Consider the following 49,394-nt stretch of genomic DNA (forward strand, 5'->3'; position numbering starts at 1 on the left):
TCTCGGCGGCACGGCGCTGCCCTTCGTCAGGGACGGCGTGGTGACGGACGAGGCCTTCTGCGCGACCCTGCTGTCGGCGCTCGGGCCGTTGGAGCAGGAACTCGACGAGCTGTTCGTCGACGACTTCCTGGCGCGACTGATGCAAAGTCTGAACCGGCATGCCGGCAAGCCGGCAAAGCCAATAGCCGGGACGGCGTGGCGGGCGGCGACACTGGCGGGTGAGTATCTCACGGAAAACCTCGACCGGCCTGTGCGTTCGGGTGAGTTGGAAGCCGTCACGGGTCTCGACCGCTATGCCCTGTCGAGACATTTCCGCGCGGCCTTCTCGACCAGCCCGCATCGCTTCCTGGTAATGCGCCGGCTTCAGCGCGCGCGCAGGATGATCGCCGCCGGCGTGCCCTTGGCACAGATCGCGATCGAGGCCGGCTTCAGCGACCAGAGCCACTTCAACAGGCAATTCAAGAAAGCGTTCGGCATGACGCCGGGCCGTTGGTCGTCCTTGATCCACGGAAATACCGCGGCAGCCTGACGGCCGGAGAGATCAGTCATCCGACTCGGCGTCGTCATCGATCAGCACCAACTCCTCGTTGGAGAGGTTGGCCTCGATGCAGGCGAGCAGCTTGAACAGAGCCTTCTGGTCCTTCTTATCGAGACCCTTAAGCGCCTGCTTTTCGGTCTTCTTCACCGACTTCTCAATGGCGCGGATGGTTTCACGGCCGGTATCGGTGAGGAAGATATGGGCCTGGCGGGCATCGGAGTCCGACGCGCGTTTCTCCAGAAAACCCTGCGCCTGCAGCCGGTTGATGGTCTTGGTGATGGTCGGCGGACGCACGCCGAGACGCCCGGCGAGATTGCCCGGCGTCTGGCCGTCCTCACGGTCCAGCGCCAGCATGATCTGGTCCTGGCCGGCGTAAAAGCCATGCGCCAGGAGCCGTGCCGCCAGCGCGGTCCTTGCCAGCCTTGCCGCTGAATGCAGCCGGCTCATCGTTGCAGTCTTGTCCGCCTTGGCCATGGTCATCCCTCTTCGGCCGTACCGGTGCGCACAGCATAGACGCAGCCGGCCGGTTGGCAATCGACGATCGAAAAAGATTCCGGCATCCGAAACAGCTTTGCCGGCAAGCATTTGCGGTGTCCGCCGTGGTGATGCCAGATGTTTATTTCAGTTAGATGACAAACGAGTTTCGGGTGAAGGGAATTCGGAGCGACCGCTGCGTGAATGCGATCCGACGACCGGACAGCCCTGGCAAGAGGCCCGTTGATCATTCCGCCGCCGGGGACGGCGGCCGCTTCCGCGGCCATGATGGCGGGACAATCCCGGTCGGCAGCTTTGGCCCATGGTTTGCCCCGTGCAAAAGCCCGGCGCACATCCTATATGGAACCGACAATCCCTTTTCGCGGCCTGAATTTCAGGGCCTAGTCATTTCGAGGCAAGCCATGAGCGAAGCGCAGACACAGATCCCCGTAACCGTCCTCACCGGCTATCTCGGCGCCGGCAAGACGACGCTGCTCAACCGCATCCTGTCGGAAAACCACGGCAGGCGCTACGCCGTCATCGTCAACGAATTCGGCGAGATCGGCATCGACAACGACCTGATCGTGGAATCAGACGAGGAGATCTATGAGATGAACAATGGCTGCGTCTGCTGCACGGTGCGCGGCGACCTGATCCGCGTCGTCGAGGGCCTGATGCGGCGGCCCGGCCGCTTCGACGCCATCGTCGTCGAGACCACCGGTCTCGCCGATCCTGTGCCGGTGGCGCAGACCTTCTTCATGGACGACGACGTGCGCTCCAAGACCAAGCTCGATGCCGTGGTGGCCCTGGTCGACGCCAAGCACCTGCCGCTCAGGCTCAAGGATTCCAAGGAAGCCGAGGACCAGATCGCCTTCGCCGACGTCGTCGTGCTCAACAAGACCGACCTCGTCACCCCGGAAGAACTCGCCAAGGTCGAGGCGACGATCCGCGCCATCAACCCGGCCGCCAAAATTCACCGCACGACGCGCGCCGGCGTCGCCCTGTCGGAAGTGCTCGACCGTGGCGCCTTCGACCTGTCCAGGGCGCTGGAGAACGATCCGCATTTCCTCGAAGCGCATGATGAACACGATCACCACGATCATGATCACCACGACCACGATGGGCACGACCACCACCATCACGCTCATCCGTCCGACATCCATGATGTGACGGTGCAGTCGGTGTCACTGCGCGGCGGCGAGATGGACCCGAAGAAATTCTTCCCGTGGATCGAGAAGGTCACCCAGATGGAAGGCCCCAACATCCTGCGGCTGAAAGGCATCATCGCGCTCAAGGGCGATGACGAGCGCTATGTCATCCAAGGCGTGCACATGATCATCGAGGGCGACCACCAGCGCGCCTGGAAGGACGGCGAAAAGCACGAAAGCCGGCTGGTGTTCATCGGCCGCGAACTCGACGCTGAACGGCTGAAGAAGAGCTTTGACGCCTGCCAGGCCTAGGTTCAGCCACACGATTCAAAGCTTGAATTGTGCGATACGTACACATATCATGTGTACGTATCGCGATGAGGAATGACCATGCCTAGACCTGCGGACAACAAGACCGAGCGCTACCAAATCCGCATTCCCCCTTCGGAGAAGGCGATGATCGCGCGCGCCGCTGCGCTCTCGCACAAAGACATGGCAGACTTCATCCTCGATAAGATCGTGCCTGCGGCGCAGGCGGTGATTGATGCGGCTGAAGTGACGAAGGTGTCCGACCGCGACTTTAAGCGCATCCTGGACCTGCTGGAACACCCGCCAAAACCCAACGCCAGGCTCAAGGCGGCGATTGCGGCCTTGCCGGACACTTTGTGACTCTTCCGTCCTGGCACGAGGAGCCAATAGCAAAACGCCACGATCGAGCGTCCTTCGGATTGTGGCGACCTGCAGATGAACGAATTTCTGCAGCGGTTCGCGCGACAGAGTCATGATCAGAATGCGGCCAAGACCTTCTGCGCGGCGATACAGCTTCGGAACGTGTACTCGGTTTTTATACGATCGCGCCGTCCGCCGTCGCTCATGAAGCCGTTCCCGCAGCCCTGACGAGAGGCTTGGCACGACACGAAGTTTCCGGCTTCAAGCTTGGCCGTCTTGCCACCGATCGCACCGTCGCCAGGCAAGGCCTCGGAGGTCAGTTGCTTGCCGCGGCGGCATTGCGCTGCCTGCGGCTTGCGGGAGAAGGGGGCGGCATTCTGCTCATCATCGACGCCAAGAGCGAGCGGGCGGCAAAGTGGTATGCAAGCTACGGCGCCGAGCGTCTCACAGGATCGGATTTGACTCTGGTGATGCCGTTGGCAGCATTCGCTGCGGATCTACGAGCCAAGGGGCTGCTTTGACGCCTGCCCCTTCATCACTTGCCAATCCCGATGGTTGTCGGAACCGCAAACGTCGAGTAAGCCGCCTCTACAATTCTAATCCAGTCGAACAAAGATAACCCATGCCCACAGTTGCCCCGCTTGATCTCGAAGGCCATTGCGTCGCCGCCGTCTTCCTCGGCGACGTGCCGCATTTCGCGCTGGCCGATGGTGCTGTCCATCGGCTCGACAATGGCAACAAGACGGTGCAGGCCAATGACGGGCTGCTTGCCGCCTTCCATGACGCGGCCAACGACCGGCTGATCACCGGCGGCGAGGACGGCAAGGTTTTTGCCGTGAAAGCCGGCGGCGAGACCCAGGAGGTGGCGAACGCGGGAAAAAAATGGATCACCAGCGTTGCCGCCGGGCCGCAAGGAGCCATCGCCTATGCCACGGGCAAGACCGCCTTCGTGCGCTTCGCCGATGGCAAGACCCGGGAATTTGCCCATCCGCGCTCGGTCGAGGGGCTGGCCTTCTCGCCCAAGGGCATGCGCTTCGGCGTCGCCCGCTACAATGGCGCGACGCTGCATTTCCCCGCCGCCGAGGGCAAGCCGGTGGAACTGGAATGGGCGGGCGCGCACACCGGCATCACCTTCTCGCCGGACGGCGCCTTTCTGGTCACCACCATGCAGGAAAACGCCCTGCATGGCTGGAAGCTGGCCGACGGCAAGCACATGCGCATGAGCGGCTATCCCGGCAAGGTCAAGAGCCTGTCATGGAGCGTGAAAGGCAAGTGGCTGGCCAGTTCCGGCGCGCCGGCGGCGATCGTCTGGCCGTTTTCGGGCAAGGACGGCCCGATGGGCAAGGCGCCGCTGGAGCTCGGCACGCGCGGCAATGCCATGGTGACGGCGGTCGCCTGCCATCCGAGCCAGGACGTCGTCGCAGTCGGTTACGACGACGGCATGGTGATGGCCGTGCGCTTTTCCGACGCCAAGGAAGTGCTTTTGCGGCGACCGGGCAAGGGCGCCATCACCGCGATGATGTGGGACGGGGAAGAACGCCGCGTCGCCTTCGGCAGCGCCGCCGGCGACTGTGGCGTCATCGACATCACGGCCTAGCCGGGATGGCCGATCACTCGGCCCCGCAGGAGACCTTGCCGGTCAGATCGACGGGCTTGCCGTCGCTTTCCTTGTCGGCCGTGCTGTCATAGACAGCGAGCTTGTAATGCCCGTCATAGACGCCCTCGTCGCTGGCCCTGGTCAGGATCGTTAATTCGACCGAACTGTAGATCTTGGCGACCTGCTGCTCGTGGTAGATGTTTAGCCGCAGTTCCTTGTCGTCGAGCCAATACTGGGTGAGGTTCGCATCCTCTAACACCGTCTTGCGCAATGGATCACCCGTGGGCCTTGCCTTGATTTCGAGGTCGCCGCGGAAATTGAAAGTCGGGCCGCCCATGCCCGTGGTGACGCCGGCATCAACCTGGAATTTGACCTGTGAATCATCGACGGTGCACCAGATACCGCCGGTCGCGAACGCCGTACCGGCCGACAGGAAGAGCATGGTCACGCAGATGATCGTCCGCATTCTTTCCCCCGCTTGTCGTTGCCGACAGCATTGGCGCCGACTTCGCAAGCGGGGTCAAGCGCCCGCCGCAGGCGACTGAGCCAACGCAGAACGGACGCACGGCCAATTGCCGTTGCGGAGGTGGATTGGGTAAGTAGGAATGAGCCAGAGGGATTTTCATGCACGGCAGCGATAGTTCAAAGACCATCGGCGGGATCAGCCGCGACCGCATCGCGCAATTGCGCGAGACGGAAGGGGCAGCCTTTCGCGAGGCGCGGCCGAGATCACAAACCAAGGTCGGCAACGGCCTGCCCGGCTTCTTCGGCGGCGTGCCGATGCACTGGATGAACGATTGGCCGACACCGTTTCCGATCCTGGTCGACAGCGCCCGAGGCGCCACGATCACCGACATGGACGGCAACAAGCTCGACGATTTCTGCCTTGGCGACACCGGTTCGATGTTTGGCCACTCGCCTCCACCGGTGGCGCGCGCCATTCGCCGCCAGGCCGGGCGCGGCCTGACCTATATGCTGCCTTCCGAGGATGCGCTGGCCATCGGGCCGCTGCTGCAGCAGCGCTTCGGCCTGCCGTTCTGGCAGATCGCGACCACGGCGACCGACGCCAATCGCTTTGCGCTGCGCGTCGCCCGCGCCGTCACCTCCAGGGAGAAGATCCTGGTCTTCAACGGCTGCTATCACGGCTCGGTGGACGAGACGATGGTGCGGCTGATCAACGGCAAGCCCGTCAACCGGCCGGGACTGGCGGGCGAATTCCGCGACCTGACCCGCACGGCCAAGGTCATCGAATTCAACGATGTCGCCGCTCTCGAGGCCGCATTGAAGGACAGGGACGTTGCCTGCGTCATCGCCGAGCCGGTGCTGACCAATTCCTGCATGGTACTTGCCGACCCTGGCTACCATGATGCGCTGCGAAAATTGACGCGTGAAGCCGGCACCCTGCTCTTGATCGACGAGACGCATACGATCTCGACCGGTCCTGGTGGTTACACCAGTAAATATGGGCTGGAGCCCGACTTGTTCGTGCTGGGCAAGCCGATTGCCGGCGGCGTTCCGGCGAGCGTCTGGGGCATGAGCGAGGAGGTCGCCTCGCGCTATGCCGACTATAACAGGACGAAAGAGCCGGGATATTCCGGCATGGGCACGACGCTGTCGGCCAACCCGCTGCAGTTCGCCGCCATGCGCGCCACGCTCGAGGAGGTGATGACGCAGGAGAATTATGACCGCATGGATCATCTGGCGCGGCGGCTCGATGCCGGGCTGACCGGCGTGATCGATCGTTACAATCTGCCCTGGCATGTCTCCCGCGTCGGGGCACGCGTCGAGTTCATCTGCGCGCCCGGCCCGCTGCGCAATGGTGCCGAGGCGGAAATTGCGCATGCGCCGGAACTGGAGGCTGCCATCCATGTCGCATTGGTCAATCGCGGCGTGCTGATCGCACCGTTCCACAACATGATGCTGATCTCGCCGGCAACGTCAGGCACCCAGGTCAACCGGCTGATCGCCGCGTTCGGCGTGGTTGCGGCAAAGCTTGCGGCGTGAGACAAGCGCCCAAGCCAAATTTGAGTGCGATCATGACCTCACCTTCGGGCTCGACGCCCACCGAGGCGCAAGCCTTCCTCGACGCCCATCCCGAGATCGAGGCCTTCGATATCGTGCTGACCGACGCCAACGGTGTGGGGCGCGGCAAGATCGTGCGCAGGCATGAGCTGAAAAGCATTTTCGAGGGCGGCCGGCATATGCCGATCTCCATTCTCGGCCTCGACATCACCGGCGAGGATGTGCACGAAACCGGGCTGATCTGGGACAGCGGCGACGGCGACCTGAGGGCCTGGCCGATTCCGGGCACGCTGGTGCCGCTTTACGGCACGAAGCCACCGCGCGGCCAACTGCTGATGGCGATGTATCATCTGGACGGCCAGCCAATGTCGTCGGATCCGCGGCTGGCGCTTGCCCGGCAGGTCGGCATATTGGCGGCCAAGGGACTCTATCCCGCCGGTGCCTTCGAGCTCGAGTTTTTTCTGCTGGCCAATGAGCGCGACGCCGACGGCAAGGTGCAGCCGGCGCGCGCGGTGCTCGATGGCCGCGTCTCGGGCAAGACCGAAGTTTATTCAGTCGACCATCTGCACGGCATGGAGCCGTTGTTCTCCGACATCTACGCCGCCGCCAAGGTGCAAGGCATTCCGGCCGAGACGGTGATTTCCGAATATGCGCCCGGCCAGTACGAACTGACGCTGAATTACCGCAAGGACGTGATGCGGGCGGCCGACGATCTGGTCATGCTGAAGCGGCTGGTGCGGGCGCAGGCGCGCCGCAATGGTGTCACCGCCTGCTTCATGGCCAAGCCGATCGAGAAATATGCCGGCTCCGGTATGCATTTCCATGTCTCGCTGCAGGACAAGGACGGCCGAAACGTCTTTGCGGAAGCCGCCGGCGAGAGCTGGTCGCTGCCGCTGCTGCGTGGCCTCGGCGGGCTGATCCAGACCATGGCGGAATCAATGCTGGTGTTTGCGCCGCATGCCAATTCCTGGCGGCGCTTCGTCTCGCAATCCTATGCGCCGGTGGCGCCGAGCTGGGGCGTCAACAACCGCTCGGTGGCGTTGCGCGTGCCGGCCGGCGATGCAAAGAACCGGCGCATCGAGCATCGTCCATCAGGCGTCGACGCCAATCCGTATCTGATTGCCGCGACGGTGCTTGCCGGCATCGTCAAGGGCCTCGACGAAGGGCTCGATCCCGGCCCCGAAACGACCGGCAATGGCTATGAAGCGGCAATCACCCGCACGACGATGCCGGCCGATTGGCGGGCCGCCATCGAAGCGGCCAAGGCGTCCAGCTTCCTGAAGGGCGCGCTCGGCGAGGACCTGCACCGCACCTTTGTGGCGATCAAGCAGTCCGAGTACCTGCGCGTGGCGCGCACAGTAAGCGAGCTGGACTATCATCTCTATCTGCACGAAGTCTGATGCGGGAGACCGGCGGCGATCACTTTTTCGCCGTCACCATCAAATGAGATGGCGCATTGGCGTATTAGAACATATCATGAACAAATGAGCGCACTCCCTGTTCGTGAGAAACTGGCAATCCTGTCCGACGCCGCCAAATACGACGCCTCCTGCGCCTCATCGGGCGCGGCGAAGAAGGATTCTTTGAAATCCGGCGGCATCGGCTCCACCGAAGGCATGGGCATCTGCCATTCCTACGCACCGGACGGCCGTTGCATCTCGCTGCTGAAAATCCTGCTGACCAATTTCTGCATCTACGACTGCAGCTATTGCATCAACCGCTCGTCCTCGAATGTGCGGCGCGCCCGCTTCGGCATCGACGAGGTGGTGAAGCTGACCATGGATTTCTACCGGCGCAATTATGTCGAAGGGCTTTTCCTGTCCTCGGGCGTCATCCGTTCGCCTGACGAGACCATGGGCGAGATGGTCGAGGTGGCGCGGCGGCTGCGGCTGGAGGAAAAATTCTCCGGCTATATCCATCTCAAAACCATCCCCGAGAGTTCGGCGGACCTGATCGAGAAGGCCGGGCTCTATGCCGACCGCCTGTCGATCAATGTCGAATTGCCCACCGACGAGGGCGTGAAGAAGCTGGCGCCGGAAAAGAGGCCGGAGACAATCCGGCTTTCCATGGCCAATTTGCGCCGGAAGATGGAGGAAAAAGCCGAGCCGACGTTGCGGACCAAAAAACGCGAACGCTTCGCCCCGGGTGGCCAGTCGACGCAGATGATCATTGGCGCGGACAACACCTCCGACGACGGCATCCTGCACGCCAGCGCCCGGCTGTATGGCAGCTACCATTTGCGGCGCGTCTATTACTCGGCCTTCAGTCCGATCCCCGATTCCTCGTCATCGCTGCCGCTCCGGAAGCCGCCGCTGATGCGCGAACACCGGCTCTACCAGGCCGACTGGCTGATGCGCTTCTACGGATTTTCGCAGCCTGAAATCCTGGCCGGCAGCAGCGATGGCATGCTCGATCTCGCCATCGATCCGAAACTTGCCTGGGCGCTGCGCAACCGGGGACGCTTCCCCGTCGACGTCAACCGCGCCGACCGCGAAGCGCTGTTGCGCGTGCCTGGCCTGGGAACCAAGGTTGTCGCGAAAATCCTCGAAACCCGCCGCTACCGGCGACTGCGGCTCGAGGATGTCGGCCGGCTCTGCCATTCGATCGCCAAGCTCAGGCCCTTCATCATCGCCGAAGGCTGGTCGCCAGGCGCGCTCACAGACAAGGCCGGACTGCGCGGCAAGATCGTGCAATCCTGCGAACAACTGGCGCTGTTTTGACGATGCCGCCAGCCGAGCTCGACCTCACCCGCCACACCGTTTGGCTTGAAAGCCAGACCGATTTCGCCGGCTGGCGCGACGCGGCTCGGCGGCTGGCGTTGAATGAGATCAGCCCCGGGGACATCAGCTGGCATGTCGTAGCCGGTCTTGACCGGCCGCCAAGCGACTTGCCTGACGTGCCGCAGGGCGCTGAGCTCATTGTGCCACGCGATTTCATCGGCCACGCCGAGACCGCCTTCTGCCATTCCGATCCCGGACGTTTCGCCTTTCTCTACAGGCTGCTGTGGCGGCTGCGCACCGAGCCCAAATTGCTGGCGATCGCATCGGAACCCGACACCAAACGGCTTGAAACCATGGAAAAGGCAGTGCGGCGCGACAGCCACAAGATGCACGCCTTCGTCCGCTTCCGGAAGATCGGCGACGGCGAGGATGAACGCTATGTCGCCTGGTTCGAACCCGACCATTTCATCGTCGAGCGCAATGCGGATTTCTTCGTCAGGCGTTTTACCGGCATGCGCTGGACGATCCTGACGCCTTACGCGTCCGCCGATTGGGATGGCGAGAGGCTGGCGATCGGGCCGGGCGCGGCCAAGGGCGATGCGCCAGACAAGGACGATACCGAGACGCTGTGGAGGACTTATTTCGAGAACATCTTCAATCCGGCACGCCTCAAGGTGAAGGCCATGCAAAAGGAGATGCCGAAGAAATATTGGCGGAACCTTCCCGAGGCCTCGCTCATTCCTGACTTGATCGCAGGAGCGGACGAGGCCGCCAGGGATATGATTGCGAAGATGCCGACAATGCCCGCGCCGCACCACGCCAAGGTGCAGGCGAGGCACTGGCCTAAGCATGAGCCTACCGAAGCGCCTGAGGACGATGCCGCGCACACGGTTTCCGAATTGCGCGAGGCCGCCAAGGGATGCCGCCGCTGTCCGCTTTGGCGCGATGCGACGCAGACCGTATTCGGCGAGGGGCCTGACAACGCCAAGGTGATTTTCGTCGGCGAACAGCCGGGCGACCAGGAAGACCTCGCCGGCCAGCCGTTCGTCGGCCCGGCGGGCAAGGTTTTCGATGCCATATTGGACGATGCCGGGGTCGACCGGCTGAAGGTCTACGTCACCAACGCGGTCAAGCACTTCAAATTCGAACCGCGCGGAAAACGCCGCATCCACTCCAAGCCGAATGTCGGCGAGGTTCAAGCCTGCCGCTGGTGGCTAGACCACGAGTTTGACCTGATCAAGCCGAATCTCGCCGTGGCGCTCGGCGCCACGGCGGCGCTATCCCTGCTTGGCAAGGCGGTCCCGGTGACCAAGATGCGGGGCCAGGTGATCGAACGCGAGGATGGCTTGCGTGTCTTCCTCACCATCCATCCCTCCTTCATCCTGCGCATTCGGGATCGCGCCGGCAAAGAAGCCGAACGCGAGCGGTTTTTGCAGGATATGAAGCAGGTGAAGAAGCTGATAGCGGCTTGATCTGCCGGTTTAGCGGATGAGAATTGCTCGGAGATCGTTCACGTTCGTGCCGGTCGGGCCGGGCACGAAGAGATCGCCAACGGCATTGAAGGCCGTCCAGGCATTGTTTCTGGCCAGCATCGCCTTGGCATCCACACCCGCCGCGCGCATGCGCGAAACGGTCGAGCCGTCGGCGAAGGCGCCGGCATTGTCTTCCGAGCCGTCGATGCCGTCAGTGTCGGCCGCCAGGGCGTGAATGCCTTCGATGCCATTGATGCCAATGGCGAAGGCAAGCAGGAATTCCGAATTGCGGCCACCCTTGCCTTTGGCCCGCAGCGTGACGGTGGTCTCCCCGCCCGAGAGGATCAGAACCGGCTTTTGGAAGGGCCGGTTGCGCGTCGCCACTTCGCGGGCGATGGCCGCGTGGACGCCGCCGACCTCGCGTGCTTCGCCTTCGATGGCATCGGAGAGGATGACGGCTTCGATGCCTTGCCGCCTCGCTTCCACCGCTGCCGCTTCCAGCGACACGCCGGCCGATGCGATCAGATGCACCTCGTTGCGCGCAAAGCGCTGATCGCCGGGATCTGGGGCGTCGGCCGCCGGCGACTGGATATGCGCCATGACCGCGTCCGGCAGTTTCATGCCGTAGGCTGATATAGAAGCCAGGGCATTCTCACGGCTGCCGACATCGGGAACGGTTGGGCCGGACGCGACAAGGGCCGGATTGTCGCCGGGGATGTCGGAAACCACCAGCGACACCACCTTGGCCGGCCAGGCCGCGGCAGCCAGCCGGCCGCCTTTGATGGTGGAGAGGTGTTTGCGGATGGTATTCATCGCCGCGATCGGCGCGCCGGAGGCAAGCAGCGCCTCGTTGACGGCGATCTCGTCGGCCAGCGTCAGGCCGGCGGCCGGAGACGGCAGCAGCGCCGAACCGCCGCCGGAAATCAGCGCCACGACCAGATCGTCCGCTGTCAGCCCTTGCACCTTCTCCAGCAGGCGCCGCGAGGCCTCGAGCCCGGCGGCGTCCGGCACCGGGTGCGCGGCCTCGATAATCTCGATGCGCTCGCATTTGGCGCCATAGCCGTAGCGGGTAACGACCAGGCCTTCGATCGTCCCATCCCAGACCTTCTCGAAGGCCGCCGCCATCTGCGCCGAGCCCTTGCCGGCACCGATGACGATGGTGCGGCCCTTCGGCTTTGCCGGCAAATGATCGCGAATGGTCTTTTCCGGATCGGCGGCCGCGACGGCGGCGTCGAAGATGGAGATGAGGAAGGATTTGGGATCGAGCACGGTCATCCTTGGCTGCCATCGGCGATTTGCGAATAGCCGCAAGGCTGGCTCCGCCCCTCATCCGCCTGCCGGCACCTTCTCCCCGTATAGTGACGGGGAGAAGGGAAGCGCTCCAGCGTTGGTACGCCCCTCTCCCCGTCTCTATACGGGGAGAGGGTGAGGGTGAGGGGCAGCGCTGACGTCACGATTTTTCTTCCGGCGGCAGAGCAAGCTTGCCTGCATCGATGGCCAGGTAATCGCACAGCGCATCGACCACCACGCCATGATCCTGGCGCTCAGGCAGGCCAGAGACCGCGATCACGCCGATAACACCGACGCCCTTGACCGCAACCGGAAAGCCGCCGCCGGCCAACACATAGTCAGCAATATCGAGCCCCTCGCCGATCTTGAAGGTGCGGTCGGGGCGCTGCTGCTCCAGCACCAGCCGGTAAGTGCTTCTGAGATAGCGCTTCACGACATTGATTTTGCGCCGCGCCCAGTCGGGATTGGAAGCATTCGAACCAGGCATCGCCGCATAGAACAGGGGCCGGTCCCACAGCCTGATATCGACTATAATCGGCAGGTTCTCTGCTGTTGCACGACGACGGATGGCCGAACCGATCTCGAAGGCGACAGCCTCGTCGAAGGCCGTGAAGACAAGCGTCTCTTCCTGTCTCTTGATCAGAGCGATGTCGTCAGCAACGGCCATGTCGTTCCCCTGTCAACTTCGCCGCACGCTTTGACCGATGGCTGCCGCCGGGTCAAGCGGGGAACACGCCGCAGTGCTAAATTGCGATGTCGCTCTTGGCGGGCCGCCCCGCGACATAGACCTCGCGCACGGCGCGGTCGTCTCCCAGCGTCTGCAGCAGGAACAGTTCCTGCGCCAGCGTCTCGACCGTTTCCATCCTGAGCCGCATCGCCGGCGTCGCCCTGGCATCGAGCACGACGATATCGGCGTCGGTGCCATCCTCCAGCGTGCCGATCCTGTCCACTACCGACAGCGCCTCGGCGTTGCCACGCGTGATCTGCCAGAATGACTGGAACGGGTTGAGCTTCTCGCCATTGAGCGCGATCACCTTGTAGCCCTCGTCCATGGTACGCAGCATCGAATAGTTGGTGCCGCCGCCGACATCGGTGGCGGTCGCGATGCGCAATGGCTTGTCGCGGCAGCGAAAGCGCTGATAGTCGAACAGGCCGGAGCCGAGGAACAGGTTGGAGGTCGGGCAGAATACCGCCACCGAACCGCTGTCCGACAGCGCGTCCGCCTCACGCTCCGACAAATGAATGCAATGACCGAACAGGCTCTTTTTGCCAAGCAGCCCGTAATGTTCGTACACATCGGTGTAGTCGCGCGACCAGGGGTAGAGCTGTTGCGTGAAGGCGATCTCGGCGTGGTTTTCCGACAGATGCGTCTGCATGTGCAGGTCGGGATGTTCGCGGCACAGCGCGCCGGCCATCTCCATCTGCTCCGGTGAGGAGGTGATGGCGAAGCGTGGCGTGATGGCATAAAGCTGGCGGCCCTTGCCGTGCCACTCGGCGATCAGCGCCTTGGTGTCGTCATAGCCGGATTGCGGTGTGTCGAGCACGCCTTCGGGCGCGTTGCGGTCCATCATCACCTTGCCGGCGATGTTGAGCATGTCGCGCGCGTGCGACTCGGCGAAGAAGGCTTCCGCCGACGCCCTATGCACCGAACAGTAAGCGGCGACCGTCGTCGTGCCATGGCGCACCGTCTCATCAAGGAACAGGCGCGCGATGCGGCGGCCATGCTGCGCGTTGGCGAATTTTGTTTCCTCTGGAAAGGTGTAGTTGTTCAGCCAGTCGAGCAGTTCGGCGCCATAGGAAGCGATGATCTGCATCTGCGGGAAATGCACATGGGCATCGATGAAGCCCGGCAGCAACAGATGCGGCCGGTGATCGATTTTTTTTATCCCCTCGCCCGCCTGTTTCTCGACATCGGCGTAGGCGCCCGATGCAACGATCCTGCCGCCGCTTGTCAGCAGGCCACCATCTTCCTCGTAGCGCCAGGCGGAGTGGTCGTCGATGGCTAGCGGCCAGCGCACGAAGGACAGCGTGCGGCCGCGCAGAAGTGTCGAGGTCATGCTTATTTCCCCGCGCCTTCGAACCAGGCGACCAGCAGCGCCCGCTCCTTGTCGGTGATCTCTGTGACATTGGCGGGCGGCATGGCGTGGCTGCGGCCTGCCTGCAGGTAGATCTCGCGGGCATGATCGGCAATGCCCGCGTCCGTATCCAGCATCACCCCCTTGGGCGCGTGGTAGATGCCCTCGTAGACCGGCTCCGCGGCATGGCACATCGAGCAGCGGCCGAGCACGGTGTCGCGCACCGCCGGGAAATGCGCCGAAGCGATATAGACTTGCGCCGAGGCGGAAACCTTGGGTTCACCGGTCAGCACCTTCGGCACGGTCGACAGCCAGATGATGATGAGGAACAGGACAAGGGCGCCCAGCCAGGTCCAGTGCGGGTTGCCGGCACGTTTGTGCACGCTGTTGAAATAGTGGCGGATCAAGACACCGATGATGAACACCAGCGAGGCGATGACCCAGTTGAACTGTGTCCCGAACGCCAGCGGATAGTGGTTCGACAGCATCAGGAACAGCACGGGGAGCGTCAGATAGTTGTTGTGGAGCGAACGCTGCTTGGCGATCTTGCCGTACTTCGGATCCGGCTTGCGTCCTGCGATGAGGTCGGCGACGACGATCTTCTGGTTCGGAATGATGACCATGAAGACATTGGCCGACATGATCGTCGCGGTGATGGCGCCAAGATGCAGGAAGGCGGCGCGGCCGGTGAACAGATGCGTCAGTCCCCAGGCGATGAACACCAGCACGCAATAGAGAACCAGCATCAGGCCGGTGTCGCTTTTGCCGAGCGGCGAGCGGCACAGGAGATCATAGACCACCCAGCCGACGCCGATCGTCGCCATCGACAGCAGGATGCCTGTTGGCACCGACATCGGCAGCACATTGGGATCGATCAGGAACAGGTCCGCTCCGGCGTAATAGACCACGCACAGCATGGCGAAACCGGACAGCCAGGTGGCGTAGGATTCCCACTTGAACCAGGTCAGATGCTCGGGCATCTCGGCCGGCGCCACCAGATATTTCTGGATGTGGTAGAAGCCACCGCCATGCACCTGCCATTCCTCGCCGAAGGCGCCGACGGGCATGCCTGGTCGCTGGCGCAGGCCCAGATCGAGCGCGACGAAATAGAAGGACGAGCCGATCCAGGCGATGCCGGTGACGACGTGCAGCCAGCGCACGGCGAAGCTCAGCCAGTCCCAGAAAATCGCGAAATCCATCATTGAAGTCGTCCCTGCCGATGACGCGACTTTAAGGTGTGGCGCGTAAACGGAAAGAGGCGAGGTGTGCGATGACTTTCAAAAAAAATTGGAAAATACTAGGTTGATCCCTGCAAACCGGCGAAGGTGCTCCGCATGGCCTATCTCGACAACATCGCCGTCTTCGTCCGCGTCGTCGAGCTCGGCAATCTGTCGGCGGCCGGGCGCGACATGCGCATTTCGCCGGCGGTCGCCTCGAACCGTATCAAGGAACTGGAGAAGCATCTCGGCGTCCGGCTGTTCAACCGCACGACACGGCAGTTGATGCCGACCGAGCACGGCACCGTGTTCTACTCGGGCGCGAAGCAGGTTCTGGAGGCGATTACCGAAGCGGAGGCGGCCGTCTCGGCACTGTCCGGCCAGCCGCGCGGCACCATCAAGGTGACGGCGCCGCTTGGGCTCGGCCGGCGCCTGGTGGCCTCGGGCATTCCCGATTTTCACGACAAATACCCTGATATCGAGGTGCGGCTCAGGCTCTCGGACCACAATGTCGACATCATGAAAGAGGGCATCGACGTCGCCTTCCGGCTCGGCATCATCGAGGACTCCAGCCTTCGGATGCGCGGCATCATGGAATGCGAACGTGTGTTGGTCGCCGCACCCAAATATCTTGAGGCACGCGGCGAGCCCATGGATCCGCAGGAATTGATCGGCAGGAGACATGACTGCCTGATGCTGCGCTATTCCGGCGCACGCGAATATGTCTGGACCTTGCAAACGCCGGCCGGCCAGCAAAAATTCGAAGTGCACGGGCCCTACGACACCGATGACGGCGACGTGCTGACCGGTTGGGCTCTGTCGGGACGCGGTATCATCAACAAGCCGCGCTTCGAGGTCGAGCCGTTCATCCGCGACCGGCGGCTGAAGGTCATTCTCGCCAGCACCCCGCCTACGCCGGTGCAGTTCGCTGCCGTATATCCGCACAAGAAGCTGCAGGATCCCAAGGTGCGCCTGCTGCTCGACTTCATGGCGGAGCGCTGCCAGCGGCTGATCAAGGACATCCTGGCTGGGCGGTAGAACAGGCCGGCAAGTGACCGCCGGCTGGTCCATTCGCCGGGCTTGTCTTGCTGCAGGACGAACTTAGTTTCGTCCTGCGCGGTTTTGACCGAGCAATCCGCACCTTGGTCGAGGTACGAGCAAAGCCGATGGGTCATCGTTGCCGATTCCGGGGCGCCTCGACCCGCGCATCAGCCTATAATCTGGCGCGACGCTTCGCGTCCCCTCGACGTCATCAGCCACGGCCGTGCCGGCTGGAACGCATCGCTGACCCAACCCGCGCGAGGCCACCAACTTCAGCAGGCCCGAAGGATTTTCGGACACGGTTTTTCGACGCTGCGCGGAGGAATTCACAGGCATCGTGCAGGGCCTGTGGCAGGACGCTGATGCTCTACTGTTCGACGAGAGCGGCGGTCACGCTGCCTGAACATCTCGGCTTGAAACGGCCGGCTTAGCGGCGGCGCAAGTCTAACTCGCCATCACCCTGTCATGGGGACGGTCGGAACTTGAGGCCGCTCCGTGCACGACTAGAGCCGCCATGATCTCGGCGGCCGCCAGTGCGGCGATAACGGGCGGGCGCTTGTCCTTGACGGCGTCGCCGCCGATCGGCGAGACGAGCCGGGCAAATTCAGTCTCCGCGCCGTCCGCCGATTTCAGGAACCAGTTTCTGAATGTCGCCTTCTTGGTCTTCGAACCGATCATGCCGACATAGGCAGCGTCGCCGCGTCTCAGCGCCTCTGCGACGATCAGGAAATCGAGCGCGTGGTCATGGGTTAGGATGGCGAAGGCGGTGCCGGCCGGGGCGGCGCGAACCTCGGCTTCCGGCATCGGCGTTAGCCGCGTCTCGACGGTTTCCGGCATGCCTTCCAGCGCCTCGGCCCGCGTCTCGATGACGACACCGTGCACGGGAAGAAGCGCTACCGTAGACGCGAGCGCCTGGCCGACATGGCCGCCGCCGAAGATATAGACATGCGGCAGCTGCGCCTCCTCGGCTTCCGCCGCCGCAACCAGCTCGGCGGCCAGCGCTGCATCGACCAGCCGGATCAGCACCTCCACGCGCCCGCCACAGCACTGGCCGATCTCCGGCCCAAGCGGCACATCGAGCGTGGCGCAGATTTCGTCGACTTCGATGCGGGTTCCCCTCCCCCTCGAGGGGAGGGTGGCGGCGAAGCCGCCGGGTGGGGTCGTTGCGGCAGTGCTCGACCCCCTTGCGGTGCCTCCTGCGAGGACCCCCTCTGGCCGCTTCGCGGCCATCTCCCCCTCGAGGGGGGAGATGAGCATCTGCCTGGCTCTGTCGATCGCCATGTATTCGAGCTGACCACCGCCGATCGTGCCAAAGATCGCCGCCGGCGAGACAAGCATGAAGGCGCCCTTCTCGCGCGGCGTCGAGCCCTTGGTACCGGCCACTTCGACCAGGGCAAGTCGCGCGGCGCTGCCGAGAAAGGTTTTCAGGCTTTGCACGTTCGAGTTCATGGTTCACGGTTCCCGAATGAAAAATATAGGCTTTTTCGGTTGGGATTGCACGTTTGCCGGCCTTCAGGCGCCCGCCTTGACCTCTTTCTTCAACCGCTCGATCGCCATCAGCACGCGTTCGGGGGTCGCCGGCGCGTCGAGACGCGGGCAGATCTTGTGGTCGGCGACGCTGGCCACGGCATCCGACAGCGCGTGCAGCACTGCCATGCCGTGCGGCAGCGGTGGCTCGCCGACCGCCTTGGAGCGATGGATGGTCGGCTCATAGGCCTGCGACCAGTCGGTCAGCGCGACGTTGAAGATCTTCGGCCGATCCGAGGCCAGCGGGATCTTGTAGGTCGAGGGCGCATGGGTGCGCAGCCGGCCCTTGTCGTCCCACCACAGTTCCTCGGTGGTCAGCCAGCCCATGCCCTGGATGAAGCCGCCCTCGACCTGGCCGAGGTCGATGGCCCGGTTCAGCGAACGGCCGCAGTCGTGCAGGACGTCGGCGCGCTCGACGACATACTCGCCGGTCAGCGTGTCGACCGACACTTCGGCGCAGGCCGCGCCATAGGCATAGTAGTAGAAGGCGTGGCCCTGGCCCTTGCCGCGGTCCCAGTGAATCTTCGGCGTCTTGTAGAAGCCGGCGGCCGAGAGCTGCACACGCGCGATGTAGGCCTGCTTGACCAAATCGTCGAAGCTGACTTCCTGGTTGCCGACGCGCACCCGGTTGGGCAGGAACACCACCTGGTCGACAGGTATCTGATATCTCTCGGCGGCGAAGTCGGTCAGCCGCTGGCGGATCTGGCGCGCCGCGTTCTGCGCCGCCATGCCGTTGAGGTCGGCGCCCGAGGACGCCGCCGTCGGCGCGGTGTTGGGCACCTTGGCGGTTGTGGTTGCGGTGATCTTCACGCGGTCGAGGTCGATCTGGAACTCCTCGGCCACGACCTGCGCCACCTTGAGGTGCAGGCCCTGCCCCATTTCGGTGCCGCCATGGTTCATGTGCACCGAACCATCGGCATAGACATGGACCAGCGCCCCGGCCTGGTTGGACTCGGTCTTGGTGAAGGAGATGCCAAACTTGACCGGCGTCAGGGCCAGGCCGCGCTTGACGAAGCGGCTGTTGGCGTTGAACGCGGAAATCTCGCGGCGGCGGCGCGCATAGCTGGCGCTCTCTTCCAGTTCCGCCACGATGCGCTGTATGATGCAGTCCTCGACCTTCTGGTGATAGGGCGTGACGCAGCGCGCGCCGATCGCCTCCATCGGGTCATAGAAATTCAGCTTGCGGATTTCGAGCGAATCCTTGCCGACCGCGAAGGCGACCTCGTCGATGACCCGCTCGGCGCCGATCATGCCTTGCGGGCCGCCGAAGCCGCGGAAGGCGGTGTTGGAGACGGTGTTGGTGTAGAGCGGCGCCGACTTGGCCAACACCGCGGGATAGAAATACGCGTTGTCGCAGTGGAACAGCGCGCGGTCGCCGACCGGGCCGGACAGGTCGGCGGAAAAGCCGCAGCGCAAGGCATAGGTGAAATCGACGCCGAGGATGTTGCCCTCGTCGTCGAAGCCGACTTCGTAGTCGATGGCGAAATCGTGCCGCTTGCCGGTGGCGGTCATGTCCTCGTCGCGGTCGAGCCGGACCTTGACCGCCCGCTTCAGCTTCTTGGCGGCGATGGCGGCGATCGCGGCGCACTGGTTGGCCTGCGTTTCCTTGCCGCCGAAGCCGCCGCCCATGCGGCGCACCTCCACCGTCACCGCGTTGCTCGGCACGCCGAGCGTGTGGGCGACCAGATGCTGCGTCTCGCTTGGCCCTTGCGTCGAACAGTAGACGGTCACCTCGTCGTCCTCGCCGGGGATGGCGAGCGACACCTGGCCTTCGAGGTAGAAATGGTCCTGGCCGCCAAGCCACATGCGGTTCTTGATGCGGCGGGGGGCGGCCTCGATTGCGGCGGCCGCATCGCCACGCCTCAGGATCAGCGGCGTCGTGACCTGCTTGTCCTTGGTCGGATCGAGGTCCCATATGTCGATGACGGCGGGAAGCTCGTCATACTCGATCCCAGCCAGGCGCACGGCGCGACGCGCCGCCTCGCGCGTTTCGGCAATGACCGCGAAGATCGGCTGGCCGAAGAACTGCACCTTGCCTTCCGCCAGCACCGGATCGTCATGCATGTTGCTGGGCGAGACATCGTTCTCGCCCGGCACGTCGGCATAGGTCAGCACGTCGACGACGCCAGGGGCCGCGCGCACCGCCGAGAGATCGACGCTCTTCAGGACGCCATGGGCCACCTTGGACAGGCCAAGACCGACATGCAGCGTGCCGGCCGGCTCCGGCATGTCGTCGATATAGACCGCGCCGCCGCTGACATGCTTGTGGGCGGAATCGTGCCGCTGGTCGGTGGCGACGCCGCCGACGATCTTCTCGGCCTTGAGGTTTGATGGTGCGTGCTTGTTCATCAGGCCGCCTCGCTGCGTGATACCTGGAACGGCGCCTTGGTGCCGGTGGTTTCCACGTAAAAGCGCAACAGAAGGTTCTTCGCCGCCAAAGCTCGGTATTCGGCGGTTGCGCGCATATCGGTCAGCGGGGTGAAATCGCTGGCATAGCAGGCCATAGCCGCTTCCACCGTCACTTCGGTCCAGGCCTTGCCGAGCAGCGCCTTTTCGACGGAGGACGCCCGCTTCGGCGTTGCCGCCATGCCGCCATAGGCGATGCGGATATCGGCTACCGTGCCGTCCTTGGCCAAGGCCAGATAAAAGGCGCCAAGGGTCGCGGTGATGTCCTCGTCGCGGCGTTTGGTGACCTTGTAGACGGCGAACTTTGTCGCCTTTGCCGGCACCGGCACATGCACGGCCTCGACGAACTCGCCTGGCTGGCGGTCCTGCTTGCCATAGGCGATGAAGAAATCCTGCAACGGGATCGTGCGCCGTGTCTTGCCCCTGCGCAATGTCAGCCGTGCACCGAGCGCGATCAACGGTGGCGGCGTGTCGCCGATCGGCGAGCCGTTGGCGACGTTGCCGCCGATCGTGCCCATGTTGCGGACCTGTTCCCCGCCGATGCGGTCGAACAACGGCCCCAATGCCGGGATGCGTTTCGACAGTGTCGAAAAGGCTTCGGTGTAGGTGACGCCCGCGCCAATCGATATGACACCATTGTCTTCCGTGATGGTGCAAAGCCCCGGCAGATTGCCGATGAAGATCGCCGGCGAGATGTCGCGCATCTGCTTGGTCACCCACAGGCCAACGTCGGTCGAACCGGCTACGACGGTGGCGGTCGGCTCTTTTTCGAAGACAGCTGCGAAATCGTCGGCATCGGCCGGCACAACCAGCCGCGTCCCGCCGGCGCCGATCTCGACCCTGGCGCCATCGTGCAACGCCTGCAGCCGTGTGGTGACGTCCCGGCGCTCCGCCGCCAAGGGGTCCTTCGCCACCTTGCCGTAGCTCGATATGGCGTGCGCGGCGCGCATGATCGCCTCATAGCCGGTGCAGCGGCAGAGATTGCCTTGCAAGGCTTTTTCGATGGCGGCGTCCGAAGGGTCCGGTGACTTCATCCACAAGCCGTAGAGCGACATGACGAAACCCGGCGTGCAGAAGCCGCATTGCGAGCCATGGAAATCGACCATAGCCTGCTGGACCGGATGCAACTGGCCAGCTTCGCCGCGCAGGTGCTCGACCGTCACGACATGGGTGCCGTCGAGCGAGCCCAGAAAGCGAATGCAGGCATTGACGCTTTCATAGACCAGTCCGGTGGCCGAAAGTCTGCCGATCAGCACCGTGCAGGCGCCGCAATCGCCCTCGGCGCAGCCTTCCTTGGTGCCGCGCAGCGAACGGTCGAGCCGCAGCCAGTCGAGCAGGGTCGCGTCAGGCGCCACGGATGACAGCGCGACATCCCTGCCATTCAGAATGAAGCGGATTTCGTTGCGGATATTGCCCTTGGCCATGCCTCAGCTCCCCCTGTAGGTGGAATAGCCGTATGGCGAGATCAGCAATGGTACATGATAGTGCAGCGCCTGCGCCATGCCGAAGCGGATTGGCACGCTATCGAGGAAGGCAGGCTCGGGCAGCTTCGTTCCTTGGCCGCGCAGATAGTCGCCGGCCGCGAACACCAGTTCGTATTCGCCGATGCGGAAGTCGGCACCGGCCAGCAGCGGCGCATCGCAGCGGCCGTCGGCATTGGTGACGACCGTCTTCAGAAGCGTGCGGGCCAAACCCTCGAGACGGTACAGCGCGATGGACAATCCAGCCGCCGGCCTGCCGGTCGCGGTATCCAGGACATGGGTCGTCAGACGCCCGCCATCGGCTTTCGATGTCTCTGCCATTGGCCGCCTCCCATTTTCCAATACGAACAAATTGGCCGGTACAATCGAGCACTACTGATGAATTGTGCGCCAATTAAAGGCGATGCATAAGTCCCGGTCGAGCGGAGTGCGACAAAAACACTTTCAAAAATTTTGAGGGGAATGCGAGAAGCACCCTTTCGATATCCTGATCATACTTCCGGTGATGCCGGGCGCGGAGGGACGATGCGTTACAGCAGGGACATGCGTGGCTACGGAGCCAATCCGCCGGATCCGAAATGGCCTGGCGGCGCGCATGTCGCCGTGCAGTTCGTCGTCAACTACGAAGAGGGCGGCGAGAACTGCGTGCTCCACGGCGACAAGGCTTCTGAAGCCTTCCTGTCCGAGATCGTCGGCGCGGCGCCCTGGGTGGGCCAGCGCCACTGGAACATGGAATCGATCTACGAGTATGGGGCGCGGGCCGGCTTCTGGCGGCTGCTGCGCCTGTTCAGCGAAGAGCAAGTGCCCGTCACCTGCTATGGCGTCGCCACGGCGCTCGCGCGCTCACCCGACCAGGTCACGGCGATGCAGGAAGCCGGCTGGGAAATCGCCTCGCACGGGTTGAGATGGATCGACTACCGCGACCACGACGCCGAGGACGAGCGCCGCGACCTCGAAGCGGCGATCAAGCTGCACTACGAGGTGACCGGCCAGCGCCCGACCGGCTGGTATACGGGCCGCACATCGATCAACACGGTGCGGCTGGTGGCGGAGGAAGGCGGCTTCGACTACGTCTCGGACACCTATGACGACGAGCTGCCCTACTGGTTCGAGCATGAGGACGGCACGCAGCTTATCATCCCCTATACGCTCGACGCCAACGACATGCGCTTTGCCACACCGCAAGGCTTCAACTCGGGCGACCAGTTCTTTGCGTATTTGAAGGACAGTTTCGATACGCTCTATGCCGAGGGCAAGGCCGGCCGGCCGCGCATGATGAACATCGGCCTGCATTGCCGCCTGGTCGGGCGGCCGGGCCGGGTGGCGGCGCTGAAACGCTTCGTCGATTATGTTAAATCGCACGACAAGGTCTGGCTGGCGCGGCGTATTGACATCGCCAAGCACTGGCAGGAAAACCACCCCTATCAGCCGGCCGCGCTACGCCCCTCGAAGATGGAATTCGAGACGTTCGTTCACAGCTTCGGCGGCGTTTTCGAACATTCGCCCTGGATCGCCGAGCGGGCCTACGAGCTGGAGCTCGGCCCGGCGCACGACACGGCGGGCGGCCTCCACAATGCGCTTTGCCGCATCTTCCGTTCCGCCAGTGAGACCGAACGGCTCGGCGTGCTCAACGCCCATCCCGACCTCGCCGGCAAGCTGGCCAAGGCCAGGCGACTGACGGCGGAATCGACCAGGGAACAGGCTTCCGCCGGTCTCGACGCGCTGACCGACAAGGAACGCGAACTGTTCTCCAAGCTCAACGCCGCCTACGTCACCACCTTCGGCTTTCCCTTCATCATCGCGGTGAAAGGCAAGACAAAGGAGGAAATCCTCGCCGAATTCGAGGCCCGCATCGGCAACAGCCGCGGCGTCGAATTCGAAACCGCCTGCAAACAGGTCGAGCGTATCGCGCTGCTGCGCCTCAAGGACATGCTTCCACAATAGGTTTGAACCCATGGATACGATCAGGATGCCCGAGCGAACCTATTATGCCCCAAAGGGCGGCCATTCCGGCCAGAGCGAACTTCTGACCGGCCGCGCCGTCTTCACCGAAGCCTATGCGGTCATCCCCAAGGGCGTGATGCAGGACATCGTCACCAGCGCCCTGCCGTTCTGGGACAAGACCCGTGTCTGGATCCTGTCGCGGCCGCTGTCCGGCTTCGCCGAGACGTTTTCGCAATACATCGTCGAGGTCGCGCCAGGCGGCGGCAGCGAGCGGCCGGAGCCCGATGCCAGCGCCGAAGGCGCCCTGTTCGTGGTCGAGGGCGAACTGACGGTTCTGCTCGACGGCATGAAACATGTGTTGCGCCCCGGCGGTTTTGCCTTCCTGCCGCCGGCCAGCGGCTGGACAGTCCGCAACGAAGGCAAGGCGGCTGTCCGCTTCCACTGGATACGCAAGGCTTATGAGGTCGTCGATGGCCTCGAGATTCCGCAAGCCTTCTTCACCAACGAACAGGAGATCGCGCCGACGCCGATGCCCGGCACCGAGGGCCGCTGGGCAACGACGCGGTTCGTCGATCCCGCCGATCTGCGCCATGACATGCACATGACCATCGTCACGCTCGAGCCGGGCGCGGTCATTCCGTTCGCCGAGACGCATGTCATGGAACACGGGCTCTATGTGCTCGAAGGCAAGGCTGTCTATCGGCTCAACCAGGACTGGGTCGAGGTCGAGGCGGGCGACTATATGTGGCTGCGCGCCTTCTGCCCGCAGGCCTGCTATGCCGGCGGCCCCGGCAAATTCCGCTATCTGCTCTACAAGGACGTCAATCGGCACGCCAAGCTCGGCGGGGCCGGCATCGCGAAGCGGACGTCATGAGCCGCATTGTCGCGCGGCCGCTGACCCGTGGGGCCTTTGCCGAATTCGGCGATGTCATCGACATGGGCGGCGACAACCACTATCCGATCAATGGCGGCAAGGCAGAGCGCTACCATGACCTCGCCACCGCGCAAGCCATGGGGCCGAATGCGCGCGTGCTGATCTCGATGGTGCGCGGCACGCCCTATGATATGCCGCTGAAGCTGACCATGGTGGAGCGCCACCCCTTGGGCAGCCAGGCCTTCATCCCGCTGTCGCCGCGTCCGTTCCTGGTCGTCGTCTGCCCTGACGGCAAGGACGGGCCTGGCGAGCCCCATGCCTTCGTCACCGCACCGGGGCAAGGCATCAACTATTTCCGCAATCTCTGGCACGGCGTGCTGACGCCGCTCGGAGAGCCTCAGGACTTTTTGATCGTCGACCGTGGCGGCGACGGCTCCAACCTCGAGGAATTCCACTTCTCGCACGCCTACGAAATCCACCTCCCCGACGAGAGCTTGTGATGACCGACATCTCGCTGATCGACCGCCTGCTCGACGTCATCGAGCACGACATCGTGCCGAAGACGGCAGAAGGCGTCGCCCACGGCAACAAGCTGTTCGGCGCGGCGATCCTGCGCAAGGACAACTATTCGCTGGTACTGGCCGAGACCAACAACGAGATGGAAAACCCGCTCTGGCATGGCGAGGTGCATTGCCTGAAGCGCTTTTACGAGATGCCCAGGGCCGAGCGCGTCGACACCAAGGACGCCATCTTTCTCGCCACACACGAGCCCTGCTCGCTCTGCCTGTCGGCGATCACCTGGGCCGGCTTTGACAACTTCTACTATTTGTTCAGCCACGAGGATTCGCGTGACAGTTTTGCCATCCCGCATGATCTCAAAATTCTGAAAGAGGTCTTCACCCTCGACCCCGGCGGCTACAATGCCGAGAACGCCTATTGGAAAAGTTTTTCGATCCGCAGGTTGGTGAGGGCGCTGGCCGGGGCCGAACGCCAGCGGCTGGAGGAGCGGATCGGGAAAATCTCGGCGCGCTACGACGAATTGTCGGGCGACTACCAGGCGAGCAAGGCTGAGAACGACATTCCGCTGAACTGAGCTTCCGTCTCAACAATCGCCGCTTGTGTTACCCCCTTTATGGGGGCATACTGGATTATGGATAAACGCTGACCCACTTACGATCTTGATGCAATCAAGACGACATTTGGGTCTGTCGACACGCTGGCGATCACAACGTCCGCACTGCGGGATGCTGTTGGGCTGGGCTTCGATCGCGCCGGTTTGATCGAGGTGATCGACAGCACGACGCGGAAGATGTTTGTAAAGTCGATGACGACTTTCGCGGATCATCGAGTGTGGCAGGATGTCTATCACGTGCCAGCGCGTGACATGCTTCTCTATGTGAAATTCCAGGCGGATGTCGTGACCGAATTCACGATCATGTCATTCAAGGAGACATGACCATGGCGACAAGGGAGAGCAGTGAAACGAATAGGATGGTCTCCCCCGAAACCGGAGAAACGTTGATGCGCGGAGTCCGTCCATTCACCGTGACCTATAAGGGCGAGAGCATGATCGTCGACCTGCCCGGCTACTATCCTCTATCGGATGGCGAGGGTGTGCATGTCGGCGACGACATGGCCGCCGTTGATGCCGGGTTGCGCGCGCTCAAGGAGAAGATCGACGGCGTGCCGGCCCCGTCAACCATCCGCCGCATGCGCACGAAGCTCAAGCTGTCGCAGCGCGAGGCCGGATCCTTGTTCAAGGTCGGCGAGAACGCCTTCGACAAGTATGAAAGAGGCTTGATCGAACCGAGTGGCCCGACCGTTCAATTGATGACATTGCTGGAGAAACATCCCGAACTGCTCGACGAATTGCGGTAGCGGCACAGGTCGCATATTTCGCTGCTCCAGTCGCGAATGGCGATTGAAAGTTCTCGTGCCGCGGAGCGTTATGCCTGCCATGAAAATCATCACCGAATTTCCCCGCAAGGTCGTCGAATTTCCCGATATGGGCATCGTCATGCCCGATGGCTGCCGGCTGTCGGCTCGGGTGTGGATGCCGGAGGACGCGGGCGACGATCCGGTGCCTGCCATCCTCGAACACCTACCCTACCGCAAGCGCGACGGCACGATCTTTCGCGATCAGCTTACCCATCCCTATTTCGCCGGCCACGGCTATGCCTCGATCCGCGTCGACATGCGCGGCAATGGCGATTCCGAAGGGCTGATGGACGACGAATATTCCGAGCAGGAACTGCAGGACGCCTGCGATGTCATCGCCTGGGCGGCGGCCCAGCCCTGGTGCAACGGCAATGTCGGCATGATGGGTATTTCCTGGGGCGGCTTCAACTGCCTGCAGGTGGCGGCCAAACAGCCGCCGGCGCTCAAGGCGGTGATCAGCCTGTGCTCGACCGTCGACCGCTATGCCGACGACATCCACTACAAGGGCGGCTGCCTTTTGAACGAAAATTTCGGCTGGGCCTCGACCATGCTGTCCTATTCGTCGCGGCCGCCGGATCCGCTGATTGCCGGCGACAACAGATGGCGCGACCTCTGGATGACCCGGCTGGAGAACCTGGCCTTCATGGCGCCGCTGTGGCTCAGCCACCAGCATCGCGACGGCTATTGGAAGCGCGGTTCGATTTGCGAGGATTTTTCGGCGGTCAAGGCGGCTGTGCTGTCGATCGGCGGCTGGCACGACGGCTACCGCAACACGATCTCGCACCTCGTCACCAACATCGAGGCCCCGGTCAAGGGCATCGTCGGACCGTGGATCCACAAATACCCGCACTATGCCGGCCCCAAGCCAGCCATCGGCTTCCTCCAGGAAGCGCTGCGCTGGTGGGACCGCTGGCTGAAGGGCGCCGAGACCGGCGTCGAGGCCGATCCCGACTACCGCGCCTATGTGATGGACAGCGTGCGTCCCGCGCGCTGGCATCCGGAGCGGCCCGGCCGCTGGATAGCCGAGCAGGAGTGGCCATCGTCCAACATAACGATTGAAGCGCTCGAGCTCATGGCTCCGGGTGCAGGGCCTTCAAGCGTCGCTTCGCCGCAAACCTGTGGGCTTGCCGGCGGCGAATACTTTCCGTTCACCTTCGGACCGGAACTGCCGGGCGATCAGCGTCCTGATGATGGGCTGTCGGCCTGTTTCGACCAGCCTGAGCTCACCAAGCCGATCGAGATCGTCGGCGCGCCGGAGCTTGAGGTCCAGCTTGCCTCGGATCGGCCCCAGGCCAACATCGCTGTCCGGCTCTGCGACGTGCATCCCGACGGCGCCTCGGAACTGATCTCCTATGGCGTGCTCAATCTGACGCACCGCAGCTCGCATGAATTCCCCGAGGCGCTGGTCCCCGGGGAGACGGTTTCGGTCCGTGTCGTGCTCGATCAATGCGCCTACCGTGTGCCGGCCGGCCATCGTCTGCGCGTCGCCGTTTCGACCGCCTACTGGCCCGCTATCTGGCCCTCGCCCGAGCCGGTACGACTGACCGTGTCGGCGGCCACGCTATCGGTGCCGTTGCGCCTGCTGGCAACAGGCGACGAAGCCGTTTTCGCCGAGCCGGAAGGTGCTACGCCGTGGGCGACCGAGACGGTTCGGCCCGCCAATTCCGAACGCCATGTCGACCGCGACGAAAAGACCGGGATTGTCACGCTGTCGATAACGGACGACTTCGGCGAAGTGCGCGATCTCGACCACGGACTGGTCAACGGCAGCATTGCCCGCGAAACCTGGACCATCCAACCTGACGATCCCCTGTCAGCCTCGGGAAAAACACACTGGACGCAGACCCTGTCGCGAAATGGATGGTCGGTCCGTACCGAGACATGGGCGCAGATGTGGTCGGACACGCAAAACTTCATCGTCAGCGCCCGAATCGAAGCCTATGAGGGCGAAAAACTCGTCTTCGAGCGCGATTTCGACGAAAAGGTCCCGCGTGCGCTTGTTTGAGCGTTGAAATCATTGATCCAAATGCGACGTGCGATTTACGCCACGGCATGTCGCATTCGGTCTTGCTTCCCGCTTTCCCTTGCGGTCATTATTCCCTTTAACAAGAAGCAAGAAAATCGACCGCAGAGTCGAACCAACAGAGTGAGGAACTCAAATGTCAAACGAACTGGAATTCCTTAGCCGGCGCGTTGCGTCCGGCAAACTGAGCCGTCGTGATTTTCTCGGCCGGGCGGCAGCGCTTGGCATCGCCGCACCCTTCGCCAACGCGCTGCTTTCGAGCGCGGCGCGCGCAGCGGGTCCGGTCAAGGGCGGTACGCTGAAGGCCGGCCTGGTCGGCGGTGAATCCACCAACAGCCTCGACCCGGCGCTGATGATGACGCAGGTGCCGTTCGCCTTCGGCAAGTGCTGGGGCGAAATGATCGTCGAGCTGTCGCCGGAAGGCAAGCTCGAGAACCGCATCGCTGAAGACATCGGCTCGTCCAAGGACGCCAAGACCTGGACGCTGAAGATTCGCGACGGCGTCGAATTCCACAACGGCAAGACCGTGACCGCGGAGGACGTGGCCGCCACGCTGGAGCGCCATTCGGACGAGAAGTCGAAATCCGGCGCGCTCGGCTACATGAAGGGCATCGACACCATCAAGGCCAGCGGCAAGGAAGTGGTGCTGACGCTGAAGGAGGCCAATGCCGACCTTCCCTATTTGCTCAGCGACTATCACCTGATCGTCCAGCCCAATGGCGGCAAGGACAAGCCCGATGCCGGCATCTCGGCAGGGCCATACGTGGTCAAGACCAACGAGCCTGGCGTGCGCCATGGCGGCGAGCGCTTCGCCAATTACTGGCAGGGCGACAAGATGGGCCATGCCGACCAGATCGAGGTCATCGTCATCAATGACGCGACCGCCCGCACGGCAGCGCTGCAGGGCGGCCAGGTCAACATGATCAACCGCGTCGAGCCGAAGATCGTCGACCTGATCAAGCGCGTGCCGGGCGTGACCATCCGCAACCACGCCGGTCCCGGCCACTACGTGTTCATCATGCATTGCAACACGGCGCCGTTCGACAACAACGACCTCAGGATGGCGCTGAAGCTGGCGATCGACCGCGAGGAGATGCTGACCAAGGTGCTGCGCGGCTACGGCTCGCTCGGCAACGACTTCCCGATCAACGCGTCCTATCCGCTGTTCAGCGAGATCGAGCAGCGCAAGTACGATCCCGACAAGGCCAAGTTCCACTACAAGAAATCAGGCCATGACGGCACCGTTCTGCTCAGGACCTCGGACGTGGCTTTCCCCGGCGCCGTCGATGCGTCCCAGTTGTTCCAGCAGAGCGCGGCCAAGGCCGGCATCAAGATCGAGCTCAAGCGAGAGCCCGGCGACGGCTACTGGAACGAGGTCTGGAACAAGCAGCCCTTCTGCGCCTCCTACTGGGGCGGCCGCTCGACGCAGGACCAGATGTATTCGACCGCCTATCTGTCGACGGCAGACTGGAACGACACGCGTTTCAAGCGCCCGGATTTCGACAAGATGGTGCTGGCGGCGCGCGCCGAACTCGACGAGGCCAAGCGCAAGCAGATGTACCATGACATGGCTGTCATGGTCCGCGACGATGGCGGCCTGATCCTGCCGATGTTCAACCAGTTCATCGACGCCACCGGCGCCAAGGTCGATGGCTGGGTGGATGATCCGCACCAGGAACTGATGAACGGCTACGCCCTGGCGAAGTGCTGGCTGCAGGCCTGAGTCCGGCTTTGCAGAGATGTCTTCACCCATCCTGAAACTCATTGCCCAGCGCATTGCGCTGGGCATCCTCCTTCTGTTGGCCATCTCGGTCCTGATCTTCGCCGGCACGCAGATTCTGCCAGGCGATGTCGCGCAAGCCATTCTGGGACAATCCGCGACGCCGGAATCGCTCGCCAATCTGCGTGAGCAGCTCGGGCTGAACGACCCCGCCTATGTCAGGTATTTCCACTGGCTCGGCGGCGTCTTGACCGGCGACCTCGGCACGGCGATGTCGAGCGGGCAGGATATCGCAACCTCGATCAAGTCGCGCCTGTGGAACACACTGTTCCTCGCCTTCTGGGCGGCGATCGTGGCCGTACCGCTGGCCATCATCCTGGGCCTGATCGCGGTGCGCTACCGCAATGGCTGGGTCGACAAGCTGATCTCCGGGCTGGCACTGGCCTCGACCTCCTTCCCCGAATTCTTCATCGGCTATGTGCTGGTCTATTTCTTCGCCGTGAAGTGGCAGATCTTTCCCGGCATCTCGACCGTCTACGAAGGCATGCCCTTCGGTGAGCGGATGCAGGCGATCGCGCTGCCGGCGACGGCGCTGACACTGGTGGTGCTCGCCCACATGATGCGCATGACGCGAGCGGCGATCCTCAATGTCATGCAGTCGGCCTATGTCGAGACGGCGGAACTGAAAGGCCTGTCGGCGTTCAACGTCATCCGCAAGCACGCCTTCCCCAATGCCATCGCGCCGATCATCAACGTCGTCATGCTCAACCTCGCCTATCTCATTGTCGGGGTCGTCGTGGTCGAGGTGATTTTCGTCTATCCCGGCATGGGACAATATCTCGTCGATCACGTCACCAAGCGTGACGTACCGGTGGTACAGGCCGTCGGCCTGATCTTCGCCGCCGTCTACATCAGTCTCAACATCATCGCGGACATAGCGGCGATCGTCGCCAATCCGCGTCTCCGCCATCCGAAATAGGGGGGCTGATATGCTCGATATCAAACGCATCCCCATCCCCGCGCTGATCGGCATCGTCCTGACGGCACTGTTCGTGCTGGCGGCGATCTTCGCGCCCTGGATCTCACCGCATGACAATGCCGAAATTGTCGGCGATGTCTGGGAGCCGATATCGGCGGCGCATTGGCTGGGCACCGACAATCTCGGCCGCGATTTGCTGTCCCGGATGATCTATGGCGCCCGCATCACCTTGTTTATCGCCGTGCTGGCCACCGCGCTGTCGTTCTCGCTCGGCGCCATACTTGGCTTTTCGGCGGCCGTGTTCGGCGGCTGGTTCGATACGATCCTGTCGCGCCTCGTCGATCTCCTGATGTCGATCCCGACACTGATCATGGGCCTGGTGGTACTCTCGGTGCTGCCAACCAACCTGGTGACGCTGATCCTGGTGATGGGCATTCTCGACTCGACGCGCGTCTATCGCCTGTCGCGCGCGGTCGCCGTCGATATCAACGTCATGGACTATGTCGAGGCCGCCAAGCTGCGCGGCGAAGGCAGCGCCTGGATCATTTTCCGCGAAATCCTGCCCAACGCGCTGTCGCCGCTGATCTCCGAGCTCGGCCTGCGCTTCATCTATGCGGTGCTGTTCCTGTCGACGTTGTCCTTTCTCGGCCTCGGCGTGCAGCCGCCGGACGCCGACTGGGGCGGCATGGTGAAGGAGAACAAGGACGGCATCGTGTTCGGCATAGGCGCCGCGCTCATTCCCGCGGCCGCGATCGCAGCACTGGCGATCTCGGTCAATCTTGTGGCCGACTGGGTGCTGAACCGCACGACAAGCCTGAAGGGAGGACGCGGATGATGGCCGACGTGAAGGCAAAGTCCACCCCTCTGCTCGATATCCGCAATTTGCGCATCGAGGCGACGGTCTATCCGCCAGGTGAGGCGCCGAAGAATATCGTGCTCGTGCACGACGTCTCGCTGACGCTGGAGAAGGGCAAGGTGCTCGGCCTGATCGGCGAATCCGGAGCCGGCAAGTCGACCATCGGCCTGTCGTCCATGGGCTATGGCCGTGGCGGCGTGCGCATCACCGGCGGCGAGGTGCTGCTCAACGGCCGCGACATCCTGAAGGGCGGCAAGGAAGGTTTCCGCAAGCTGCGTGGCCGCGAGGTCTGCTATGTCGCGCAGTCGGCGGCGGCCGCTTTCAACCCGGCGCACAGGCTGATGGACCAGGTGGTGGAAGCCACGCTGCTGCACGGGACGGCGACACGGGCGGAGGCCGAGAAACGCGCGATCGCGCTGTTCAAGAAGCTCAGCCTGCCGAACCCGGAAGCCATCGGCGAACGCTTTCCGCACCAGGTGTCAGGCGGCCAGCTGCAGCGCGTCATGACGGCTATGGCGCTGTGCTCGGAGCCTGACCTGATCGTCTTCGACGAACCGACGACGGCACTCGACGTGACGACGCAGATCGACGTGCTGGCGGCGATCAAGGACGCCATCCGCGACACCCATGTGGCGGCGCTCTATATCACGCACGATTTGGCCGTCGTTGCCCAAGTCTCGGACGAGATCATGGTGCTGCGCCACGGCCGGCTGGTCGAATGGGGCGGCACCCGCCAGATCATCAAGGAACCGCGCCAGGAATACACCAACGCCCTGGTTTCGGTGCACGAGATCGAACATGCCGAGCAGAACCCCGGCACCACGCCGTTCCTGTCTGTCAAGAACGTCACCGCTGCCTATGGCGGCGGCCAGGTCAAGGTGCTGAAGAACGTCTCGGTCGATATCTACCCCGGCCAGACATTGGCCGTGGTTGGCGAATCCGGCTCCGGAAAATCGACGCTGGCGCGCGCCATAACCGGACTTTTGCCACCCGAGCAGGGCACCGTCACGTTCGACGGACGCCCGTTGGCCAACCGGCTTGCCGACCGGCCGAAGGAGGATTTGCGCCAGCTGCAGATGATCTATCAGATGGCCGACGTGGCGATGAACCCGCGCCAGACCGTCGGCACCATCATCGGCCGGCCGCTCGAGTTCTATTTCGGCATGCGCGGCAAACAGCGCGATGCCCGCGTCGCCGAACTGCTCGACAAGATCGAAATGGGCAAGGGCTTTGTCGACCGTTACCCGGCCGAGCTTTCCGGCGGCCAGAAACAGCGTGTTTGCATCGCCCGCTCGCTCGCGGCAAAACCCAAGCTGATCATTTGTGACGAGGTGACCTCGGCGCTTGACCCCTTGGTGGCGCACGGCATCCTGAAGCTTCTGCTTGAACTGCAGAAGGAGGAGAACGTCGCCTATCTGTTCATCACCCACGATCTGGCGACGGTGAAGTCGATCGCCGATTCGATCGCTGTGATGTATCGCGGCGAGGTGGTGCGCTATGGTTCGAAGAGCAAGGTGCTGACGCCCCCCTTCGATGACTACACCGACCTTCTCTTGTCATCGGTCCCGGAGATGGAGATCGGCTGGCTGGAAAAGGCGATCAAGGGGCGGCGCATGGCCAGCGCCGGGAACTAGCGCAGTTCACGGTTTCACGGGAACGGTGAACTGCTCTATCTCTTTGTTTTTATGCAATTCCGGATGGAAAGCCGTTCACACTTTTCCTGGAATTGCTCTAGGCACCCGCCGATCCGCCAACCAGGGGAGATGGCGGCCGTCATCCGCATGCAACACTAGGGCGCCACACGTCCTTTGGACGGGCGCCACTGGTGCGGCGTTGTTTTCAACAAGGGGTAGGACATGAAGACTGAACTCGATCATCTCGCCGATCTCGCTGGCCAGGGCCGGATATCGCGTCGCGACTTTCTTGGCCGCACCGCGGCGCTCGGCGTGTCCGCCGCGCTGGCAACGACGCTGGCCGGGAGGGCCTTCGCGCAGAGCCCGGTCAAGGGCGGCATCATCAAGGCCGGCCTGCAGGGCGGTGAATCGACCAACAGCCTCGACCCTGCCCTGAACCTCAGCCAGGTCACCTACAGTTTCAGCAAGCAGTGGGGCGAGTATCTTGCCCGGTTAACCCCAGACAACAAGCTGGTAAACCTGATCGCCGAAGACATCGGCGCTTCCAAGGACGCCAAGACGTGGACGATCAAGGTCCGTGACGGCATCGAATTCCACAATGGCAAGACGGTAAACGCCGAAGACGTTGCCGCCACCATCGAGCGCCATGCCGACGAGAAGTCGAAGTCGGGCGCGCTCGGTATCCTCAAGAACATCAAGGGCGTCAAGGCGAGCGGCAAGGAAGTGATCGTCACGCTCGGCGATGCAGACGCCGACTTCCCCTATCTGATGGCCGACTACCATCTCGTCATCCAGCCGAATGGCGGCAAGGACAACCCGAATGCCGGCATCAGCGCCGGTCCCTACAAGGTCACCGTCAACCAGCCGGGCGTGCGCCATGGCGGCGAACGCTTTGCCAACTACTGGCAGGGCGACAAGGCCGGCCATGCCGACCAGGTCGAGATCGTCGTCATCAATGACGCGACGGCGCGTCTCGCTGCCCTCCAGGGTGGTCAGGTCCACATGATCAACCGCGTCGAGCCGAAGGTTGTCGATCTGGTCAAGCGCATTGCCGGCGTAAGTATCGAGAACGTGTCTGGCAAGGGCTACTACCCGTTCAACATGTTCTGCGACACCGCACCCTTCGACAGCAACGATCTGCGTATGGCGCTCAAGCTCGCCATGGACCGCGAGGAAATGCTGGAGAAGATTCTGCGCGGCTACGGCTCGGTGGGCAACGACTTCCCGATCAACGAAGCCTACCCGCTGTTTACCGCCATCGAGCAGCGCAAATTCGATCCGGAAAAAGCCGCCGCCCTCTACAAGAAGTCGGGCCATAGCGGCTCGGTCCTGCTGCGTACCTCCGATGTCGCCTTCCCCGGCGCCGTCGACGCCGCCCAGCTCTATCAGCAGAGTGCGGCCAAAGCCGGGATCAAGATCGAGATCAAGCGCGAGCCCGGCGATGGCTACTGGTCCGAGGTGTGGAACAAGAAGCCCTTCTCGCTCTCCTATTGGGGCGGCCGCGCCACGCAGGACCAGATGTATTCCACCGGTTACGTCTCGACAGCCGACTGGAACGACACGCGCTTCAAGCGGCCGGGATTCGACAAGATGCTGTTCACCGCGCGCGGCGAGCTCGACCAGGACAAGCGCAAGGCGATCTACCACGACATGGCGGTCATGATGCGCGACGAAGGGGGCCTGATCGTGCCCTTCTTCAACCAGTTCATCGACGCGGCCGCCACCAACAAGATCAGCGGATGGGTCAAGAACCCGATCGGCGAAATGATGGATGGGTACGCGCTGGGAGAATGCTGGCTGAACGCCTGACATCTGTCTCATATTGAAAAGCGCCGCGTGTCCGAACGACACGCGGCGCGCTCGTTTCAACAGACAATCGCGTGGAGCAACCGGTGGCGATCCAATCCAAGCTTCTGCTGATCATCCTCGATGGCGTTCCCTACCGCAACTGGCGCCGGCTGATGGGCAATCTCGAGGGTTGGGTGCAATCGGGCGAGGCGCGGGTGTGGAAGATGCGCTCGGTGCTGCCGTCGACCTCGGCCTGCTGCTATGCCTCGATCCACACCGGCGTTTCGCCGCAGGTGCACGGGATCCTGTCCAACGAAAACCGGTTTCGCGTCGGACAGCCCGATATCTTCTCGGAAGTCAGCAAGGCCGGCGGCAGGACCGGCGCGGTTACCCATTCCTACTGGTCTGAATTCTTCCGTTCCTATCCCTTCGACCTCGTCGAGGACATGGAATATGACGAGCCCGGCGGACCGATCACGCATGGCCGCTTCCACACCATGACCGGCTATAATCTCAAGAACCAGATGACGCCGAGCGATGTCGACCTGTTCGCGACGCTGACCATGCTCACCCGGCGCCACGGCATTGACTACGGCATCCTGCACACCTGCACGCTGGACTCGATGGGCCATCGCTTCGGTCACGACTGCCACGAGATGGACCATGCCTGCTACGCCATGGACGGCATGCTGGCGGCCTTCCTGCCGGGCTGGATCGAAGCCGGCTATGAGGTCATGGTCACCGCCGACCATGGCCAGACCGACCGCGGTCACCATGGCGGCCATGACGACGAGATGCAGGATTTCGCACTGTATTATTTCGGACAAGGCAAAGGGCCGGAAGCCGACACGCTGCTCGACCAGTTGCAACTGGCGCCAACGGTGTTGAGCCGGCTGGGCGTGCCGGTGCCGGCGACGATGAAGGCGAAGGCTTTTCTCACCTGATCGGGCGGCTGGCGCCTCCCGCATCCGCCTGCCGGCACCTTCTCCCCCTAAACGGGGCGAAGGGATGCTCTGGCAACCGCCCCGCTCTTCGGTTAGCCTCCCAAAATTCCTTGGCGGAGGATGAACCTTTTTGGACCGATCGGCGACAGAGCAAACAGGAGCCAGGCGGCTCGACCGGCCATGACAGCGGCGACGGAGACCGATCGCGCGCTGGTCAACCGGGTCGCGAAGGGCGACCGGGCCGCCGTGCGGCTCCTGTTCATGCGTCACCACGCGCGGGTCTACCGCTTCGTGGCGCGCCAGACGGGATCGGAAATGATGGCTGACGATATCGCCAACGAGGTGTTTCTCGAATTGTGGCGCCAGGCGCCGGGTTTCGAAGGGCGCTCCGAAGTCTCGACATGGCTGCTCGGCATCGCCCGCTTCAAGGCGCTGTCGCTGCTGCGCAAGAAGAAGGAAGACTGGATCGACGACGAGGCCGCCGCCGCGGTGCCCGACAGCGCCGACACGCCCGAGGTCGTCACCATGAAGGAGGATAAGGCCGCCGCCTTGCGCCGCCTGATTGATGCCTTGCCCGAGGAGCACCGCACGGTGATCGATCTCGCCTATTATCAGGGCCAATCGGTGACCGAGATCGCCGAGGTGCTCGATATTCCGGTCGCGACCGTCAAAACCCGTATGTTCTACGCCCGCAAGAAACTCGGCGAAGCCCTGAAAGCCGCCGGTTACGACAGGGGGTGGCCATGAGCGCCGCTGAAAAGATGTCGCGCCGCGACGAAATGGAGACGCTGCTGCCGTTCTACCTGAACGGCTCGCTCGAAGGTTCGGATCTGGAAGCCGTCGAGGAATGGCTGGCCAACGATCCCTCGGCACTTGCCGCACTTGGCGAGGCGGAAGCCGAGTTCTCCGGCACGGCGGCGGCCAATGAGGCGATCCGCCCGCCGGCCGATGCGCTCAGCCGCTTCGCCAAGGCGCTGGACGCGGAGGCCGGGCCTGCACGCAGGCCGGCAGGATCGTCCTGGCTGGCGCAGGCCTGGGCCCGTTTCATGGCGGTGCCGGTCGGCGTCGCCTGGGCGGCGGCCGCGGTTCTGCTGGCCTTGATCGCGGTGCAGTCCCTGGTGCAGCCCGGCGGCAAGGGCGGCAATTTCGAAATCGCCGGCGCACAAGACGATCTGGCCAAATTGCCGTTTGCGCTGGTCAAGTTCAAGCCGGACGCCAAGATGGCCGACATTGCCGTCTTCCTCGACGCCAACAAGCTCAAGATCATCGGCGGACCGACCGCCGATGGCGTCTTCAGGCTCGCCATTCCGGCGACGACAGCCGCCGACTACGAGAAGGCGCGCAGCCTTGTTGCCGCGCAGCCTTTCGCCGAGACCGTGATCGAGGGAAGGAAACCTGTTGATGGCGGCTGAGGCGGTCATTCGATTTGCGGCTGTCCTTGCGGCGGCGATGACAATCGCCGCCGTGCCTGCGTCGGCGCAGACCAACGAGGCTAATCCCGAGCGGGCCAAAATCGATTGCAGCAACGAGGCCAATGCAACGGCGGCCGACTGCGTCAAGGACGGCGGCGCCACCAAAAACGGGTCGGGTGCGGCCCAGGCCAGCGCCGTTTTTCTGCCCGCCTTGATCGTCGACCTTTTCCCCAATCCGGCCGCCCCTCCTGCACCGGTGCCGACACCACGGCCGGAGCCCGCGACTTCCCCCGGGGGCAACCAGGCCGGCCCACCAGCCAGTGGACCGATCGTCTCGCCGACCGATCTCATCGCCGTCCAGTCGCGGCGCGCCGTGACCGGGGACTTCGTGCCGGACGAGGTGCTGGTGACGGTCGATGGCGATGCCGGCGCCGTGCAGCAAATCGCCGCTTCCTTCGGCCTAGAAGTGCGATCGCAGCGCCAGTCCCGGCTGCTTGGCGCCACTTTGGTGCGTTTCGGCATTCCCGATGGCCGCCCTGTCGGCGTGGTGCTGGCGCAGCTTGCCGCCGACGGCCGCACGCGGCGCCGCGAGCCCAACCACATCTACTCGCTGCAGCAGGCGGCCGGCATCGTCAACTATGCCTTCGACCGCATCGCGCTCGACGCCAAACAGGCCAGCGGCGAGAACGTGCGCGTCGCCGTCATCGATACCGGCATCGACGACAGCAATCCGGCGCTTGCCGGCGTCATCGCCGCGCAGTTCGACGCCATGCCCGACGTGCCGATCGAAAAGCGCGACCACGGCACTTCGATCGACGGTCTGATTGCCGGCGTCGGCCCGCTGGAAGGCATGGCGCCGGGCGCCAGGATCTACCATGCGCGCGCCTTCGAGGGCGGCAAGTCGACCATGGACGTCATCCTGTCGGCGCTCGACTGGGCGGCGGACCAGAATGTCAGCATCATCAATATGAGCTTCGTCGGACCGAAAAACGACCTGCTCGGCACCGCCTGCCGCAATGCACGGGCGCTTGGCATGGTGCTGGTGGCGGCGGCCGGCAATAACGGGCCGAAGGCGCCCTACGGCTATCCGGCCGCCTTTGACGGCGTCATCGCCGTGACGGCCACCGACGCCAAGGATGCGCTGATGCCGCGGGCCAATCGCGGCGCCTATGTGTTCATCTCGGCGCCGGGCGTCGACATGGTGGCGCCGAGCGGCGCCGGCTCGGATGTCGTTACCGGCACGTCGTTCGCGGCCGCGATCGTCAGCGGCGCCATCGCCAACCTCATCCATGCCACGCCCGACCGCTCGGCCGACGACATCGAGAAGGCGCTTGCGGCGACCGCGAAGGATCTCGGGCTTAAGGGGCGCGACAATGATTTCGGCTACGGCCTGCTGGACATCAAGGCTGCAGGGACGGCGAAGGAATAGCCAACGACGGCTCAGGCCGCGCTTTGCCGGGACGAAGCAGGAACCAGAACGCGGCGATGTGCGTGATCATCAGCAGCGGCACGTAGACGATGGGAATCGCATAGGTGGCTCCCAACTGCTCCGCATGCTCGGGAAGTTCGGTCTGGATGGCGTGGTAATAGTCGACGACAAGGTCGGCCATTCCGACAACATTGAAGGCGACGACGAATGCCCAGAAGAGCAGGCGAACTCTGACCGTCAGCAATGCCAGCATGGCCAGCATCCCGGTGGCGAAGTCGCCATAGGCGGCGAACATGGCGAAGCCGGCAGGCAGATTGGGGCCGACCACGCCCGGAAGCAGGAACACGAGACCGAAGAAGCGGAAACTGTGCAGCGTGGCAATGGCGCGTTGCGCCGCCATCCGATCCATCGAGTCCAGCCATGGCAGGCCATATGCACCGAAGCAAAGCAGCCATGCGACATAGCCCAGGACGAGTTGGATCTGGAACAGCATCGGCGTTGACATCGGTTCCTCGCAACAGGGGGTCATACGGTCCCGCGCACTTCGACCGATAGCTAAGACTGCTTTCATAGTTCGGCCATCCGCTGTAATCAGAACAGCCTATGAAGCAGAGATACACAATCCGGCACGGTGCGTTGGACGGGGTCGAGGTATTCCTGGCCGTCGCGCGGCATCGAAACTTTCGCCGTGCCGCGGCGGAACTGGCGGTAACGCCGTCCGCGGTGAGCCAGGCGGTGCGCGCGCTGGAAGCCCGCATCGGTGCGGCCCTGTTTGCCCGCACGACCCGAAGCGTCGGCCTGACCGAGGCTGGCCAGCGGTTCCTCGACCGCGCCGGACCTGCCTTCGAAGAGATCATGGCCGCGGGCGAGGTCGCCCGCGATGTCGGCCAGCGGCCGACCGGGCTTTTGCGACTGTCCGTGCCCCGCGCGGTCGTGCCGCTGATCCTGGAGCCTATGATCGCGTCGTTCTGCCGGGCCTATCCCGAGATCGAACTGGAGATCGCCGCCAGCGACGAGATGGTCGATCTCGCCGCCGGCGGATTCGATGCCGGCATCCGGCTGGGCCAGTTCATCGCGCCCGACATGATCGCGGTGCGGCTGACGCCGCCCTTCTCCTTCGTGGTCGTCGGCAGCCCGGACTATCTCGAGCGCCACGGCCAGCCAGAACAGATCACCGATCTGGGCCGCCACGCCTGCCTGCGCCTGCGCCGCGCGAACGGCGCCGTCGCACCCTGGTCCTTCGCCGACGGCAACGGGGCGATCGAGGCGGTCGTCTCGGGCCCGCTGATCGCGCATGACTATCCAACCTTGCTGGGGGCCGCGATCCAAGGCGTCGGCCTGGCGCAGACGCCTCGGCCTGTCGCCGACGGCGCAATAGAACAGGGAAAACTCAAACCGGTGCTGGAGGACTTTGCCGGCGCGACACCGGGCGTCTTCCTCTATCATCCAGGCAAGCGCCAGGTCCTGCCGAAGCTGCGCGCCTTCATCGATCATCTTAAATCCGCAGGCTGAGACAACGGGCAGAGGCAGCGCAGAAGTCGTTCCAGCAATTGACCCCGCTGGCGAGCGGTCAGGCCGGCGCGCCGGCGACCGATCCCCTGACCACCAGGTCGACCGGCCAGACCTCGCCGCGCGCGCCCTCCTCCAGTCCCGATATCCGCGCCGCCAGCCGCTCGGCGATGCGTGCGCCGGCCAGCCGGATCGACGAGCGCGTCGTGGACAGCGGCACGGAAAAATTCTCCGGCTTCAGCCAGGGAAAAACGTCGTCATGGGCAATCAGCGAGACGTCGCCGGGAATGCTGAGGCCAAGGTCGCGCACCGCGCGCACGACGCCGAGCGCCATGATCAGACTGGAACAGGCGATTGCCGTCGGCGCGTCGTCCTGTTCGAGCAGGCGCCGGGCGGCGCGATAGCCGTTCTCCTCGGTCATGACGAGCGAGCAGACATGGCGATCGTCCAATGCCAGGCCACTCGCGGCCAGCGCCCGGCGCAGGCCGCGCTCGCGGTGGACGGCAAAGGTCTCGCGGTCGTCGCCGTTGATCAGCGCCAGCCGCCGGTGGCCAAGCTGGACGAGCAGCCGCGCGGCTTCGTGGAAGGCGCCTTCATTGTCGATGTCGAGAAAGGGGTAGTCGAAATTCAGGCCCTCGCTGCGGCCATGGACGATGAAAGGAATGCCGAGCGTGTTGACCAGCGCCACGCGCCTGTCCTGCGGCCTCGGCGAAGAGATGTAGACGGCATCGACCTGCCGGTTGGCGACGATGCGGCGGTAGGTCGTTTCCTGGTCATCGGCATCGGTCGGTGACAGGACAAGGTCGAGCTCGTGCGAGCGGGCATAGTCGCCAAGACCGGACAGGAATTCGACGAAATGGGGATCGATGTCGACGGCTGCACCCGTCGGCAGGACATAGCCGATCATTCCGGACTTACCCGTGGCCAGCCGGCGCGCACTCGGATTGGGGCGATAGCCGTGGCGCTTGGCTGCGTCCACGACACGCCTGCGGGTTTCCTCGTTGACTTCGGGATAGCCGTTCAGCGCCCGGCTTACCGTGGTCTGGGAAAGCGCCAGCATATGCGCGAGTTGCTTGAGGTTCACGAGAGGCCTCCCTGCCTCAAATCGCTTTTAAATTCAATTGACCCAAACGCCACAAGGGCGTGGCCAACTCCACATGGACCATAAGCGTGCCGGGGCCCGGTTTGAAACGAAAATTGCTGCTGCAGTGCCGAAAAAGCATGTTGCGGTGCAAATTTTTGGACCCTGGCAGACGGCGACTAAATCGATTAGTTCCTGCTCCCCCTTGACACCCGCCCGATTCAGTGGCGAGATCAACAAAGCCAAAGCGCTTTGGAAGACTGTTCGAAAGGTTGCGGTTCCCTTGCGACTGAGTCACAGTCCTGCGGCGTCGGCGGGCGGAATGGAGGTTCCGTCCGGTGTGTATGACCCACTGGGAGGAATACCGATGAAGAAAATGCTTTTGCTGGGTGTTGCGTCTGCCGCATTCGCCCTGAGCGCGCCCGCGCATGCCGAACTGAAGTTCAAGCCGGGCGAGGACAAGCGCTTCAACTGGGCGAATTACGAGGACCTCAAGAAAGTCGACCTCAAGGGCGAGACCCTGACCATCTTCGGACCGTGGCGTGGCGAGGACGAGACGCTTGTCCGGTCGGTACTTGATTATTTCTCCGAAGCCACCGGCGCAGAGGTCAAATATTCCTCGTCCGAGAACTACGAGCAGCAGATCGTCATCGACACCCAGGCCGGCAGCCCGCCCAACATCGCCGTCCTGCCGCAGCCGGGCCTCATCCAGGACCTCGCTTCCAAGGGCGTGCTGACCCCGCTCGGCGACGACGTCGCAGCCTGGGTCAAGGAGAATTACGCCGCCGGCGACTCCTGGGCCAAGCTCGGAACTTACAACGGCAAGGACGGCAAGCCGGGCTTCTATGCCTTTCCCTACAAGATCGACGTGAAGGGGCTGGTCTGGTACTCGCCCGACAATTTCGAGGAAGCCGGCTACAAGGTGCCGAAGACGCAGGAAGAACTTGCCGAACTCGAGAAGAAGATCATCGCCGATGGCGGCAAGCCGTGGTGCATCGGGCTTGGTTCGGGCGGCGCGACGGGCTGGCCGGCGACCGACTGGGTCGAGGACATCATGCTGCGCACGCAGACTCCCGAAGTCTACGACAAGTGGGTGAAGAACGAGATTCCGTTCAACGACCCGGCCGTGGTCAACGCCATCGACATCTTCGGCAAGATCGCCACCGACGACAAGATGGTCGACGGCGGCGCCAAGGCGGTCGCGGCGACCGACTTCCGCGACAGCCCGAAGGGCCTCTTTACCGTACCGCCGAAGTGCTACATGCACCATCAGGCATCGTTCATCCCCTCCTTCTTCCCGGAGGGCGTGAAGCTTGGCCAGGATGCGGACTTCTTCCCCTACCCGCCCTACGCCGCCAAGCCGGAGCTCGGGACGCCGCTGGAAGTCGCCGGAACGCTGGTGATGATCACCAAGGATTCCAAGGCATCGCGCGAATTCATCAAGTTCCTGCAAATGCCGCTCGCGCATGAATTGTGGATGGCACAGAAGAGCTTCGTCACACCCTTCAAGGGGGCCAACAAGGACGCCTATGGCAGCGATGCGCTGAAGAAGCAGGGCGAGATCCTGGTCGGCGCCACGACGGTGCGCTTCGACGGCTCCGACCTGATGCCCGGCAAGGTCGGCGCCGGCTCGTTCTGGACTGGCATGATCGACCTGGTCGGCGGCAAGTCCCCCCAGGACGTCGCCACCGACATCCAGAAGAGCTGGGACGCCATCAAATAGGCCGCTCCGGCGCGACCTGATCTTTCCTCATCTTGCTACTGGATTCGGGCTACGGCCCGGATCCGACCGGCGGGGCACGCCGGAAGCTTCGCGTTTCGATTGTTCCGAATAACTGAAAGTCGGCGCATTGGTCGCCAGCATCGCTGGCCGGTCACGCGCAGGGAGAGGGACCCATGGCGGCTCAGATTTTCTCGGCAATATTCGTCATCATCATCGGCGTCGGCGGCTGCGTCGCCTATTTCTGGGGCGCCAACAAACTGCTTGACCTGATCTTCCCCGCGCGCGGGGTGTCCGGAACGGCCGCCGTCAACAATCTGCGCCGGCAGGGATTGGTGCGGCCCTGGTTGTTCGTGGGTCCGGCGCTGATCATCCTGACCATCTACCTGGTCTATCCGGTGATCGCGACGCTGTGGCTGTCCTTCTTCGATCGCGGCGGCACGAGTTTCGTGGGATTCGCCAACTATGAATGGGCGCTGCGCGATCCGGATCTGCGAAACGCCATCCGCAACAACATATTGTGGCTGGCGGTGGTGCCGGCGGCCTGCACCTTCCTCGGCCTGATCATCGCCGTGCTCACCGACAAAATATGGTGGGGAACGATCGCCAAGAGCCTGATCTTCCTGCCGCTGGCCATCTCCTTCGTCGGCGCCAGCGTGATCTGGAAGTTCATCTACGAATATCGTGGCCAGGGCCAGATCCAGATCGGCCTGCTCAACGCCATCATCCAGTATTTCGGCGGCCAGCCGCAGGTCTGGATATCGCTGCCGTTCTGGAACAACTTCTTCCTGATGGTCATCCTGATCTGGATCCAGACCGGCTTTGCCATGGTCATCCTGTCCTCGGCGCTGCGCGGCATCCCCGAAGAAACACTGGAAGCCGCGGTCATAGACGGCGCCAACCCGTTCCAGATCTTCTGGAAGATCATGGTGCCGCAGATCTGGGGCACCATCGCGGTGGTATGGACCACCATCACCATCCTGGTGCTGAAAGTGTTCGACATCGTTCTGACCATGACCAACGGTCAATGGAACAGCCAGGTGCTGGCCAATCTGATGTTCGACTGGATGTTCCGCGGCGGCGGCGATTTCGGCCGCGGCGCGACCATAGCCATCATCATCATGATTGCCGTCATTCCGATCATGGTCTGGAACATCCGCCAGGCCAACAAAGAGACGGGAGGGCACTGACATGGCCGTCGCGACCGGAAATTCCTTCGCCAGCCGTTTCGGCGTCCATATCGCAGTGCTCGTCTTCGTGGTGATCTGGACCATCCCGACGCTCGGCATCCTCGTCTCGTCGCTGCGCGACAAGGACCAGATCATCGCCTCGGGTTGGTGGAATTCCTTCGCCAGTTCCAGCCAGACGGAAGCCGGGCGACTGCCGGCCGCCTCCACACAGGTAGAAAAGGACGGCAAGTTCGTTCTCCAGGGCAACATCTTCGGCGACGGGGCCAAGCGCGCGATAAGCGCCTTCGGCGTCAAGGCGGCGGCACCGACGCAGTATCCTGCCGGCACATCAGCCGATCTCGGTGACGGCGTGACCCTGCAACTCAACGCCGACGGCAGCTTCGTCATGGCCTCGCCAAAGGCGTTCGAGGGCGACAGGGGCCAGCGCGTCTACTATGCTTCGTCGGCGCCGCCGAAATTCACCACCGACAATTATCAGACCGTGCTGTTTTCCGAAGGCATCGGCCGCTCCTTCATGAATTCGCTAACGGTCACCATCCCGGCGACCGTCATCCCGATCCTGATCGCGGCCTTTGCGGCTTACGCACTGGCCTGGATGCGCTTTCCAGGCCGCGCGCTCCTGATCGCCGTCGTCATCGGCCTGCTGGTGGTGCCGCTGCAGATGTCGCTCATTCCGCTCCTGAAGCTCTACAACGGCGTCGGCACGTTCTTCGGCGTGCCGTCCAAGACCTATCTCGGCATCTGGCTGGCGCATACCGGCTTCGGACTGCCCTTCGCCATCTACCTCTTGCGAAGCTATATTGCCGGCCTGCCGCGCGAGATTATGGAATCGGCGCGCATCGACGGCGCCAGCGATTTCGAGATATTCGTCAAGATCGTGCTGCCGCTGTCCTTCCCGGTGCTTGCCTCCTTCGCCATCTTCCAATTCCTGTGGGTATGGAACGATCTCCTGGTGGCAATGGTTTTCCTCGGAACGGCGCCCGATCAGATCGTGCTGACGGCCAAGCTCAATGCTCTGCTTGGCTCGCGTGGCGGTAACTGGGAGATCCTGACGACATCGGCCTTTATCACCATCATCGTGCCGCTGATCGTCTTCTTCTCGCTGCAGCGTTATTTCGTCCGCGGGCTGCTGGCCGGCTCGGTGAAAGGAGGTTGAGACCATGCAATCGGCTTTGAAGGCGACTTCGAAACCAGACCCCGCCATCGACCGCGACTGGTGGCGGGGCGCGGTGATCTACCAGATCTATCCGCGCAGCTATCAGGATTCCAATGGCGACGGCATCGGCGACCTCAAGGGCATCATCGGCAGGCTGCCCTACATTGCCGCCCTTGGCGCGGACGCCATCTGGATCTCGCCTTTCTTCAAATCGCCAATGAAGGATTTCGGCTATGACGTCTCGGATTATTGTGACGTCGACCCGATGTTCGGTACGCTGGCGGATTTCGATGCGCTGACGGCGGAGGCGCACCGACTGGGCCTCAAGGTGATGATCGACGAGGTGCTGTCGCATACCGCCGATATCCACCCTTGGTTCAAGGAAAGCCGCTCGAGCCGCACCAATCCCAAGGCCGACTGGTATGTCTGGGCGGATGCAAGACCCGATGGCACGCCGCCCAACAACTGGCTGTCGATCTTTGGCGGCTCGGCCTGGCAATGGGACACCAGCCGCCAGCAATACTACCTGCACAATTTCCTGGCCGAGCAGCCCGACCTCAATTTCCACAACCGCGAAGTCCAGGACGCGCTGCTCGACGTCACCCGCTTCTGGCTGGAACGCGGCGTCGACGGCTTTCGCCTCGACACCATCAATTTTTACTTCCACAGCCAGGGGCTGGAAAACAACCCGCCGCTGCCGCCGGAACAGCGCAACGACCAGACGGCGCCGGCGGTCAATCCCTACAACTACCAGGACCATATCTACGACAAAAGCCGACCGGAAAACCTCGCCTTCCTCGAGCGCTTCCGCGCGCTGCTCGACGAGTACACGGCGACCGCAGCGGTCGGCGAAGTCGGCGATTCGCAACGCGGGCTGGACGTGGTCGCCGCCTATACCGCCGGCGGCAAGCGCGTGCACATGTGCTATTCCTTCGACTTCCTGGCGCCGGAAAAGATCAGTGCCGCCAAGGTCCGCTCGGTGCTGGAAGCTTTTGGCCGGGTGGCCAGCGATGGCTGGTCGTGCTGGGCGTTTTCAAACCACGACGTGATGCGACCGGCCTCGCGCTGGGCCGCCGACGAGGCGGACCCGTCGGCCTATCTCAAGGTCATCTCGGCATTGCTGATGTCGCTGCGCGGTTCGGTCTGCATCTACCAGGGCGAAGAACTCGGCCTCGGCGAGGCCGACCTGCGCTTCGAGGATCTGCAGGATCCCTACGGCCTCCGTTTCTGGCCTGAATTCAAGGGCCGCGACGGCTGCCGCACGCCCATGGTGTGGGATGGCAATGCAAGGAATGGCGGCTTCTCCCAGGCAAAACCCTGGTTGCCGGTACCGGCCGAGCATCTGCCGCAGGCGGTCAACGTGCAGCAAGGCGACGAAACCTCCCTGCTTGAGCATTACCGGCGCTTTCTTTCTTTCCGCCGCGCCCATCCGGCGCTGGCCAAGGGGGACATCGCCTTCATCGAAAGCCAGGGCGACACCGTCGCCTTCACCCGCCGGTCGGGCAATGAGGAGATCGTCTGCGTCTTCAATCTGGGCGCAAGGCCGGCGAAGGTTGACCTCGGCAACCGAACCCTGCAACCTTTGCCGGGACACGGGTTCTCCGGGCAGGCGAGCACCGGGTCGGTCGAGCTCGGCGGCTATGGCGCTTGGTTCGGACGCATAGGCTGAAACATCCGAGGAATCACTGGAGGAAACCAATGGCCGATGTCAATTTGAGACAAGTGAAGAAGTCCTATGGCAATCTTAACATTCTCCACGGCATCGACCTCGACATCAAATCGGGCGAGTTCATAGTCTTCGTCGGTCCGTCGGGCTGCGGCAAGTCGACCTTGCTGCGCTCGATCGCCGGGCTCGAGGAAATCACGTCGGGTGAACTCAAGATCGACGGCCACGTGGTCAACGACGTGCCACCCTCGAAGCGGGGCATCGCCATGGTGTTCCAGTCCTATGCCCTCTACCCGCACATGACCGTCTACGACAACATGGCCTTCTCGATGAAGATCGGTGGGGAAAGCAAGGCCGAGATCGACAAAAGGGTTCGGCAAGCCGCCGAGATCCTGCAGCTGACCAAATATCTCGACCGTCTGCCCAAGGCGATGTCGGGCGGCCAGCGGCAGCGCGTCGCCATCGGCCGCGCCATCGTGCGCAATCCGAAGGTGTTCCTGTTCGACGAACCGCTGTCGAACCTTGACGCCGCATTGCGCGTTGCGACGCGCATCGAGATCGCCAAGCTCAAGGAATCGATGCCCAACACGACCATGATCTACGTCACGCACGACCAGGTCGAGGCGATGACGCTGGCCGACCGCATCGTCGTGCTGAAGGACGGGCACATCGAGCAGGTCGGCACGCCCATGGAACTCTACAAGAACCCCGGCAACCTCTTCGTCGCCCAGTTCATCGGCTCGCCGGCCATGAACATCCTGCCGGCGACGGTCGACAAGACGGGCAATCCGACCATCGTCAGCCATGTCGGCGGCCGCAAGGCGACGGTGCCGATCGCGACACCTGCTTCGGCAAAGGGAGCGGCGGTCAGCTTCGGCGTACGGCCGGAAGATCTCGCGATCGCCAGCGGTGCGGATTATCTGTTCGAGGGGACCGTCGATTATCTCGAACAGCTTGGCGAGGTCCAGCTGGTCTATGTCGATATCGGCCGGGCCGACCTGCCGCTGGTGACCAAGCTGCCGGGCAATGTCGAGGTCAAGCGCGGCTCGACGCTGCGGCTGACCGCCAATGCCGGCGATCTCCATATCTTCGATGCGGATGGTCGCTCCTTTGCCCTCCACGAAGCGGAAGCAAAGGCTGCCTGAAGACGGCCGTCCGGTAATGCAAAGAACAAAAGCGGCGGGCCTGGCCCGCCGCTCTTCTTGTCTGCACAGGCTGGTTAGTTGTTGCCGAAGAGATTGCGATCGGCACCCTGGTGGGCCGGCTTCTGCACGTCGCCGGACGAGTTGAGCAGCTTGTAGACAGGCGAATCGCTGTTGCGGATCGCACCTGTATGCGACGTATCGACATTGACAGTCGACGAAGCAGTGGGCTGGTTGACGCCGTTGGAGCCATAATTGTCGCTGCCGGCGAAGGCGCTGCCGGAGACGGCCAGAACGGCGGCGGCGGCAATGAGGATCTTGTTCATTTTAGGTACTCCTGAATTTGGAAGTCCCGCGGACCGGCGGGCCAGAGCCCACCGGCCGTGGGATGGCCGTTAATGGCCGAAGAGGTTGCGGTCGCTGCCCTGCTGGACAGGCGCCGAGGTGGCCGGAGCCGACTTGCCGATCGACGCGGTATTCGAATTGTCGGTCGAAGCGGCAGCAGCCTGATTGGCGCCGTTGGAGCCATAGTTGTCGCTGCCGGCGAAAGCGCTGCCAGAAAGGGCCAGAACGGCGGCGGCAGCAATAAGGATCTTGTTCATGTTAGGTACTCCTGAATTTTGGAAGTCCGGCTGCCGGCGGGCCAGAGCCCACCGGCCGTGGGATGGCCGTTAATGGCCGAAGAGGTTGCGGTCGCTGCCCTGCTGGACAG

The 49,394-nt window shown here is 63.3% G+C and carries 45 protein-coding genes and 2 pseudogenes (1 of these 47 running past the window's edge); 32 read left to right on the forward strand and 15 right to left on the reverse strand.

Annotated features, from left to right (window positions below; all coding sequences use genetic code 11):
- Nucleotides 1-529 carry the 3' portion of an AraC family transcriptional regulator gene (locus tag FJW04_RS12340; RefSeq protein WP_140714353.1) on the forward strand. 341 nt of this gene lie to the left of the window's left edge, so only the last 529 of its 870 coding nucleotides appear in the window; its start codon lies beyond the left edge, outside the window; the stop codon is at nucleotides 527-529.
- 12 nt (nucleotides 530-541) lie between these two features.
- Here FJW04_RS12340 and FJW04_RS12345 read toward each other — a convergent pair whose 3' ends face one another.
- Together FJW04_RS12345 and FJW04_RS12350 are read right to left on the reverse strand one after the other, a co-directional pair.
- Nucleotides 542-1,012 carry a MarR family transcriptional regulator gene (locus tag FJW04_RS12345; protein ID WP_140714355.1) on the reverse strand — a complete coding sequence of 157 codons (471 nt, stop codon included), beginning with the start codon at nucleotides 1,010-1,012 and terminating at the stop codon, nucleotides 542-544.
- A 2-nt stretch (nucleotides 1,013-1,014) separates the two neighbouring features.
- The gene (locus FJW04_RS12350; protein ID WP_140714357.1) at nucleotides 1,015-1,299 is read right to left on the reverse strand and encodes a hypothetical protein; all 285 of its coding nucleotides are present in this window, start codon (nucleotides 1,297-1,299) and stop codon (nucleotides 1,015-1,017) included.
- A 135-nt stretch (nucleotides 1,300-1,434) separates the two neighbouring features.
- Between FJW04_RS12350 and FJW04_RS12355 the strand changes: the two genes are divergently transcribed.
- The 4 genes and pseudogenes from FJW04_RS12355 (at nucleotide 1,435) to FJW04_RS12370 (ending at nucleotide 4,426) form a co-directional block, all read left to right on the forward strand.
- Entirely contained in the window at nucleotides 1,435-2,472 is a 1,038-nt protein-coding gene (locus FJW04_RS12355; RefSeq protein WP_140615030.1) for a GTP-binding protein, read from the forward strand.
- A gap of 78 nt (nucleotides 2,473-2,550) precedes the next feature.
- Nucleotides 2,551-2,829: a DUF1778 domain-containing protein gene (locus FJW04_RS12360; RefSeq protein ID WP_015314300.1), complete on the forward strand. Its 279-nt coding sequence runs from the start codon at nucleotides 2,551-2,553 to the stop codon at nucleotides 2,827-2,829.
- Nucleotides 2,826-3,350 (forward strand): annotated as a pseudogene (locus tag FJW04_RS12365) (GNAT family N-acetyltransferase). Before FJW04_RS12360 ends, FJW04_RS12365 begins: the two are co-directional and overlap by 4 nt.
- A 101-nt stretch (nucleotides 3,351-3,451) precedes the next feature.
- Nucleotides 3,452-4,426 carry a WD40 repeat domain-containing protein gene (locus FJW04_RS12370; RefSeq protein WP_140714359.1) on the forward strand — a complete coding sequence of 325 codons (975 nt, stop codon included), beginning with the start codon at nucleotides 3,452-3,454 and terminating at the stop codon, nucleotides 4,424-4,426.
- Nucleotides 4,427-4,439: 13 nt separating this feature from the next.
- Here the strand turns inward: FJW04_RS12370 and FJW04_RS12375 are convergent, their stop codons facing one another.
- On the reverse strand, nucleotides 4,440-4,892 hold the full coding sequence (locus FJW04_RS12375; protein WP_140714361.1) for a hypothetical protein: 453 nt from the start codon (nucleotides 4,890-4,892) through the stop codon (nucleotides 4,440-4,442).
- 158 nt (nucleotides 4,893-5,050) lie between these two features.
- Between FJW04_RS12375 and FJW04_RS12380 the strand changes: the two genes are divergently transcribed.
- The 4 genes from FJW04_RS12380 (at nucleotide 5,051) to FJW04_RS12395 (ending at nucleotide 10,640) form a co-directional block, all read left to right on the forward strand.
- Complete coding sequence (locus FJW04_RS12380) at nucleotides 5,051-6,430, forward strand: aspartate aminotransferase family protein (protein ID WP_140714363.1); 1,380 nt, start codon at nucleotides 5,051-5,053, stop codon at nucleotides 6,428-6,430.
- Nucleotides 6,431-6,462: 32 nt separating this feature from the next.
- Nucleotides 6,463-7,848 carry a glutamine synthetase family protein gene (locus FJW04_RS12385; protein WP_140714365.1) on the forward strand — a complete coding sequence of 462 codons (1,386 nt, stop codon included), beginning with the start codon at nucleotides 6,463-6,465 and terminating at the stop codon, nucleotides 7,846-7,848.
- 84 nt (nucleotides 7,849-7,932) lie between these two features.
- The gene (locus tag FJW04_RS12390; RefSeq protein ID WP_140714367.1) at nucleotides 7,933-9,168 is read left to right on the forward strand and encodes a putative DNA modification/repair radical SAM protein; all 1,236 of its coding nucleotides are present in this window, start codon (nucleotides 7,933-7,935) and stop codon (nucleotides 9,166-9,168) included.
- 2 nt (nucleotides 9,169-9,170) lie between these two features.
- Nucleotides 9,171-10,640, forward strand: a complete 1,470-nt coding sequence (locus tag FJW04_RS12395) for a UdgX family uracil-DNA binding protein (protein WP_140714369.1) — start codon at nucleotides 9,171-9,173, stop codon at nucleotides 10,638-10,640.
- A gap of 9 nt (nucleotides 10,641-10,649) precedes the next feature.
- Here the strand turns inward: FJW04_RS12395 and FJW04_RS12400 are convergent, their stop codons facing one another.
- From FJW04_RS12400 to FJW04_RS12420, 4 genes are all read right to left on the reverse strand, one after another.
- The gene (locus FJW04_RS12400; protein ID WP_140615042.1) at nucleotides 10,650-11,915 is read right to left on the reverse strand and encodes a glycerate kinase; all 1,266 of its coding nucleotides are present in this window, start codon (nucleotides 11,913-11,915) and stop codon (nucleotides 10,650-10,652) included.
- Between the two features lie 175 nt (nucleotides 11,916-12,090).
- Nucleotides 12,091-12,597 (reverse strand): heme-degrading domain-containing protein, encoded by a 507-nt coding sequence (locus FJW04_RS12410; RefSeq protein WP_140714373.1) that lies wholly within the window; start codon nucleotides 12,595-12,597, stop codon nucleotides 12,091-12,093.
- 76 nt (nucleotides 12,598-12,673) lie between these two features.
- Nucleotides 12,674-13,987: a guanine deaminase gene (gene guaD, locus FJW04_RS12415; protein WP_140714375.1), complete on the reverse strand. Its 1,314-nt coding sequence runs from the start codon at nucleotides 13,985-13,987 to the stop codon at nucleotides 12,674-12,676.
- 2 nt (nucleotides 13,988-13,989) lie between these two features.
- Nucleotides 13,990-15,207, reverse strand: a complete 1,218-nt coding sequence (locus tag FJW04_RS12420; RefSeq protein ID WP_140615050.1) for a urate hydroxylase PuuD — start codon at nucleotides 15,205-15,207, stop codon at nucleotides 13,990-13,992.
- Nucleotides 15,208-15,339: 132 nt separating this feature from the next.
- On the opposite strand from FJW04_RS12420, the gene FJW04_RS12425 reads away from it, so the two are divergent.
- A complete protein-coding gene (locus FJW04_RS12425; RefSeq protein WP_140615052.1) occupies nucleotides 15,340-16,260 on the forward strand; it encodes a LysR family transcriptional regulator in 921 nt (306 codons plus the stop codon).
- Nucleotides 16,261-16,707: 447 nt separating this feature from the next.
- On the opposite strand, the gene xdhC is transcribed toward FJW04_RS12425, so the two are convergent.
- The 4 genes from xdhC to uraH all read right to left on the reverse strand — a co-directional run bounded on the left by xdhC (nucleotide 16,708) and on the right by uraH (nucleotide 21,998).
- Nucleotides 16,708-17,712 carry a xanthine dehydrogenase accessory protein XdhC gene (xdhC, locus tag FJW04_RS12435; RefSeq protein WP_140714377.1) on the reverse strand — a complete coding sequence of 335 codons (1,005 nt, stop codon included), beginning with the start codon at nucleotides 17,710-17,712 and terminating at the stop codon, nucleotides 16,708-16,710.
- A 63-nt stretch (nucleotides 17,713-17,775) separates the two neighbouring features.
- The gene (gene xdhB / locus FJW04_RS12440) at nucleotides 17,776-20,139 is read right to left on the reverse strand and encodes a xanthine dehydrogenase molybdopterin binding subunit (protein WP_140714378.1); all 2,364 of its coding nucleotides are present in this window, start codon (nucleotides 20,137-20,139) and stop codon (nucleotides 17,776-17,778) included.
- Nucleotides 20,139-21,620, reverse strand: coding sequence for a xanthine dehydrogenase small subunit (gene xdhA, locus FJW04_RS12445; RefSeq protein ID WP_140714380.1), 1,482 nt, complete (start codon nucleotides 21,618-21,620; stop codon nucleotides 20,139-20,141). Before xdhA ends, xdhB begins: the two co-directional genes overlap by 1 nt.
- Nucleotides 21,621-21,623: 3 nt before the next feature.
- On the reverse strand, nucleotides 21,624-21,998 hold the full coding sequence (gene uraH / locus FJW04_RS12450; protein WP_015314318.1) for a hydroxyisourate hydrolase: 375 nt from the start codon (nucleotides 21,996-21,998) through the stop codon (nucleotides 21,624-21,626).
- A gap of 204 nt (nucleotides 21,999-22,202) precedes the next feature.
- Between uraH and puuE the strand changes: the two genes are divergently transcribed.
- The 16 genes and pseudogenes from puuE to FJW04_RS12530 all read left to right on the forward strand — a co-directional run bounded on the left by puuE (nucleotide 22,203) and on the right by FJW04_RS12530 (nucleotide 39,218).
- Nucleotides 22,203-23,621, forward strand: coding sequence for an allantoinase PuuE (gene puuE, locus FJW04_RS12455; protein WP_015314319.1), 1,419 nt, complete (start codon nucleotides 22,203-22,205; stop codon nucleotides 23,619-23,621).
- A gap of 10 nt (nucleotides 23,622-23,631) precedes the next feature.
- Entirely contained in the window at nucleotides 23,632-24,495 is an 864-nt protein-coding gene (locus FJW04_RS12460) for a bifunctional allantoicase/(S)-ureidoglycine aminohydrolase (RefSeq protein WP_140714382.1), read from the forward strand.
- Nucleotides 24,492-24,995, forward strand: coding sequence for an ureidoglycolate lyase (locus FJW04_RS12465; protein WP_140714384.1), 504 nt, complete (start codon nucleotides 24,492-24,494; stop codon nucleotides 24,993-24,995). The genes FJW04_RS12460 and FJW04_RS12465 overlap by 4 nt, the downstream gene beginning before the upstream one ends.
- Nucleotides 24,995-25,588 carry a nucleoside deaminase gene (locus tag FJW04_RS12470; protein WP_140714386.1) on the forward strand — a complete coding sequence of 198 codons (594 nt, stop codon included), beginning with the start codon at nucleotides 24,995-24,997 and terminating at the stop codon, nucleotides 25,586-25,588. The genes FJW04_RS12465 and FJW04_RS12470 overlap by 1 nt, the downstream gene beginning before the upstream one ends.
- An 84-nt stretch (nucleotides 25,589-25,672) precedes the next feature.
- Nucleotides 25,673-25,951, forward strand: a pseudogene (locus FJW04_RS12475) (type II toxin-antitoxin system MqsR family toxin); the annotation flags it as partial.
- A 65-nt stretch (nucleotides 25,952-26,016) separates the two neighbouring features.
- Nucleotides 26,017-26,373, forward strand: coding sequence for a type II toxin-antitoxin system MqsA family antitoxin (locus FJW04_RS12480; protein ID WP_246673797.1), 357 nt, complete (start codon nucleotides 26,017-26,019; stop codon nucleotides 26,371-26,373).
- A gap of 79 nt (nucleotides 26,374-26,452) precedes the next feature.
- Nucleotides 26,453-28,438: a CocE/NonD family hydrolase gene (locus FJW04_RS12485; protein WP_140714390.1), complete on the forward strand. Its 1,986-nt coding sequence runs from the start codon at nucleotides 26,453-26,455 to the stop codon at nucleotides 28,436-28,438.
- A 154-nt stretch (nucleotides 28,439-28,592) separates the two neighbouring features.
- On the forward strand, nucleotides 28,593-30,179 hold the full coding sequence (locus tag FJW04_RS12490) for an ABC transporter substrate-binding protein (RefSeq protein ID WP_015314325.1): 1,587 nt from the start codon (nucleotides 28,593-28,595) through the stop codon (nucleotides 30,177-30,179).
- Nucleotides 30,180-30,195: 16 nt separating this feature from the next.
- Nucleotides 30,196-31,155 carry an ABC transporter permease gene (locus FJW04_RS12495; RefSeq protein ID WP_015314326.1) on the forward strand — a complete coding sequence of 320 codons (960 nt, stop codon included), beginning with the start codon at nucleotides 30,196-30,198 and terminating at the stop codon, nucleotides 31,153-31,155.
- A 10-nt stretch (nucleotides 31,156-31,165) separates the two neighbouring features.
- On the forward strand, nucleotides 31,166-31,990 hold the full coding sequence (locus tag FJW04_RS12500) for an ABC transporter permease (RefSeq protein ID WP_015314327.1): 825 nt from the start codon (nucleotides 31,166-31,168) through the stop codon (nucleotides 31,988-31,990).
- Nucleotides 31,990-33,645, forward strand: a complete 1,656-nt coding sequence (locus tag FJW04_RS12505; protein WP_140714441.1) for an ABC transporter ATP-binding protein — start codon at nucleotides 31,990-31,992, stop codon at nucleotides 33,643-33,645. The genes FJW04_RS12500 and FJW04_RS12505 overlap by 1 nt, the downstream gene beginning before the upstream one ends.
- Before the next feature lie 222 nt (nucleotides 33,646-33,867).
- On the forward strand, nucleotides 33,868-35,454 hold the full coding sequence (locus FJW04_RS12510) for an ABC transporter substrate-binding protein (RefSeq protein ID WP_140714392.1): 1,587 nt from the start codon (nucleotides 33,868-33,870) through the stop codon (nucleotides 35,452-35,454).
- A gap of 83 nt (nucleotides 35,455-35,537) precedes the next feature.
- Entirely contained in the window at nucleotides 35,538-36,377 is an 840-nt protein-coding gene (locus FJW04_RS12515; protein ID WP_140615078.1) for an alkaline phosphatase family protein, read from the forward strand.
- Nucleotides 36,378-36,557: 180 nt separating this feature from the next.
- Nucleotides 36,558-37,124: a sigma-70 family RNA polymerase sigma factor gene (locus FJW04_RS12520; protein WP_140714394.1), complete on the forward strand. Its 567-nt coding sequence runs from the start codon at nucleotides 36,558-36,560 to the stop codon at nucleotides 37,122-37,124.
- On the forward strand, nucleotides 37,121-37,789 hold the full coding sequence (locus tag FJW04_RS12525) for an anti-sigma factor (RefSeq protein WP_140714396.1): 669 nt from the start codon (nucleotides 37,121-37,123) through the stop codon (nucleotides 37,787-37,789). Before FJW04_RS12520 ends, FJW04_RS12525 begins: the two co-directional genes overlap by 4 nt.
- Nucleotides 37,779-39,218 (forward strand): S8 family serine peptidase, encoded by a 1,440-nt coding sequence (locus FJW04_RS12530; RefSeq protein WP_140714398.1) that lies wholly within the window; start codon nucleotides 37,779-37,781, stop codon nucleotides 39,216-39,218. The genes FJW04_RS12525 and FJW04_RS12530 overlap by 11 nt, the downstream gene beginning before the upstream one ends.
- Here the strand turns inward: FJW04_RS12530 and FJW04_RS12535 are convergent.
- Nucleotides 39,190-39,723: a hypothetical protein gene (locus FJW04_RS12535; RefSeq protein WP_140714400.1), complete on the reverse strand. Its 534-nt coding sequence runs from the start codon at nucleotides 39,721-39,723 to the stop codon at nucleotides 39,190-39,192. The two genes, FJW04_RS12530 and FJW04_RS12535, sit on opposite strands and share 29 nt — an antisense overlap.
- Before the next feature lie 98 nt (nucleotides 39,724-39,821).
- Between FJW04_RS12535 and FJW04_RS12540 the strand changes: the two genes are divergently transcribed.
- The gene (locus tag FJW04_RS12540) at nucleotides 39,822-40,730 is read left to right on the forward strand and encodes a LysR family transcriptional regulator (protein WP_140714402.1); all 909 of its coding nucleotides are present in this window, start codon (nucleotides 39,822-39,824) and stop codon (nucleotides 40,728-40,730) included.
- A 58-nt stretch (nucleotides 40,731-40,788) separates the two neighbouring features.
- Here the strand turns inward: FJW04_RS12540 and FJW04_RS12545 are convergent, their stop codons facing one another.
- Complete coding sequence (locus tag FJW04_RS12545; RefSeq protein ID WP_140714405.1) at nucleotides 40,789-41,811, reverse strand: substrate-binding domain-containing protein; 1,023 nt, start codon at nucleotides 41,809-41,811, stop codon at nucleotides 40,789-40,791.
- A gap of 364 nt (nucleotides 41,812-42,175) precedes the next feature.
- On the opposite strand from FJW04_RS12545, the gene FJW04_RS12550 reads away from it, so the two are divergent.
- The 5 genes from FJW04_RS12550 (at nucleotide 42,176) to ugpC (ending at nucleotide 48,685) form a co-directional block, all read left to right on the forward strand.
- A complete protein-coding gene (locus tag FJW04_RS12550) occupies nucleotides 42,176-43,531 on the forward strand; it encodes an ABC transporter substrate-binding protein (RefSeq protein ID WP_140714407.1) in 1,356 nt (451 codons plus the stop codon).
- Between the two features lie 173 nt (nucleotides 43,532-43,704).
- Nucleotides 43,705-44,718: a sugar ABC transporter permease gene (locus FJW04_RS12555; RefSeq protein ID WP_015314337.1), complete on the forward strand. Its 1,014-nt coding sequence runs from the start codon at nucleotides 43,705-43,707 to the stop codon at nucleotides 44,716-44,718.
- Nucleotide 44,719: 1 nt separating this feature from the next.
- The gene (locus FJW04_RS12560; protein WP_140714409.1) at nucleotides 44,720-45,874 is read left to right on the forward strand and encodes a carbohydrate ABC transporter permease; all 1,155 of its coding nucleotides are present in this window, start codon (nucleotides 44,720-44,722) and stop codon (nucleotides 45,872-45,874) included.
- A 4-nt stretch (nucleotides 45,875-45,878) separates the two neighbouring features.
- On the forward strand, nucleotides 45,879-47,543 hold the full coding sequence (locus tag FJW04_RS12565; RefSeq protein WP_140714411.1) for an alpha-glucosidase: 1,665 nt from the start codon (nucleotides 45,879-45,881) through the stop codon (nucleotides 47,541-47,543).
- Nucleotides 47,544-47,572: 29 nt separating this feature from the next.
- A complete protein-coding gene (ugpC, locus tag FJW04_RS12570) occupies nucleotides 47,573-48,685 on the forward strand; it encodes a sn-glycerol-3-phosphate ABC transporter ATP-binding protein UgpC (protein WP_015314340.1) in 1,113 nt (370 codons plus the stop codon).
- Nucleotides 48,686-48,759: 74 nt separating this feature from the next.
- Here ugpC and FJW04_RS12575 read toward each other — a convergent pair whose 3' ends face one another.
- Together FJW04_RS12575 and FJW04_RS12580 are read right to left on the reverse strand one after the other, a co-directional pair.
- Entirely contained in the window at nucleotides 48,760-49,008 is a 249-nt protein-coding gene (locus FJW04_RS12575; RefSeq protein ID WP_015314341.1) for a DUF680 domain-containing protein, read from the reverse strand.
- Nucleotides 49,009-49,077: 69 nt separating this feature from the next.
- Nucleotides 49,078-49,284, reverse strand: a complete 207-nt coding sequence (locus FJW04_RS12580) for a DUF680 domain-containing protein (RefSeq protein WP_015314342.1) — start codon at nucleotides 49,282-49,284, stop codon at nucleotides 49,078-49,080.
- Nucleotides 49,285-49,394 lie beyond the last annotated feature (110 nt).

Source organism: Mesorhizobium sp. B2-7-3 (genome assembly GCF_006440715.1).
GTDB classification, from domain to species: domain Bacteria; phylum Pseudomonadota; class Alphaproteobacteria; order Rhizobiales; family Rhizobiaceae; genus Mesorhizobium; species Mesorhizobium australicum.

Coding starts and splice junctions, on each gene's coding strand:
- FJW04_RS12345 (WP_140714355.1), bottom strand. CDS start 1,012: ATGGCCAAGGCGGACAAGACTGCAACGATGAGCCGGCTGCATTCAGCG.
- FJW04_RS12350 (WP_140714357.1), bottom strand. CDS start 1,299: ATGGCCGCGGAAGCGGCCGCCGTCCCCGGCGGCGGAATGATCAACGGG.
- FJW04_RS12355 (WP_140615030.1), top strand. CDS start 1,435: ATGAGCGAAGCGCAGACACAGATCCCCGTAACCGTCCTCACCGGCTAT.
- FJW04_RS12360 (WP_015314300.1), top strand. CDS start 2,551: ATGCCTAGACCTGCGGACAACAAGACCGAGCGCTACCAAATCCGCATT.
- FJW04_RS12370 (WP_140714359.1), top strand. CDS start 3,452: ATGCCCACAGTTGCCCCGCTTGATCTCGAAGGCCATTGCGTCGCCGCC.
- FJW04_RS12375 (WP_140714361.1), bottom strand. CDS start 4,892: ATGCGGACGATCATCTGCGTGACCATGCTCTTCCTGTCGGCCGGTACG.
- FJW04_RS12380 (WP_140714363.1), top strand. CDS start 5,051: ATGCACGGCAGCGATAGTTCAAAGACCATCGGCGGGATCAGCCGCGAC.
- FJW04_RS12385 (WP_140714365.1), top strand. CDS start 6,463: ATGACCTCACCTTCGGGCTCGACGCCCACCGAGGCGCAAGCCTTCCTC.
- FJW04_RS12390 (WP_140714367.1), top strand. CDS start 7,933: ATGAGCGCACTCCCTGTTCGTGAGAAACTGGCAATCCTGTCCGACGCC.
- FJW04_RS12395 (WP_140714369.1), top strand. CDS start 9,171: ATGCCGCCAGCCGAGCTCGACCTCACCCGCCACACCGTTTGGCTTGAA.
- FJW04_RS12400 (WP_140615042.1), bottom strand. CDS start 11,915: ATGACCGTGCTCGATCCCAAATCCTTCCTCATCTCCATCTTCGACGCC.
- FJW04_RS12410 (WP_140714373.1), bottom strand. CDS start 12,597: ATGGCCGTTGCTGACGACATCGCTCTGATCAAGAGACAGGAAGAGACG.
- guaD (WP_140714375.1), bottom strand. CDS start 13,987: ATGACCTCGACACTTCTGCGCGGCCGCACGCTGTCCTTCGTGCGCTGG.
- FJW04_RS12420 (WP_140615050.1), bottom strand. CDS start 15,207: ATGATGGATTTCGCGATTTTCTGGGACTGGCTGAGCTTCGCCGTGCGC.
- FJW04_RS12425 (WP_140615052.1), top strand. CDS start 15,340: ATGGCCTATCTCGACAACATCGCCGTCTTCGTCCGCGTCGTCGAGCTC.
- xdhC (WP_140714377.1), bottom strand. CDS start 17,712: ATGAACTCGAACGTGCAAAGCCTGAAAACCTTTCTCGGCAGCGCCGCG.
- xdhB (WP_140714378.1), bottom strand. CDS start 20,139: ATGAACAAGCACGCACCATCAAACCTCAAGGCCGAGAAGATCGTCGGC.
- xdhA (WP_140714380.1), bottom strand. CDS start 21,620: ATGGCCAAGGGCAATATCCGCAACGAAATCCGCTTCATTCTGAATGGC.
- uraH (WP_015314318.1), bottom strand. CDS start 21,998: ATGGCAGAGACATCGAAAGCCGATGGCGGGCGTCTGACGACCCATGTC.
- puuE (WP_015314319.1), top strand. CDS start 22,203: ATGCGTTACAGCAGGGACATGCGTGGCTACGGAGCCAATCCGCCGGAT.
- FJW04_RS12460 (WP_140714382.1), top strand. CDS start 23,632: ATGGATACGATCAGGATGCCCGAGCGAACCTATTATGCCCCAAAGGGC.
- FJW04_RS12465 (WP_140714384.1), top strand. CDS start 24,492: ATGAGCCGCATTGTCGCGCGGCCGCTGACCCGTGGGGCCTTTGCCGAA.
- FJW04_RS12470 (WP_140714386.1), top strand. CDS start 24,995: ATGACCGACATCTCGCTGATCGACCGCCTGCTCGACGTCATCGAGCAC.
- FJW04_RS12480 (WP_246673797.1), top strand. CDS start 26,017: ATGCGCGGAGTCCGTCCATTCACCGTGACCTATAAGGGCGAGAGCATG.
- FJW04_RS12485 (WP_140714390.1), top strand. CDS start 26,453: ATGAAAATCATCACCGAATTTCCCCGCAAGGTCGTCGAATTTCCCGAT.
- FJW04_RS12490 (WP_015314325.1), top strand. CDS start 28,593: ATGTCAAACGAACTGGAATTCCTTAGCCGGCGCGTTGCGTCCGGCAAA.
- FJW04_RS12495 (WP_015314326.1), top strand. CDS start 30,196: ATGTCTTCACCCATCCTGAAACTCATTGCCCAGCGCATTGCGCTGGGC.
- FJW04_RS12500 (WP_015314327.1), top strand. CDS start 31,166: ATGCTCGATATCAAACGCATCCCCATCCCCGCGCTGATCGGCATCGTC.
- FJW04_RS12505 (WP_140714441.1), top strand. CDS start 31,990: ATGGCCGACGTGAAGGCAAAGTCCACCCCTCTGCTCGATATCCGCAAT.
- FJW04_RS12510 (WP_140714392.1), top strand. CDS start 33,868: ATGAAGACTGAACTCGATCATCTCGCCGATCTCGCTGGCCAGGGCCGG.
- FJW04_RS12520 (WP_140714394.1), top strand. CDS start 36,558: ATGACAGCGGCGACGGAGACCGATCGCGCGCTGGTCAACCGGGTCGCG.
- FJW04_RS12525 (WP_140714396.1), top strand. CDS start 37,121: ATGAGCGCCGCTGAAAAGATGTCGCGCCGCGACGAAATGGAGACGCTG.
- FJW04_RS12530 (WP_140714398.1), top strand. CDS start 37,779: ATGGCGGCTGAGGCGGTCATTCGATTTGCGGCTGTCCTTGCGGCGGCG.
- FJW04_RS12535 (WP_140714400.1), bottom strand. CDS start 39,723: ATGTCAACGCCGATGCTGTTCCAGATCCAACTCGTCCTGGGCTATGTC.
- FJW04_RS12540 (WP_140714402.1), top strand. CDS start 39,822: ATGAAGCAGAGATACACAATCCGGCACGGTGCGTTGGACGGGGTCGAG.
- FJW04_RS12550 (WP_140714407.1), top strand. CDS start 42,176: ATGAAGAAAATGCTTTTGCTGGGTGTTGCGTCTGCCGCATTCGCCCTG.
- FJW04_RS12555 (WP_015314337.1), top strand. CDS start 43,705: ATGGCGGCTCAGATTTTCTCGGCAATATTCGTCATCATCATCGGCGTC.
- FJW04_RS12560 (WP_140714409.1), top strand. CDS start 44,720: ATGGCCGTCGCGACCGGAAATTCCTTCGCCAGCCGTTTCGGCGTCCAT.
- FJW04_RS12565 (WP_140714411.1), top strand. CDS start 45,879: ATGCAATCGGCTTTGAAGGCGACTTCGAAACCAGACCCCGCCATCGAC.
- ugpC (WP_015314340.1), top strand. CDS start 47,573: ATGGCCGATGTCAATTTGAGACAAGTGAAGAAGTCCTATGGCAATCTT.
- FJW04_RS12575 (WP_015314341.1), bottom strand. CDS start 49,008: ATGAACAAGATCCTCATTGCCGCCGCCGCCGTTCTGGCCGTCTCCGGC.
- FJW04_RS12580 (WP_015314342.1), bottom strand. CDS start 49,284: ATGAACAAGATCCTTATTGCTGCCGCCGCCGTTCTGGCCCTTTCTGGC.